At 61.2% G+C, this 57,671-nt stretch carries 49 protein-coding genes and 2 pseudogenes (2 of these 51 only partly in view); 37 read left to right on the forward strand and 14 right to left on the reverse strand.

The features are described 5' to 3' along the window. The 6 genes from PCOSP_RS05105 to PCOSP_RS05130 all read left to right on the forward strand — a co-directional run. Positions 1-52, forward strand: the final stretch of a protein-coding gene (locus PCOSP_RS05105) for a YfgM family protein (RefSeq protein WP_041023383.1). It extends 590 nt beyond the left edge of the window; the window shows 52 of its 642 coding nt (coding positions 591-642); its start codon lies off the left edge, out of view; it ends in the stop codon at positions 50-52. Then, entirely contained in the window at positions 45-1,196 is a 1,152-nt protein-coding gene (bamB, locus tag PCOSP_RS05110) for an outer membrane protein assembly factor BamB (RefSeq protein WP_041023382.1), read from the forward strand. Before PCOSP_RS05105 ends, bamB begins: the two co-directional genes overlap by 8 nt. Positions 1,197-1,297: 101 nt before the next feature. Further along, positions 1,298-2,767: a ribosome biogenesis GTPase Der gene (der, locus tag PCOSP_RS05115; protein ID WP_041023381.1), complete on the forward strand. Its 1,470-nt coding sequence runs from the start codon at positions 1,298-1,300 to the stop codon at positions 2,765-2,767. A gap of 273 nt (positions 2,768-3,040) precedes the next feature. Continuing rightward, complete coding sequence (locus PCOSP_RS05120) at positions 3,041-4,189, forward strand: pyridoxal phosphate-dependent aminotransferase (RefSeq protein ID WP_464710476.1); 1,149 nt, start codon at positions 3,041-3,043, stop codon at positions 4,187-4,189. After that, positions 4,177-4,968 (forward strand): amidohydrolase, encoded by a 792-nt coding sequence (locus PCOSP_RS05125; RefSeq protein WP_139645985.1) that lies wholly within the window; start codon positions 4,177-4,179, stop codon positions 4,966-4,968. Before PCOSP_RS05120 ends, PCOSP_RS05125 begins: the two co-directional genes overlap by 13 nt. A 68-nt stretch (positions 4,969-5,036) precedes the next feature. Beyond that, complete coding sequence (locus PCOSP_RS05130; RefSeq protein ID WP_464710477.1) at positions 5,037-5,453, forward strand: hypothetical protein; 417 nt, start codon at positions 5,037-5,039, stop codon at positions 5,451-5,453. Between the two features lie 167 nt (positions 5,454-5,620). Here the strand turns inward: PCOSP_RS05130 and leuA are convergent, their stop codons facing one another. The 3 genes and pseudogenes from leuA to xseA form a co-directional block, all read right to left on the reverse strand. Beyond that, positions 5,621-7,300 (reverse strand): 2-isopropylmalate synthase, encoded by a 1,680-nt coding sequence (leuA, locus tag PCOSP_RS05135; protein WP_464710478.1) that lies wholly within the window; start codon positions 7,298-7,300, stop codon positions 5,621-5,623. Between the two features lie 456 nt (positions 7,301-7,756). Next, positions 7,757-8,577, reverse strand: a pseudogene (locus PCOSP_RS05140) (peptidoglycan DD-metalloendopeptidase family protein). 3 nt (positions 8,578-8,580) lie between these two features. Then, the gene (xseA, locus tag PCOSP_RS05145; protein ID WP_464711871.1) at positions 8,581-9,960 is read right to left on the reverse strand and encodes an exodeoxyribonuclease VII large subunit; all 1,380 of its coding nucleotides are present in this window, start codon (positions 9,958-9,960) and stop codon (positions 8,581-8,583) included. A 215-nt stretch (positions 9,961-10,175) separates the two neighbouring features. On the opposite strand from xseA, the gene PCOSP_RS05150 reads away from it, so the two are divergent. The 4 genes from PCOSP_RS05150 to guaA all read left to right on the forward strand — a co-directional run bounded on the left by PCOSP_RS05150 (position 10,176) and on the right by guaA (position 15,063). Next, the gene (locus PCOSP_RS05150) at positions 10,176-10,943 is read left to right on the forward strand and encodes a sulfite exporter TauE/SafE family protein (RefSeq protein WP_464710479.1); all 768 of its coding nucleotides are present in this window, start codon (positions 10,176-10,178) and stop codon (positions 10,941-10,943) included. Positions 10,944-11,094: 151 nt separating this feature from the next. Beyond that, on the forward strand, positions 11,095-11,643 hold the full coding sequence (locus PCOSP_RS05155; RefSeq protein ID WP_175385137.1) for a sugar ABC transporter ATPase: 549 nt from the start codon (positions 11,095-11,097) through the stop codon (positions 11,641-11,643). Between the two features lie 293 nt (positions 11,644-11,936). Next, a complete protein-coding gene (gene guaB, locus PCOSP_RS05160) occupies positions 11,937-13,406 on the forward strand; it encodes an IMP dehydrogenase (RefSeq protein WP_024777063.1) in 1,470 nt (489 codons plus the stop codon). A 79-nt stretch (positions 13,407-13,485) separates the two neighbouring features. After that, on the forward strand, positions 13,486-15,063 hold the full coding sequence (guaA, locus tag PCOSP_RS05165; protein ID WP_041020635.1) for a glutamine-hydrolyzing GMP synthase: 1,578 nt from the start codon (positions 13,486-13,488) through the stop codon (positions 15,061-15,063). A gap of 90 nt (positions 15,064-15,153) precedes the next feature. Here guaA and PCOSP_RS05170 read toward each other — a convergent pair whose 3' ends face one another. Next, a complete protein-coding gene (locus PCOSP_RS05170; RefSeq protein WP_464710481.1) occupies positions 15,154-16,242 on the reverse strand; it encodes an SDR family oxidoreductase in 1,089 nt (362 codons plus the stop codon). A 97-nt stretch (positions 16,243-16,339) separates the two neighbouring features. Here PCOSP_RS05170 and PCOSP_RS05175 point away from each other — a divergent pair, with 97 nt between their 5' ends. Further along, a complete protein-coding gene (locus tag PCOSP_RS05175) occupies positions 16,340-17,236 on the forward strand; it encodes a LysR family transcriptional regulator (RefSeq protein ID WP_464710482.1) in 897 nt (298 codons plus the stop codon). A gap of 80 nt (positions 17,237-17,316) precedes the next feature. On the opposite strand, the gene treR is transcribed toward PCOSP_RS05175, so the two are convergent. Beyond that, positions 17,317-18,021 (reverse strand): trehalose operon repressor, encoded by a 705-nt coding sequence (gene treR, locus PCOSP_RS05180; protein WP_139646000.1) that lies wholly within the window; start codon positions 18,019-18,021, stop codon positions 17,317-17,319. A gap of 246 nt (positions 18,022-18,267) precedes the next feature. Here treR and treP point away from each other — a divergent pair, with 246 nt between their 5' ends. From treP to tadA, 9 genes and pseudogenes are all read left to right on the forward strand, one after another. Further along, a complete protein-coding gene (gene treP, locus PCOSP_RS05185) occupies positions 18,268-19,710 on the forward strand; it encodes a PTS system trehalose-specific EIIBC component (RefSeq protein ID WP_139646002.1) in 1,443 nt (480 codons plus the stop codon). Positions 19,711-19,761: 51 nt separating this feature from the next. Next, complete coding sequence (treC, locus tag PCOSP_RS05190) at positions 19,762-21,405, forward strand: alpha,alpha-phosphotrehalase (RefSeq protein ID WP_464710484.1); 1,644 nt, start codon at positions 19,762-19,764, stop codon at positions 21,403-21,405. 139 nt (positions 21,406-21,544) lie between these two features. Beyond that, on the forward strand, positions 21,545-22,768 hold the full coding sequence (locus tag PCOSP_RS05195; protein ID WP_175385134.1) for a maltoporin: 1,224 nt from the start codon (positions 21,545-21,547) through the stop codon (positions 22,766-22,768). A gap of 72 nt (positions 22,769-22,840) precedes the next feature. Then, a pseudogene (gene ptsP, locus PCOSP_RS05200) lies at positions 22,841-25,374 on the forward strand (phosphoenolpyruvate--protein phosphotransferase). Positions 25,375-25,376: 2 nt separating this feature from the next. Continuing rightward, entirely contained in the window at positions 25,377-25,664 is a 288-nt protein-coding gene (locus PCOSP_RS05205) for a PTS transporter subunit EIIB (RefSeq protein WP_464710486.1), read from the forward strand. A gap of 104 nt (positions 25,665-25,768) precedes the next feature. After that, positions 25,769-26,176, forward strand: coding sequence for a DUF6632 domain-containing protein (locus tag PCOSP_RS05210; protein WP_175385132.1), 408 nt, complete (start codon positions 25,769-25,771; stop codon positions 26,174-26,176). A 508-nt stretch (positions 26,177-26,684) separates the two neighbouring features. Next, positions 26,685-27,209, forward strand: coding sequence for a helix-turn-helix transcriptional regulator (locus PCOSP_RS05215; RefSeq protein WP_139646015.1), 525 nt, complete (start codon positions 26,685-26,687; stop codon positions 27,207-27,209). A 153-nt stretch (positions 27,210-27,362) separates the two neighbouring features. Continuing rightward, on the forward strand, positions 27,363-28,739 hold the full coding sequence (locus PCOSP_RS05220) for a multicopper oxidase family protein (RefSeq protein WP_464710487.1): 1,377 nt from the start codon (positions 27,363-27,365) through the stop codon (positions 28,737-28,739). Next, a complete protein-coding gene (tadA, locus tag PCOSP_RS05225; RefSeq protein WP_024778933.1) occupies positions 28,739-29,236 on the forward strand; it encodes a tRNA adenosine(34) deaminase TadA in 498 nt (165 codons plus the stop codon). Before PCOSP_RS05220 ends, tadA begins: the two co-directional genes overlap by 1 nt. Positions 29,237-29,362: 126 nt before the next feature. On the opposite strand, the gene cmoB is transcribed toward tadA, so the two are convergent. Next, a complete protein-coding gene (gene cmoB / locus PCOSP_RS05230; protein ID WP_041020630.1) occupies positions 29,363-30,319 on the reverse strand; it encodes a tRNA 5-methoxyuridine(34)/uridine 5-oxyacetic acid(34) synthase CmoB in 957 nt (318 codons plus the stop codon). Then, positions 30,316-31,059, reverse strand: a complete 744-nt coding sequence (cmoA, locus tag PCOSP_RS05235) for a carboxy-S-adenosyl-L-methionine synthase CmoA (RefSeq protein WP_024778935.1) — start codon at positions 31,057-31,059, stop codon at positions 30,316-30,318. Before cmoA ends, cmoB begins: the two co-directional genes overlap by 4 nt. Before the next feature lie 301 nt (positions 31,060-31,360). Here cmoA and PCOSP_RS05240 point away from each other — a divergent pair, with 301 nt between their 5' ends. Further along, positions 31,361-32,320, forward strand: a complete 960-nt coding sequence (locus tag PCOSP_RS05240; protein ID WP_464710489.1) for an omptin family outer membrane protease — start codon at positions 31,361-31,363, stop codon at positions 32,318-32,320. Between the two features lie 65 nt (positions 32,321-32,385). Here the strand turns inward: PCOSP_RS05240 and PCOSP_RS05245 are convergent, their stop codons facing one another. The 5 genes from PCOSP_RS05245 to PCOSP_RS05265 all read right to left on the reverse strand — a co-directional run bounded on the left by PCOSP_RS05245 (position 32,386) and on the right by PCOSP_RS05265 (position 39,154). Next, positions 32,386-32,778, reverse strand: coding sequence for a protease inhibitor I42 family protein (locus tag PCOSP_RS05245; RefSeq protein WP_139646025.1), 393 nt, complete (start codon positions 32,776-32,778; stop codon positions 32,386-32,388). Positions 32,779-32,982: 204 nt separating this feature from the next. Further along, positions 32,983-35,397, reverse strand: coding sequence for an endopeptidase La (gene lon / locus PCOSP_RS05250; RefSeq protein ID WP_139646027.1), 2,415 nt, complete (start codon positions 35,395-35,397; stop codon positions 32,983-32,985). A gap of 168 nt (positions 35,398-35,565) precedes the next feature. After that, entirely contained in the window at positions 35,566-36,879 is a 1,314-nt protein-coding gene (locus PCOSP_RS05255) for an MFS transporter (RefSeq protein WP_464710490.1), read from the reverse strand. A gap of 208 nt (positions 36,880-37,087) precedes the next feature. Then, positions 37,088-38,329: a CNNM domain-containing protein gene (locus PCOSP_RS05260; protein WP_139646030.1), complete on the reverse strand. Its 1,242-nt coding sequence runs from the start codon at positions 38,327-38,329 to the stop codon at positions 37,088-37,090. 12 nt (positions 38,330-38,341) lie between these two features. After that, positions 38,342-39,154 (reverse strand): cytochrome C assembly family protein, encoded by an 813-nt coding sequence (locus tag PCOSP_RS05265; RefSeq protein ID WP_139646032.1) that lies wholly within the window; start codon positions 39,152-39,154, stop codon positions 38,342-38,344. 196 nt (positions 39,155-39,350) lie between these two features. Here PCOSP_RS05265 and ffh point away from each other — a divergent pair, with 196 nt between their 5' ends. The 11 genes from ffh (at position 39,351) to PCOSP_RS05320 (ending at position 49,891) form a co-directional block, all read left to right on the forward strand. Continuing rightward, positions 39,351-40,727 carry a signal recognition particle protein gene (gene ffh / locus PCOSP_RS05270; RefSeq protein ID WP_024778942.1) on the forward strand — a complete coding sequence of 459 codons (1,377 nt, stop codon included), beginning with the start codon at positions 39,351-39,353 and terminating at the stop codon, positions 40,725-40,727. Positions 40,728-40,955: 228 nt separating this feature from the next. Next, entirely contained in the window at positions 40,956-41,207 is a 252-nt protein-coding gene (rpsP, locus tag PCOSP_RS05275; RefSeq protein WP_007927680.1) for a 30S ribosomal protein S16, read from the forward strand. A gap of 5 nt (positions 41,208-41,212) precedes the next feature. Then, a complete protein-coding gene (gene rimM, locus PCOSP_RS05280; protein ID WP_047702127.1) occupies positions 41,213-41,749 on the forward strand; it encodes a ribosome maturation factor RimM in 537 nt (178 codons plus the stop codon). After that, the gene (gene trmD, locus PCOSP_RS05285) at positions 41,731-42,504 is read left to right on the forward strand and encodes a tRNA (guanosine(37)-N1)-methyltransferase TrmD (RefSeq protein WP_175385127.1); all 774 of its coding nucleotides are present in this window, start codon (positions 41,731-41,733) and stop codon (positions 42,502-42,504) included. The genes rimM and trmD overlap by 19 nt, the downstream gene beginning before the upstream one ends. Before the next feature lie 44 nt (positions 42,505-42,548). Then, a complete protein-coding gene (gene rplS, locus PCOSP_RS05290; RefSeq protein WP_003175895.1) occupies positions 42,549-42,899 on the forward strand; it encodes a 50S ribosomal protein L19 in 351 nt (116 codons plus the stop codon). Between the two features lie 132 nt (positions 42,900-43,031). Then, entirely contained in the window at positions 43,032-43,928 is an 897-nt protein-coding gene (gene xerD / locus PCOSP_RS05295; protein ID WP_464710493.1) for a site-specific tyrosine recombinase XerD, read from the forward strand. Positions 43,929-44,245: 317 nt separating this feature from the next. After that, complete coding sequence (gene dsbC, locus PCOSP_RS05300; protein WP_139646040.1) at positions 44,246-44,977, forward strand: bifunctional protein-disulfide isomerase/oxidoreductase DsbC; 732 nt, start codon at positions 44,246-44,248, stop codon at positions 44,975-44,977. Between the two features lie 132 nt (positions 44,978-45,109). Then, positions 45,110-46,414, forward strand: coding sequence for a homoserine dehydrogenase (locus PCOSP_RS05305; RefSeq protein ID WP_041024826.1), 1,305 nt, complete (start codon positions 45,110-45,112; stop codon positions 46,412-46,414). A gap of 104 nt (positions 46,415-46,518) precedes the next feature. Beyond that, entirely contained in the window at positions 46,519-47,928 is a 1,410-nt protein-coding gene (gene thrC, locus PCOSP_RS05310) for a threonine synthase (protein WP_041024825.1), read from the forward strand. Between the two features lie 121 nt (positions 47,929-48,049). Then, a complete protein-coding gene (locus tag PCOSP_RS05315) occupies positions 48,050-49,420 on the forward strand; it encodes a transporter substrate-binding domain-containing protein (RefSeq protein ID WP_175385125.1) in 1,371 nt (456 codons plus the stop codon). A gap of 183 nt (positions 49,421-49,603) precedes the next feature. After that, complete coding sequence (locus PCOSP_RS05320) at positions 49,604-49,891, forward strand: DUF3509 domain-containing protein (protein ID WP_139646045.1); 288 nt, start codon at positions 49,604-49,606, stop codon at positions 49,889-49,891. Between the two features lie 216 nt (positions 49,892-50,107). Here the strand turns inward: PCOSP_RS05320 and PCOSP_RS05325 are convergent, their stop codons facing one another. After that, a complete protein-coding gene (locus PCOSP_RS05325) occupies positions 50,108-51,307 on the reverse strand; it encodes a CaiB/BaiF CoA transferase family protein (RefSeq protein WP_175361647.1) in 1,200 nt (399 codons plus the stop codon). Positions 51,308-51,453: 146 nt separating this feature from the next. Here PCOSP_RS05325 and PCOSP_RS05330 point away from each other — a divergent pair, with 146 nt between their 5' ends. The 3 genes from PCOSP_RS05330 (at position 51,454) to PCOSP_RS05340 (ending at position 55,188) form a co-directional block, all read left to right on the forward strand. Beyond that, a complete protein-coding gene (locus PCOSP_RS05330) occupies positions 51,454-51,996 on the forward strand; it encodes a YaeQ family protein (RefSeq protein WP_024778953.1) in 543 nt (180 codons plus the stop codon). A gap of 147 nt (positions 51,997-52,143) precedes the next feature. Continuing rightward, positions 52,144-53,853 (forward strand): single-stranded-DNA-specific exonuclease RecJ, encoded by a 1,710-nt coding sequence (recJ, locus tag PCOSP_RS05335; protein ID WP_175361646.1) that lies wholly within the window; start codon positions 52,144-52,146, stop codon positions 53,851-53,853. Positions 53,854-54,081: 228 nt separating this feature from the next. Continuing rightward, positions 54,082-55,188 carry an NADH:flavin oxidoreductase/NADH oxidase gene (locus PCOSP_RS05340; RefSeq protein WP_175361645.1) on the forward strand — a complete coding sequence of 369 codons (1,107 nt, stop codon included), beginning with the start codon at positions 54,082-54,084 and terminating at the stop codon, positions 55,186-55,188. Between the two features lie 183 nt (positions 55,189-55,371). Here PCOSP_RS05340 and PCOSP_RS05345 read toward each other — a convergent pair whose 3' ends face one another. Beyond that, positions 55,372-56,997: a glucan biosynthesis protein D gene (locus PCOSP_RS05345; protein WP_139646053.1), complete on the reverse strand. Its 1,626-nt coding sequence runs from the start codon at positions 56,995-56,997 to the stop codon at positions 55,372-55,374. A 367-nt stretch (positions 56,998-57,364) separates the two neighbouring features. On the opposite strand from PCOSP_RS05345, the gene PCOSP_RS05350 reads away from it, so the two are divergent. Together PCOSP_RS05350 and PCOSP_RS05355 are read left to right on the forward strand one after the other, a co-directional pair. After that, positions 57,365-57,550, forward strand: a complete 186-nt coding sequence (locus PCOSP_RS05350) for a hypothetical protein (protein ID WP_041024818.1) — start codon at positions 57,365-57,367, stop codon at positions 57,548-57,550. Positions 57,551-57,664: 114 nt separating this feature from the next. Then, positions 57,665-57,671 carry the beginning of an AbrB/MazE/SpoVT family DNA-binding domain-containing protein gene (locus PCOSP_RS05355; protein WP_139646055.1) on the forward strand. It continues 239 nt past the right edge of the window, so only the first 7 of its 246 coding nucleotides appear in the window; it begins with the start codon at positions 57,665-57,667; its stop codon lies beyond the right edge, outside the window.

Here is a 57,671-nt window from a genome sequence, read left to right on the forward strand (position 1 = left end):
AGTCGGTGGCCTGCAAATCAAGCTGGACGACCTGGCCAAAGGGGATGCGTGACGTGATCCGTTGGAAACATGCAGCATTGCTGGCTCTGGCCATTCTGGCCGCGGGTTGCAGCAGCAACAGCAAGAAAGAACTGCCGCCGGCCGAACTGACCGACTTCAAAGAAGAAGTCGTGCTGCAGAAGCAATGGAGCCGCTCCATTGGCGACGGCCAGGGCGAAACCTACAACATGCTGGTGCCGGCCATCGACGGCGACACCATCTATGCCGGTGACGTCACGGGCGTGGTGATGGCGATGGATCGCCTGAACGGCGACGTCAAATGGAAAAAAGATCTTGAACTGCCGGTTTCCGGCGCCGTCGGCGTAGGGTACGGGCTGGTCATGATCGGCACGCTCAAGGGCGAGATCGTCGCCTTGGACGCCAGCAGCGGTGAAGAGAAATGGCGCGCTCGCGTGAGCAGCGAAGTACTCGCACCGCCTGCCTCCAACGGTGACGTGGTCGTGGTCCAGACCCAGGATGACCGTCTGATCGGCCTGGATGCTGCCACCGGCAACCAGCGCTGGTTGTACGACAGCACCCCGGCGGTCCTGACCTTGCGTGGCACCAGCGCACCGATCGTCACCAACCGTCTCGCGGTGGCCGGGTTGTCGACCGGTAAGGTGGTTGCCCTGGACATCTCCAACGGCGTGCCGGCGTGGGAGCAACGTGTTGCCGTCCCACAAGGTCGTTCGGAACTGGAGCGCGTGGTCGATATCGACGGCGGCTTGCTGCTGTCCGGCGGTACGATCTACGTCGCCAGCTACCAGGGTCGCGTTGCGGCACTGGACCTGGAAAGCGGTCGCCCGCTGTGGCAGCGCGATGCGTCCAGCTACGCCGGTGTCGCCCAGGGTTTCGGCAGCGTCTATGTCAGCCTGTCCTCGGGTACGGTTGAAGGCGTCGACGAGCGTTCCACTACCGCACTGTGGAGCAACGACTCCCTGGCCCGTCGTCAATTGTCGGCCCCGGAAGTGTTCTCCAGCTACGTTGCAGTCGGTGACCTGGAAGGTTACCTGCACCTGCTGAGCCAGGTGGACGGTCGTTTCGTCGGCCGCGAGCGTATCGACAGCGACGGCCTGCGTGCCCGTCCGCTGGTGGCGGGCAACATGATTTATGTGTATGGCAACAGCGGCAAACTGGAAGCCCTGACCATCAAGTAAGACTATGCTTGGGGTTTAATCCCCAAGCGGCTTCACCTGAGCACCAGCCGCTGCCTCGCAGCGGCTTTTGTATTTTCTGAAATAACGAAGTGGAGAGCCGCATGGTTCCCGTAATCGCCCTGGTGGGTCGACCGAACGTCGGCAAGTCCACCTTGTTCAATCGCCTGACCAGGACTCGCGACGCCATCGTCGGCGACTTGTCCGGTCTGACCCGTGATCGCCAATACGGTGAGGCCAAGTGGCAAGGGCGTACCTACATTCTGATCGACACCGGCGGCATCTCCGGCGACGAACACGGCATGGACGAAAAAATGGCCGAGCAGTCGCTGCTCGCCATCGAAGAAGCGGATGTGGTGCTGTTCCTGGTAGACGCCAAGGCCGGTTTTACCGCCGCCGACCAGATGATCGCCGAGCATTTGCGCAAGCGTAACAAGCGCTCCCATGTCGTCGCCAACAAGGTCGACAACATCGACCCGGACATGGCTCGCGCCGAGTTCGCGCCGTTGGGCATGGGCCAGGCGATTCCGATTGCCGGTGCCCACGGTCGCGGTATCAGCCAGTTGCTGGAAGTCGCCCTGGCTGACTTCCCGAAAGATGACGATGAGCCCGAAGAGGGCGAAGAAGAGATCGTTGCCGAAGGCGAGGAAGCCAAGCGCATTCCGGGCCCGAGCGAAAAAGACGGGATCAAGATCGCGATCATCGGCCGTCCGAACGTGGGCAAGTCGACGCTGGTCAACCGCATGCTTGGCGAGGACCGGGTCATCGTGTACGACCAGCCTGGCACCACTCGCGACAGTATCTACATCCCGTTCGAGCGCAACGAAGAGAAGTACACGCTGATCGACACCGCCGGTGTGCGCAAGCGCGGCAAGATCCACGAAGAAGTCGAGAAGTTCTCCGTGGTCAAGACGTTGCAGGCCATCAAGGACGCCAACGTGGTCATCTTCGTGATGGATGCACGCGAAGGCGTGGTCGATCACGACCTGAACCTGTTGGGCTTCGCCCTGGAAGCCGGTCGCGCGCTGGTCATCGCGATCAACAAGTGGGACGGCATGACGCCGAGCGAGCGCGATTTCGTGAAGGTCGAATTGCAGCGTCGCCTGTTCTTCGTCGACTTCGCCGACATCCACTTCATCTCGGCCCTGCACGGTACGGGCGTAGGTAACCTCTACGCGTCGGTGCAGAACTCGTTCAAGTCGGCGGTGACCCGCTGGCCGACCAACCGCCTGACCCAGATTCTGGAAGACGCGGTTGGCGAACACGCGCCACCGATGGTCAACAACCGCCGGATCAAGCTGCGTTACGCTCACCTGGGCGGCGCCAACCCGCCGATCATCGTGATCCACGGCAACCAGATCGAGAAGGTGCCCAAGTCGTACGTCCGTTACCTGGAAAACACCTATCGCCGTGTCCTGAAGCTGGTTGGTACGCCGATCCGCATCGAGTTCAAGGGCGGTGAGAACCCGTACGAAGGCAACAAGAACACGCTCACCGACCGTCAGGTCAACAAGAAGCGCCGCTTGATGTCGCACCACAAGAAGGCCGACAAGAAGCGTCGCGACAAGCGCTGATTGGCTTTTGTGGCGAGGGGATTTATCCCCGCTGGGGCGCGAAGCGGCCCTGAATCCTGTCACCTCGGTGTTTCAGGCAGATCGAGTTGACCTTTTTGGGGCCGCTTCGCGCCCCAGCGGGGATAAATCCCCTCGCCACAGGTTTTGCAGTGGGCTGGTAGTTGAGATCGAAAAGGGTGCCAATTCGGCACCCTTTTTCATGCCCGGCGATTGGGCTATCCTCGACCTCTCCCGCGCCGTGCCAGAGCCGGGCGCAGACGCAGAGAACCCCTGATGATCACCAGCAAGCTGCCGAATGTCGGCATCACCATTTTCACCCAGATGTCCCAGCTCGCCGCGCAGACCGGCGCGCTCAACCTGTCCCAGGGGTTTCCCGATTTCGATGGTCCGCAGGCCCTGCGCGATGCGGTTGGCCGGCATATCGCCCAAGGTCATAACCAGTATTCACCCATGACCGGGCTACCGACCTTGCGTCAGCAGATCGCGGCGAAGATCGCCCGCAGTTATGGCGCCAGCGTCGATGCCGACCAGGAAGTCACCGTGACCCCCGGTGCGACCCAGGCAATTTTCTGCGCCATCGCGGCGGTGGTCCAAAGCGGCGATGAAGTGATCGTATTCGACCCCTGCTATGACAGCTACGAACCCTCGGTCCAATTGGCCGGTGGTCGTTGCGTGCACGTCCAGCTGGGCCTGGATGACTTTGCCATCGATTTCCAGAAGCTCGGCGAAGCCCTGAGCCCGCGTACGCGGATGATCATTCTGAATACCCCCCACAACCCCAGCGGCGCCCTGATCAGTCGTGCCGAGCTGGATCAACTGGCGGCGTTGATCCGTGATCGCGACATCTACCTGATCAGCGATGAAGTCTATGAACACCTGGTGTTCGACGGTGTGCCCCATGCCAGCGTCCTCGCCCACGAGGAACTGTACCGCCGCGCCTTCGTGGTCAGCTCATTCGGCAAGACCTACCACGTGACCGGCTGGAAAACCGGCTACGTCGTGGCGCCACCGGCCCTGACGGCGGAGCTGCGCAAGGTGCATCAGTACGTCAGCTTCTGTGGCGTGACACCGCTGCAATACGCCTTGGCCGACTACATGGCCGCGCATCCCGAACACGTGGAAGAACTGCCGGATTTCTACCAGGCCAAGCGCGACCTGTTCTGCGATCTGCTGGCCCCGTCGCGGTTCAGCTTCAAGCGCGTGACCGGCACCTATTTCCAGTTGGTGGATTATTCGCACATTCGTCCGGACCTGAACGATGTCGACATGGCGGTCTGGATGACCCGTGAGCACGGCTTGGCGACGATTCCGGTGTCGGTGTTCTACCAGAACCCACCCGAAGGCCAGCGCCTGGTGCGCCTGTGCTTTGCCAAACGCGAGGAGACGCTGCGTGAAGCAGCGGAAAAACTATGCGTGATCTGAGCGCGTTGCCAAACCTCAACATCGCCCTGATCCAGACCACCCTGACCTGGCATGACCGCCAGGCCAACCTGGAACATTTCGAAAGCCTGCTGGAGCAGGCGCGGGGGGCAGACCTGGTCATCCTGCCGGAAATGTTCACCACCGGGTTTTCCATGGAGTCGCAAACCCTGGCGGAGCCGGAATACGGGCCTACCAGCGTCTGGATGCGGACCCAGGCGGCAAGACTGGACGCGGTGATCACCGGCAGCGTGATTGTCCAGGCCGCTGACGGCAGCCATCGCAATCGCCTGCTCTGGGTGCGACCAGACGGCGAGGTGCTGCACTACGACAAGCGCCATCTGTTCCGCATGGCCGGCGAACACGATCACTACACGCCGGGCGAGCGCCAGGTGCTGTTCGAGCTCAAGGGCTGGCGGGTCCGTCCGCTGATTTGCTACGACCTGCGTTTCCCGGCCTGGAGCCGCGACGCCGACGACACCGACCTGTTGCTGTACACCGCCAACTGGCCGGGGGCCCGGCGCCAGCACTGGAACCGCCTGCTGCCGGCCCGGGCCATCGAGAACCTGTGCTACGTGGCGGCGGTGAACCGCATCGGCACCGACGGCAAGGGCTTCGCCTATACCGGCGACAGTCAGGTGCTGGACTTCCAGGGCGAAACCTTGCTCAGCGCAGGGGAGGCCGATGGTGTGTTCATGGTGAGTTTGAATGCGGCGGACCTGGCGGCGTATCGCACGCGGTTTCCGGCGAACCTGGATGCCGACCGTTTCGAATTCATCTGATTGAAACGATTCAGCCCTTAAGAAGCGCTGTTGCGTGCCGATAACGGGTCAGCCAAGGAGGAGTCCCCATGACCACGATCAGCGCAACTACCGTAAATCCTTACCCACTCTCGGCCCCAAAGGCCCGGATCGGTGGGACGGCCGAAGAAACGACGGCCACTTCGCCGGCATCGACTGATGCCGGCGACGAGAAGGAAAAGTCACTGAAAATCGATACCAGCGGCGCCAATATCGCCGGTGCGCCTGCCAGCAGCGGCGTCGATGTCGTCGAGCAGTTGAAAAAGCAGATCGAGCAGGCCGAAAAGCTGTTGGCCCAGCAGCAGGCCGAACTGGCCCGCGTGGAGAAGAGTCAGGCCAACGAAGAGCAGAAGACCCAGCAGGCCATGGCCATCCAGACCCAGATCATGGGCACCCAGGCCGCCTTGCAGACCTTGCGGGCAGCGTTGCTGCAGGCGATGGCCGGTTCTGTCGATACCCATGCCTGAGTTTTTGGTTGTTTGATCGTTCCCACGCTCCGCGTGGAAATGCAGCCGGGGACGCTCCGCGTCTCAAGAGCCGAACGCAGAGCGTCCGTTGATGCGTGCCCACGCGGAGCGTGGGAACGAGGCCCCAGGGTTCACACCCCGGGGCCTTTTTGCATTTCAGCCGCGAATCAGGCTGCCTTGGCCTCAGGTTGGCTCAGCGAGCGGTTCAGTGCGCTGAACAGGGCCTTGAAGCTGGCGGTGGTGATGTTTTCATCGATGCCCACGCCGTGCACCGCACGTTCACCATTGACCCGCAGCTCGATGTACGCCGCCGCCTTGGCATTGGTGCCAGCGCCGATGGCGTGTTCGTTGTAGTCCATGATCTCCACGGGAATCGGCAGGCCGGCCACCAGGGCCTCCAGCGCGCCGTTGCCCTTGCCGCGCCAGTGCAGGTTGGTTTCGCCCTGGCCCTTGCTGGCGACTTCCACTTCCACAGCACTATTGCCGTTCTCTTCCTGCAGACGATGGCTGACCAGCGCGTACGGGGTGTTGGCTTGCAGGTATTCGCGTTGCAGCAAGCTGTGGATCTGCTGGGCGGTCATTTCGAGGCCGAGGCGGTCGGTCTCGCGCTGAACCACCTGGCTGAACTCGATCTGCATGCGGCGCGGCAGGCTGATGCCGTATTCCTGTTCCAGCAGATAGGCGATACCGCCCTTGCCCGACTGGCTGTTGACGCGAATCACCGCCTCGTAGCTGCGGCCGATGTCGGCCGGGTCGATCGGCAGGTACGGCACTTCCCACAGCGTGTCGGATTTCTGCTGGGCGAAGCCCTTGCGGATGGCGTCCTGGTGCGAGCCGGAGAACGCGGTGTGAACCAGGTCGCCGACGTAGGGGTGACGTGGGTGCACCGCAATCTGGTTGCACTCTTCGACCACTTTGCGCACGCCGTCGATGTCGGAGAAATCCAGTTCAGGGTTGATGCCCTGGGTGTAGAGGTTCAGCGCCACGGTCACCAGGTCGACGTTGCCGGTGCGCTCGCCGTTGCCGAACAGGCAGCCTTCGACACGGTCGGCGCCGGCCATCAGGCCCAGTTCGGTGGCGGCCACGCCGGTGCCACGGTCGTTGTGGGTGTGCAGGCTGATGAGCACGCTGTCACGACGGGTGATGTTGCGGTGGAACCACTCGATCTGGTCGGCGTAGACGTTCGGGGTGGCGACTTCCACAGTGGCGGGCAGGTTGAGGATCACCTTGCGCTCTGGTGTCGGGTTCCAGACATCGATGACGGCGTCGCAGACTTCCTTGGCGAATTCCAGCTCGGTGGCACTGAAGGTTTCTGGCGAGTATTCGAACTGCCACTGGGTTTCCGGCTGTTGGGCGGCGTACTTGACGAACAGCTTGGCCGCGTTCACCGCGATTTCCTTCACGCCTTCCTTGTCCTGGTTGAACACGATGCGGCGGAACGACGGGCAGGTGGCGTTGTACAGGTGGACGATGGCTTTCTTCGCGCCGCGCAGGGATTCGAAGGTCCGGGCGATCAGGTCTTCACGGGCCTGGGTCAGCACCTGGATGGTGGTGTCGTCCGGGATGTGGCCTTCTTCGATGAGGGTGCGCACAAAGTCGAAGTCAGTTTGCGAGGCCGCCGGGAACGACGCTTCGATTTCCTTGACGCCCACGGCGACCAGGGTTTTCCAGAAGCGCAGTTTCTTGACCGCGTCCATCGGCTCGATCAGCGACTGGTTGCCATCGCGCAGGTCGGAGCTGCACCAGATTGGCGCGGCGGTGATGGTCTTCGACGGCCAGGTGCGATCCGGCAGGTTGATGGTCGGGAAGGCGCGGTATTTGGAAGACGGGTCTTTGAGCATGCTCATGGGCGGAATCCTTAGTGTCGTGGCCGGAAAAAGGCGGCCTGCCGGTGGTTCGAACGGGGTGGCTCTACAGCCTGGACGGGTTGCCGCGATTCAGCCTGGCAGTCGGGCGCTGACGAGGCACAGGCTGCGGTGCTGGCGAAGCTGGATGAGGGTGTGAGAGGTTTTCATGCCTTCAACCCTAACCGGGTGGGGGAGGATCGCAAGCAGTCGGAAAAAATTGAGAGAAGTTCTGCTTTGTTGAAGGTTTTCGAGATTTTATTGCGGTATTTTGGGGAGATTGTCGGTTTATTGCGTTGATGTTTGTGGCTTGGCAATCTCTGCAGCAGCGGTGCATGTGCCGGCCTCATCGCGAGCAAGCTCGGCTCCCACAGGATATTCGGCGCTTTCGAAATGGCGCAGTAGCTGTGGGAGCCGAGCTTGCTCGCGATGAGGCCAGTAGGCTCACCACAAAAAAACTCAGGGCTCGAACGCTCCGATAAAAATCGCCGGATCCACCCGCGCATCGTTCAGGCTGATGTTCCAATGCATGTGCGGTCCGGTCGCTCGACCTGTAGAGCCAACCTTGCCCACCACCGCGCCTCGGGCCAATTGCTGGCCGACCTTCACATCGATCTTCGACATATGGCAGAACATGCTGATGAAGCCCTGGCCGTGGTCGACGAACACGGTGTTGCCATTGAAGAAGTAGTTGCCGGTAAGGATCACCTTGCCGGCCGCCGGCGTCTTGATCGGCGTGCCGGCGGGCACGGCGAAGTCCAGGCCGGCATGGGGGTTGCGCTCTTCGCCGTTGAAGAAGCGACGCACGCCAAACCGGCTCGACAGCGGGCCGTTGACCGGCTTGTCCAACAGCAGGTTGCTGGGGATGTTCGGGCTGAAGCTGCGGTAGGCCTTCAACTGCACGGCCAGCTCGGCGTCGATGCGTTTGAGGTCTGCCGGGTTCGGGTTGACCTGGCGCTTGTTCTTCAGGGTGATGTGCTGCTCGGGGTACTTTTTATAGCCGACCACGAACGGCTGGGTGCCGCCGCCGCTGTTGATCTGCTGGGTGCCCGGCTGGACGGTCAGCGGGATACCGACAATCGCCAGCCAGTTGTTCTGTTCCTTGACCACCAGCACCGGCTTGCCTTGATAGCTGGCTTTCGGCGCCTGGGCCGCGCTGCCCAGGTCGACCACGGCCACGCCCCCGGCACCGGTTTGTTCAGCAGGCGGGTGATGTAACTGTCGGCGTGGGCGTTGAAGGTCAGGCACAGCAAAAGCAGAGGCGTTAGAAATCGCGGCATGGATCAATCCAGTAAAGAGAGGGTGACCGGCGTCAGGTGATTGTCTTCGACCCGCACCAGCAATTCGCCTTCGCCGAGCCGGGCCGTCAGGCGCTGGCCGGTCTGGGTCTGTCCGGCACTGCGGATCGCATGGCCGCGTTCGTCCAGCAAGATGCTGTAGCCCCGACCGAGGGTCGCCAGGGGACTGACGATGTGCAGCGTCTGCATCTGGTTGTGCAATTGCACGCGTCGCGCCTTCAAGCCTTCGCGCATGGCCCGGGGCAGGCGTTCGGCCAGGCTGTCCAGGCGCTGGCGCAGCAGCGCCAGGTGACGGCCCGGATGTTGGCCGGCCAGGCGGGTTTCCAGGCGGATCAGGCGTTCGCGGCGGGTATTGAGGCTGCGTTCGAAGGCCCGGCGCAGGCGCATGTCCAGGTCGTCGAGGCGCTGGGCTTGCTGGCGCAGGCGTTCGCCGGGGTGGCGCAGTCGTCGGGTCAGGCCTTCGAGGCGCAGTTGATCGCGCATAAAGCGGTCACGCATGCGCATCACCAGCCGCCGATGCAGGCTTTCGACCCGGCGCACCAGATCGCCAGCGTCCGGTGCCAACAGTTCGGCAGCGGCGGACGGCGTCGGGGCGCGTACGTCGGCGACGAAATCGCTGATGGACACGTCGGTTTCATGGCCGACCGCGCTGACGATCGGCGTCAGGCAGGCGTCCACGGCCCGGGCCACGGCTTCTTCGTTGAAGCACCACAAGTCTTCCAGCGAACCGCCGCCTCGGGCCAGGATCAGCGCATCGAAGCCCCGGGCGTCCGCCAGTTTCAGGGCACGGACGATCTGCGCGGTGGCTTCGCGGCCCTGCACGGCGGTGGGGATCAGCGTCAGGGCGATCTGCGGCGCACGGCGACGGAACACGCTGATGATGTCGCGGATCACCGCGCCGGTGGGCGAACTGATGATGCCGATGCGTTGTGGATGAGCGGGCAGGGGCACCTTGCGCTCGGCGCTGAACAGGCCTTCGGCGCTGAGCTTTTCCTTCAGGGCATCGAAGGCCAGGCGCAGGGCACCGTCGCCAGCCGGCTCCACGGTGTCGAGAATCAGCTGGTAATCGCCACGGCCTTCGAACAGCGAAACCTTGCCACGCACCTTGACCGCCAACCCATCCTTCAAGGCCTGGCGCACCCGCGCGGCGTTCTGCCGGAACAGCGCGCAGCGTACCTGGGCGCCGCTGTCCCTGAGGGTGAAATACACGTGGCCGGAGGCGGGGCGGGCGAGGTTGGAGATTTCGCCCTCGACCCAGATGTTGCTGAACACGTCCTCCAGCAACACCCGCGCGCGGCCGTTGAGCTGACTGACAGTCAGGACCTCGCGGTCCAGGCCCAGGCGGGCAAAGGGATCTTTAATCATGGGCGGCATGATAAGGGCATTTGCCGCTTAATCTCCATGCGTGGAAACAATTAGACCGGGTTGCCTTCATCGCGAGCAGGCTCGCTCCCACAAAGGTTCTGCGTCGTACACAGCATATGAATCCAATTTGGGAGCGAACCTGCTCGCGATAGCAGTGCTGGATAAGCCTGCGACCTCTGGCTAAAGTCGCCGCTCCGTAAGCAAGGAAGTACCGGATGAACCTTTTCTCGTGGTTGGGCCAATGGGCATTCGCACCCACGGAATGGCTGGTGATCGGCCTTGCCATCGCCTTGGCTTATATCGTGTTCGGCATTGCCGGGTTCGGAACAGCGCTGGTGGCCGCACCTATCCTGCTGCTGTTCATGCCATTGTCGAAAATCGTGCCGCTGCTGGTGTTGCTGGATTTTGTCGCGGCGTTCGGCAACCTGCTGCCGTCGCGCAAGGATATTGCCCGGCCGGAGTTGCTGCGGTTGTTGCCGTGCATGGCGGTTGGTTGCACCCTGGGCGTGATTTTCTTGCTCAACCTCAAGTCGGACCTGCTGTTGCTGTTGATGGGGCTGTTCATCAGCGCCTACGCGATCTACAGCCTGTGGATAAAGACCCGACCCACGCAGCTGTCGGCGCTATGGGCGATCCCGATGGGCACGGTAGGCGGGATGTTCGGGGCCTTGTTCGGCAGTGGCGGCTTTTTATATGCGATCTATTTGAATAGCCGCTTGCCCAAGGAACCGGCCCGGGCCACCCAAAGCGCCCTGATCAGTTGCAGCACCGTGGTGCGCTTGAGCCTGTTCGCTGTCTCGGGCGTGTATGCCGAACTACCCTTGTTGGTACTGGCGCTGTGTTTGTTGCCGGCCATGGCGCTGGGGCTGTGGACAGGTCGTCGCCTGACGATGAGGATGTCGCGCGAGACGTTCGTGCGCCTGGTGACCTGGCTGGTGCTTGCCAGCGGCCTCGCGCTGATCGGGCGCTACCTGAGCGCTTGACCTGGTGTGGCCAGGGATTAAGCTGCCGGCCTTTGATAACACTCGTAGGAGCAAAGCTTGCTCGCGATGGAATCGCCCCCATCATCTGATGGACTGAAGTGTCCGCATCGCGAGCAAGCTTTGCGCCTACAGAGAACCCCCAGGCCTTGTCATGAACTCCCAAAGCATCATCGTCCCGAAAATCTCCACCTTGCCGGTCCATGAGCCCAGGGCTCGGGCGATCGTGCGCTGGCTGGTGCGCAAGAACATTGTCGAAGAACAACTGACCACCTGTGGGCGCACCGGCAATCGCATGGCCCATGCCATCGCTCCAGGCGCCCGCACCGTGGTCCTGCGCCCCGATGCCTTGCCGTTCGACGAGCCGATCAACGGCCTGGAGATCATCACCAAGCGCTGCATCTACACCCCGGCCAAGGGCTTTCTCGAGGAAGCGGGCTGCGCCGAGTGCCGGCGGGAAATCGGCGAGGCGCTGTTCGAAAGCCTGGAGGACTGGATGCCCGACCGCACCGACAACTTCACCTGCCCCGAGTGCGGGCATGAAGATGACATCAACGGCTTTCTGTTCCTGCAGCCCTGCGGCTTCTCCAACCTGGGGTTCATCTTCAACAACTGGCTGGAGGCGGGGTTCAAGCAGGACTTCCTCGACGAATTCGCCGATTGGTTGGATCAGCCGGTGAGTTGGGTGCAGGTGGAGTTGTAGGTAGGCACACTGGAGACTGCTTTTGTGGCGAGGGGATTTATCCCCGCTGGGGCGCGAAGCGGCCCTAAACCCAGGCTGTGCGGTACATCAGGCATATGAGTCGACCACCGTGGGACTGCTGCGCAGTCCAGCGGGGATAAATCCCCTCGCCACAGGGGGGCGGTGTACCGCCGCAGTGGGGCGATCAGCCCCGTCAATCACCCCGCCAATAATAGACAGAGTTTTACATTGAGCCAGACGGTGTGCATGAGTATAATGGCGCGCTTCCATTTTCCCGCTCGGGAGCCCCCGCGATGCTGCGTATCAGCCAAGAAGCTCTGACCTTCGACGACATTCTCCTAGTGCCTGGTTATTCCGAGGTGCTGCCTAACGAAGTCAGCCTCAAAACCCGTCTTACCCGTGGCATCGAACTGAATATCCCGTTGGTTTCCGCTGCCATGGACACCGTGACCGAAGCCCGTCTGGCCATTGCCATGGCCCAGGAAGGCGGTATCGGTATCATCCACAAAAACATGACCATCGAACAGCAGGCCGCCGAAGTGCGCAAGGTCAAGCGGTTCGAGGCTGGCGTGGTCAAGGACCCGATCACCATCGAGGCCGATGCCACGGTGCGCGATCTGTTCGAACTGACCCGCATGCACAACATCTCCGGCGTTCCGGTGCTGCACGATGGCGACCTGGTCGGCATCGTCACCTCCCGCGACGTGCGTTTCGAGAACCGCCTGGATGCCACCGTCCGCCAAGTGATGACGCCTAAAGAGCGCCTGGTCACGGTCAAGGAAGGCACCAGCAAGGACGAAGTCCGCGAATTGCTGCACAAGCACCGCATTGAGCGCGTGCTGATCGTCGACGACAAATTCGCCCTCAAGGGCATGATGACCGTCAACGACATCGAAAAAGCCAAGGCCTACCCGCTGGCCAGCAAGGACGACCAGGGTCGTCTGCGCGTCGGTGCAGCGGTCGGTACCGGCAAGGACACCGGTGACCGCGTCGCCGCGCTGGTCAATGCCGGCGTCGACGTGGTGGTGGTCGACACCGCCCACGGCCATTCCAAAGGTGTGATCGACCGCGTTCGTTGGGTCAAGCAGAACTTCCCTGAAGTGCAGGTGATTGGCGGCAACATCGCCACCGGCGCTGCCGCCAAGGCCCTGGCCGAAGCTGGCGCCGACGCGGTCAAGGTCGGTATCGGCCCTGGCTCGATCTGCACCACCCGGATCGTCGCCGGTGTCGGCGTGCCGCAGATCAGTGCCATCGCCAACGTCGCCGCCGCCCTTGAAGGCACTGGCGTACCGTTGATCGCCGACGGCGGCATCCGTTTCTCCGGTGACCTGTCCAAGGCCATCGTGGCCGGTGCCTCTGCCGTGATGATGGGCTCGATGTTCGCCGGTACCGAAGAAGCGCCGGGCGAGATCGAACTGTTCCAGGGCCGTAGCTACAAGGCTTATCGCGGCATGGGTTCGCTGGGCGCCATGTCCCAGGCCCAGGGCTCTTCCGACCGCTACTTCCAGGACTCCTCCGCGGGTGCCGAGAAGCTGGTACCGGAAGGCATCGAAGGTCGTGTGCCGTACAAAGGCACCCTGACCGCGATCATCCATCAACTGATGGGTGGCCTGCGTTCTTCGATGGGCTACACCGGCAGTGCCAACATCGAAGAGATGCGCACCAAGCCGGAGTTCGTGCGCATCACCGGCGCCGGTATGGCCGAGTCCCATGTCCACGACGTACAGATCACCAAGGAAGCGCCGAACTACCGCGTAGGTTAAGGCTTCCAGCAAAACGTTAATCACCGGGGCTGTTCATTCAGCCCCGAGTTGTTTCTGATTCACTACATGAGAATGAGTCATGGCCCTCGACATTCACGCTCACCGCATTCTGATCCTCGACTTCGGTTCCCAGTACACCCAACTGATTGCCCGCCGCGTGCGTGAAATCGGCGTGTACTGCGAGTTGCACCCGTTCGACATGGATGACGAAGCGATTCGCGAGTTCGCTCCCAAAGGCGTCATCCTCGCCGGCGGTCCCGAGTCCGTGCACGAAGCCAACAGCCCGCGCTGCCCGCAAGCGGTGTTCGACCTGGGCGTACCGGTCTTCGGCATCTGCTACGGCATGCAGACCATGGCCGAGCAGCTCGGCGGCAAGGTGGAAGGCTCCGACCTGCGTGAGTTCGGTTATGCCCGCGTTGACGTTGTCGGCAAGAGCCGCCTGCTGGATGGCATCGAAGACCATGTCGACGCCGATGGCCTGTTCGGTCTGGACGTGTGGATGAGCCACGGTGACAAGGTCACCAAGATGCCGGAAGACTTCCACATCCTCGCCAGCACGCCGAGCTGCCCGATTGCCGGCATGTTCAGCGACGAGCGTCGTTACTACGGCGTGCAGTTCCACCCGGAAGTGACCCACACCAAGCAGGGCGGCCGCATCCTGTCGCGCTTCATCCTCGACATCTGCGAGTGCGAAGCCCTGTGGACACCGTCGAAAATCGCTGAAGACGCCATCGCCCAGGTGCGCGCCCAGGTCGGTACCGACAACGTGCTGCTCGGCTTGTCCGGCGGCGTCGACTCCTCGGTAGTCGCCGCGCTGCTGCACAAGGCCATCGGTGATCAACTGACCTGCGTCTTCGTCGACAACGGCCTGCTGCGCCTGCACGAAGGCGAGCAAGTGATGGCCATGTTCGCCGAGAACATGGGCGTCAAGGTGATCCGCGCCAACGCCGAAGAGCAATTCCTGACCAACCTGGCCGGCGAGTCCGACCCGGAGAAGAAGCGCAAGATCATCGGTCGTACCTTCATCGACGTGTTCGATGCCGAATCCTGCAAGCTCGACAACATCAAGTACCTGGCCCAGGGCACCATCTACCCCGACGTGATCGAGTCGGCCGGCGCCAAGAGCGGCAAGGCCCACGTGATCAAGTCCCACCACAACGTCGGTGGCCTGCCGGAAGAAATGAACCTCAAGCTGGTCGAGCCGCTGCGTGAGCTGTTCAAGGACGAGGTCCGTCGCCTCGGCCTGGAACTGGGCCTGCCTTACGACATGGTCTACCGCCACCCATTCCCGGGCCCGGGCCTGGGCGTGCGAATCCTCGGTGAAGTGAAGAAGGAATACGCCGACCTGTTGCGTCGCGCCGACCACATCTTCATCGAAGAACTGCGCAAGGCCGACTGGTACCACAAGGTCAGCCAGGCGTTCGTGGTGTTCCAACCGGTGAAATCCGTCGGCGTGGTCGGCGATGGCCGTCGCTACGCCTGGGTCGTGGCCCTGCGTGCGGTGGAAACCATCGACTTCATGACCGCTCGCTGGGCGCACCTGCCGTACGAGCTGCTGGAAACCGTTTCCGGCCGCATCATCAACGAAATCGACGGCATCTCTCGCGTTACTTACGACGTGTCGAGCAAGCCGCCGGCGACGATTGAGTGGGAGTGATATCAGGTCTTTCGAGGGGTATCGCCAGCTATCGAAGAACTGCCGTAACGTGTTGATTTAGAAAAAATACGTCACGGCAGTTATCGGTGATTATCGCTGGCCGGCGGGACAGGTTGGCGGTAGAAGTGACGGTGTCGCCCTGTCGGTACCGTCACCTTCCGCTACGATTGCCGCATCAATGGCTGGCGTGGGACGCTGCCGCACGATGCAGCCCAGCCCTGCCAAAGTTGCTTCGACGGCTTCATCCAGCGGCGTATGCGGCTCACTGCCTAGGACAGCCTTCAAGCGAGCGTTGTCCATGCGCACGGGTTGACGCCACAGGTAACGCATTTCCAGCAGTTCACGCAGCGTAGGCACAAAGGGCGAAGCCAATCGTGTGAGCCACCATGGGAAGGCTCGCAGCTTTGGTGGACCACCGTGCCGTTTCGCAACGCGGCAGATAGCAGCAGCCATCTGTGTGCCATCGGCATCCCAATGCCCGGCCATATGGAAACTGGCGAAGGGCGGCAGCGAGTCGCGGCGTCCGAGCAGTTCGACCATCGTGCGGGCCACGTCGGGCAGATACGACCACTGGTGGCCCACGCCCGGATCGCCCGGAAGTTGGATGATCTTCACGCATTGTCCTGGTTTGACGACGCCTTGCGAGAACCAGCTGTTGCCTGCGCTTGGGCCGAAGAAATCCCCAGCTCGCACCACGATTACCCGTACACCTCGCTCGCTGGAGGCTTGTAGCCGCTGTTCCAATTCGACCCGGATGGCGCCCTTGCGTGTGAGTGGGCGTTGCGGGGCATCCTCGCTCAGTACCGGGAATGCATCGGGACCGTAGTTATAGACAGTGCCTGGCAGCACCACTGTGGCGCCTTCCGCCTTCGCCGCCGCGATGGTGTTTTCGATCATAGGTAGCACCAACTCGCCCCAGTTGCGGTAGCCGGGAGGGTTGACCGCGTGGACGATAACGTTGCACTCGCGCGCGGCATGCATCACATCATCGCGCTGCATCGCGTCTCCACGCAGCCAGGTGATGCCATCACGCTGCTCTTGGGGTGAGGCCAACCCGCGATGGAGAGCCTGGACCTGCCAGCCAGCGTCGTGCAGTTGTCGTGCCACTTCACCGCCGATCCCGCCTGTTGCGCCTAGCACCAAGATTTTTTTGCTTAGAGGATTGTCGATATTTGCCATGTCCATTCTCCGTCAGGTGGGTGAGTGGGTTGAATTCTGGGCGTGGTTTAAGTAGAAATAAATTACCTAACGTAAGCTATCGGATATGCATTTTTGTATGGCTAATGACCTTGGCTGGGAACTGTATCGAACGTTTCTTGCTGTGTTGACGGAGGGGTCGCTCTCAGGGGCCGCACGCGCGCTCGGCATCACGCAGCCTACGGCGGGGCGTCATATCTCTGCTTTGGAGGCGACATTCCATCAGGCCCTGTTCACCCGTTCGCAGACCGGGTTGTTGCCCACCGAGGCCGCGTTGGCTTTGCGCGGCTATGCCGAAGCGATGCAGAGCAACGCGGCGGCCCTTCAACGCGCGGCCACCAGCCAGCAGGGCGAAAAAGCGACGGGCACGGTGCGGGTGTCAGCCAGCGAGGTGATCGGGGTGGAGGTGCTGCCGCCTGCGATCGCGCGGCTTCGCCAAGCGCATCCTGGTTTGAAGATCGAGGTCGTGCCCACCAATCGCGTACAAGATCTGCTGCAACGGGAGGCGGACATTGCGGTCCGCATGTCGTTGCCCAAGCAGGATCTGCTCATTGCTCGGAGCGTTGGCCATGTCGAATTAGGAATGTATGCGCGCAGCGACTACCTGGCACAGCACGGTACACCTTCCGCACCCGCGGATCTGATCAAGCATGCGTTGATTGGGTTTGATCAGGAAACGCCTTTTCTCCGCGCCGCAACTAAGCAGTTCCCCGCATGGAGACGGGAGGCCTTCTCGATGCGCACCGATAGCGATCTGGCTCAACTGGCGCTGATCCGCGCCGGCGGCGGTATTGGGATATGCCAAGTCGCCTTGGGCCAGCGGGACGCAATGCTAGTGCGTGTACTTTCGCGGCACTTCGCGCTGCGATTGCCTACGTGGGTCACCATGCACGAGGGGTTGCGCGAAAGCCCGCGTTGCAAGGTGACGTTCGATGCGCTCGTGGAGTGCCTCTTGGCGTACACGAGCGCCGCGTGACATCGTGTGACTCATCCAACTCTGTCGTCAGAGCGCTTCGCAAGTGCGCCATCAAGCAGGGAGGGAGCCGCCTGGTTTCCTCAGCGCCGCGCCACATCCGAGAAATAGAACTTGTCGAGGGTATGCCGTGATTCGGTGTATTCGAACTGCCGGCCGTCCTGAAGAAAGGTCTGGTTGCTGACCACGATGACATGGCTTTGGCCGTCGAGGTCGAGGTGTTGCTGGTCGTCGTTGCTGCACCGGACGGCTTCGATGGTGCGCTGGGCATAGGCGATCTGCAGTTGCAGGGTCTGTTCGATGTGGGCATAGATCGATCGCTCGGCGATCTCGCGGGTCAGGTCGGGGATCACGTCGCTGACGAAATGGTTGATGTCCAGGATCACCCGTTTGCCGTCGATTCTTCGCACGCGCTTGATGCGCGTCACCTGGCTGCCAGCGGGGGCCTTGATGTGTTCGAGCAACGCACCTTCAAGCGGCAGTTGGCTGAACTCGACCACTTCAGTGCGGACGTCATCGCCCAGGCGCGGGTACGTCTCCTGGAAGCTGACAATGCCGCCGAGCTGGAATTCGATAGGGGAGGTGGACAGTACAAAGGTGCCCTTGCCATGGATCTTCTGGGCGAAACCGCGCTCCTGAAGCTGTTCGATCGCCTTGCGCACGGTGCCCCGACTGGCTTGGTAGCTGTCCATCAATTCGGTTTCGGAAGGCAGGCGGGCGCCACGCTCCAAGCGTTCGGTGGTGATGCTGGCGAGCAGGTCGCTGTAGATCCGGTTGTATTTACTCATGGAAATGGCTCTGTAACGCGCGGTACACCGGGGGCGGAACCTTAAGGGTGAAGTGGGGGGCTTGTCCAATTCACTGTGGTTTTTTGCAGCAAGGAGCGTAGGGCGTTTCGCGATGATAGTGGAGTGCTTAAATAAAAAAACACAACTCGTCTGTACGAGTTGTTGATTTAACTCGTACAGACGAGTATTTTTTCCTTCCATGTGCTGTCGACTCTCAATAACAACAACGACGCGGAAGAAAAAAGCATGAGCCACGATTACCCCAGAATCGCCAGCGAGCTGCTGCAAAGCCTCGGCGGCGTCGGCAATATCGAGCAGGCAGCCCATTGCGTGACGCGCCTGCGGCTATCCCTCAAGGATGCATCACAGGTGGACAGCGCAACATTGAACCAGGTCGACCTGGTCAAGGGTTCGTTTTTCACCGGCGGCTTGTTCCAGGTGGTCATCGGGCCGGGCGAGGTGGAAAAGGTCTACGCCGCCCTGCGCGAGCTGACAGGCCTGGCCGCCGCGACCATCGCCGACGTCAAGCGCCAGGGCGCACAGAAAGGCAACGGCATGCAGCGCCTGGTGCGGGTGCTTTCCGACGTGTTCATGCCGATCCTGCCCGCGCTGGTGATCGCCGGCCTGCTGATGGGCGTCAACAACCTGCTGGGCGCCAAGGGTATGTTCATTGCCGACCAGACACTGCTCGACGCGTATCCGAACCTGGACGGTGTCTGGAGCCTGATCAACCTGATGGCCAACACTTCCTTTGTCTTTCTTCCGGCACTGGTGGGCTGGTCGGCGGCCAAGCGTTTTGGCGGCAGTGAGATCCTGGGCATCGTGCTCGGGCTGATGCTCGTTCACCCGGACCTGCTCAATGCCTGGAACTACGGCAAGGCCGTGGCGGGGCTGGATGGCCAGAGCTTGCCGTACTTCGATATCTTCGGTTGGTTCCGGATCGAAAAAGTCGGTTACCAGGGACAGATCCTGCCGATCCTGTTGGCCGCCTTTGTCATGAGCGTGATCGAGCGTTGGTTGCGTGCCAGGGTGCCCAACGCTATCCAACTGCTGGTCGTGCCGATTACCACCATCGTCGTCACAGGTGTACTGGCGCTGGCGATCATTGGACCGGTCACCCGGCACCTGGGCATCCTGATTACAGAAGGCATGGTGGCATTGTTCGATCTCGCGCCGGTGATCGGTGGGGCGATCTTCGGCCTGTTATATGCACCGCTGGTGGTGACCGGCATGCACCACATGTTCCTGGCGGTGGATCTGCAATTGATCTCGACCCAGGGCGGCACCTTCATCTGGCCGATGATCGTCATGTCCAACCTGGCCCAGGGTAGCGCGGCGCTGGCGGTGTTCTACATGACCCGCAATGCCCGGGACAAGAGCATGGCTTCCACTTCGGCCATTTCCGCCTACTTCGGTATCACTGAACCGGCGATGTTCGGCGTCAACCTGCGCTACAAATTTCCCTTCTACTGTGCCCTGGTCGGCTCGGCCCTGGGCTGCATCTTCCTGTCGCTGAACAAGATCAAGGCTTCGGCCATTGGTGTGGGTGGCTTGCCGGGTTTCATTTCGATCGTTCCCGACTACATACCGATGTTCGTGATCGGCATGGTCATCGCCATGACCGTGCCCTTTGCGCTGACCTGCGGGTTGAGCATGAAGATCGTCCGCCCCGGCTATCGCGTCGCCTGACACCCGGACTGTCCACGATGGGCCATGGGCCCGCACTGAAGGAATCGCGTCATGCAAGACTGGCAACGCTCCGTGATCTACCAGATTTATCCGAAGAGTTTCTACAGCCACGGCGGTCAGGCGACCGGTGATTTACTGGGGATCGTGGACAAGCTCGATTATCTGCACTGGCTCGGGGTGGATTACCTGTGGCTGACGCCGTTCCTGCGTTCGCCACAGCGCGATAATGGTTATGACATCAGCGACTACTATGCCATCGACCCCAGCTACGGCACGATGGCTGACTGTGAGCTGTTGATCGCCGAGGCCGGCAGACGCGGTATCAAGTTGATGCTTGATATCGTGGTCAATCACACGTCCATCGAGCATCCCTGGTTCCAGGTCGCCCGCAGCAGCCTCGACAACCCGTACCGCGATTTCTACATCTGGCGCGACCAACCGAACAGCTGGGAATCCAAGTTCGGCGGCTCGGCCTGGGAATACGAGGCGCAGACCAGCCAGTATTACCTGCACCTGTTCGATCACACCCAGGCCGACCTGAACTGGGATAACCCTCAGGTGCGTGCCGAAGTGTTCAAGATGATGCGCTTCTGGCGGGACAAGGGCGTGGGGGGCTTTCGCCTCGACGTCATCAACCTGATCTCCAAGCCGGCGGATTTTCCTGATGACCACACCGATGGCCGGCGTTTCTATACCGACGGCCCGAACGTACATCGTTATCTGCAGCAAATGCACCGGGAGGTCTTTGAAGGTTTCGACCTGATCAACGTGGGCGAGATGTCGTCCACCACTCTCGAACACTGCATTCGTTATTCGTGTCCGGATTCGCGCGAGTTGTCGATGACCTTCAATTTCCACCATCTGAAGGTGGATTATCCGAACCTGCAGAAATGGGTGCGAGCCGACTTCGATTTCTTCCAGCTCAAACGCATCTTGTCCGACTGGCAGACCGGCATGCAGGCCGGTGGCGGTTGGAACGCGTTGTTCTGGTGTAATCACGACCAGCCGCGGGTGGTCTCTCGCTTCGGAAATGACGGCGAGCACCGGGTGGCTTCGGCGAAAATGCTGGCCACCGCGTTGCACTTCCTCCAAGGCACGCCCTTCGTGTATCAGGGCGAAGAGCTGGGGATGACCAATCCGGGCTTTGATCACATCGACCAGTACCGCGACGTCGAGACCTTGAATATCTTTCGTCTCCAGCGTAACGCCGGGGTGCCCGAAGCCGAGGCCATGGCGGCGATCATGCAGAAGTCGCGGGACAACGGGCGTACACCAATGCAATGGACGGCCGGACCGAACGCGGGTTTCAGCCAGGCCGAGCCCTGGATCGGCGTGCCGGCCAATGCTGCCTTCATCAACGTTGAACACCAACTGCAAGACCCGACATCAATACTGCATTTTTATCGACAGCTGATCACCCTGCGCCGTAGCGAAGCCTTGATCCAGGAGGGCGTCTACCGCCTGTTGTTGCCCGACCACCCCTTCGTGTGGGCCTACCTGCGCGAGGGGCAGGGGGAACGTCTGCTGGTCATCAGTCATTTCCACGGCGGTGACTGCGAGGTTGAGTTGCCCGATGGGATCATCACCTCCGACATGAAGCAACGATGGGTGATCGGTAATTACGACCGAGAGCACCGTGATCGACGGTTGCGCCTGCGACCCTACGAGTCGTTCGTACTGCACCTGAGCGATTGAATCAAAACCCTTTCCGACCCAGGCATCGCCTGACAGCGACCACGTTGCGTTCGACGCACCGTGCGGCTCTTTATCGCCCATTCGTTGGCAGGAAAAGGGGAAAGCGCAGCAAAAAACAATAAAAAACAAGGAGCGGCATATGAGAACAACAATAAATCGAGGCCTCGCGGTGTCCTGCATCTGCCTGGCATTGCCATTTCCAACCCAGGCGCTGGAGTTTTCCGGTTACTTGCGCAGCGGCGTCGGCAGTGCAACCAATGGTCGATCGCAATCCTGTTTCCAGTTGCCAGGAGCGCAGAGCAAGTACCGATTAGGCAACGAATGCGAACAATATGGCGAGTTGGAGCTGCGCCAGGACCTTTTCACCCTCGATGATGGTTCGGTGTTGAGCGTGGATGGCATGGCGTCGCTGTACAACCGTTACGATCGCACGCCGACTTTCCAGGGTGACAACGGCGCCGCGCGGATGCCGCAGATGTATGCCCAGTGGTCGAACATGCCCAGCCTGAACGGCGGGTCGCTATGGGCCGGTCGGCGTTACTACAAACGTAACGACATTCATATTTCCGATTTCTACTACTGGAACCAGAGTGCCACCGGGGGCGGGATCGAGGACGTACTCATTGGCGGCCTGAAATACAGCTACGCCTTCTCGCGCAAGGACAACCTGTATCAGAAAGACCCGGTCAGTCGACATGATTTCAACGTGGCCGGTTTCAGGACCAACCCCGGTGGTGAGTTGGAACTGGGCTTGAGCTTCATCGACCAGGCGGACCGTCGTGATGCCCATCGTGGCTGGGCCCTGACCGCCCAGCATGTGCAGCAGGCCTTTGTGGGTGGCAAGAATAAACTGGCTTTGCAATATGGCGAGGGGCCCGGCACCGGGCTGGGGTATACCGGCGATACGGGCCTGGACGACAGCAACAAGAGTTATCGTCTGGTTGAATTCTTCGATTGGCAGGTCACGCCGCGTTTCGGCGGGCAGGTGCAGGCGGTTTATCAGAAGGATATCCGCCGCGATGGCGGAGACCAGGACTGGGTGTCGCTGGGGGTTCGCCCGGCCTACGCCATCACCGACCAGTTCAAGCTGGTGGCTGAGCTGGGCCACGACCAAGTGCAGGCGAGTGACGGCACGCGCAAGCTGAGCAAGTTTACCTTTGCACCCACCTGGTCGCCCAAGGGGCCGGAATTCTGGGCCCGACCGGAGATACGGCTTTATTACACCTACGCCAGCTGGAACGAAGCGGCCCAGCGTGCAGCCAACCAACTGGCGGCGGGGTCGGCATTGTCCGACACCGGCGCATTTGACAGCGCGCGACATGGCTCCAACGTGGGCGTGCAGATCGAATACTGGTGGAAGTGACCCGTGTAGTGCGTGTCGGCGGGCCCTTCATAGCCGCGATGCCAACAAGAATAGACAGCAGCAGGTGAAGTCATGAACACAACGCAACCCTTGCAATTGCTCGCGCCGTTATCCGGGGTCCTGATGCCTTTGGACAATGTGCCGGATCCGGTCTTCTCCAGCCGTATAGTGGGAGATGGGATCTGCATCGACCCGACTTCCCAGACCCTCTGCGCACCGTTGGCTGGTGTCGTCGGCACGCTCCAGGGCAGCGGCCATGCGCTGAGTATCACTGGGGACCACGGCGTTGAGGTGCTGATGCACATTGGCCTGGACACGGTGAACCTGGCGGGCAAGGGCTTTACTCCCCGGGTGGAGGCGGGTCAACGCGTCGAGGCGGGGCAGCCCCTGATCGATTTTGATGCCGACTACATCGCCCTGCATGCACGGAGCCTGTTGACGTTGGTGCTGGTGGTCAGCGGCGAGCCTTTCAGCGTGTTGGCAGACCAGGCTGCCTGCGTCGAGAGTGGCGACCCGCTGCTGCAAGTCAGCCTGGATGAATCAAGACCTGCCGAGGATGCACAACAGGGCTCGGCGCTGTTTTCCAGGCCATTGATCGTGCCCAACGAATGTGGCTTGCATGCTCGCCCTGCCGCGGTGTTCGCCGAGGCGGCCAAGGGATTCGACGCAGACATCTGCCTGCATCGGCAGCAGGCCGGCGCCAATGCCAAGTCCGTGGTGGCGATCATGGCGCTGCAGACGGCCAAGGGCGACAGCGTGCAGATCAGTGCCGCCGGCCCCCAGGCCAGGCAAGCCATCGAAGCCTTGGAACACCTGTTGCTTTCGGGGTGCGGCGAAACGGTTGGCGTGCCATTGGCGCTGGTGTCGTCCCACGTCTCCGAACCGTCGATGTCGGGCCGGCTGCGAGGTGTCTGCGCTTCGCCCGGCCTGGCGTTTGGCGAGGTGGTTCAAGTTGCCTCGCAGGTGCTGGACATCGACGAGGCGGGCCTCGGGATTCAGGCTGAACAAGCGGCTCTGGACCAGGCGCTGGGCCAGGCGGCTGAAGCGTTGCGGACCTTGCAACGCGAAGCGGCGGGCAGTGTCCAGGCGCAGATTTTTCGAGCTCATGAAGCGTTGCTGGAGGACCCCACCCTGCTGGAGCACGCCCAGGCCCTTGTCCTCGAAGGCAAGAGTGCGGCATTCGCCTGGAACGCGGCTACAGAAGCCACCGCTGCACTGTTCCAGCAATTGGGTAGCGCGTTGCTGGTCGAACGGGCAATGGACCTGGCCGATGTCGGGCAACGGGTGCTCAAGTTGATCCTGGGGGTGCAGGAACGCGCCTGGACATTGCCCGAGCGTGCGATCCTGGTGGCTGAGCAACTGACACCCTCCCAGACCGCCAGCCTGGATACCTCGCGAATAGCCGGTTTTGTCACGGTCGATGGCGGTGCGACCAGCCATGTGGCAATCCTTGCCCGAGCGCTGGGCTTGCCGTCGTTGTGTGGCCTGCATGGACAGGTGCTGGACATCGCCAATGGCACCCAGGTGTTGCTGGATGCCGACGGCGGCGAATTGCATTTGAATCCTGATCAGGCCCGGATCGAACAATTCCGCGCCCAGCGTGACGAGCAGCGTCAGCGCCGCCAGCGAGACCTCGAACAATCGGCCCTGCCGGCCCGAACCCTCGACGGTCATCGAGTGGAGATCAGCGCCAATGTCGGTTCGCTGCGGGACGTGGAGCAGGCCATGACCCTGGGAGGTGAAGGGGTGGGGCTGCTGCGCTCCGAACTGCTTTATCTGGATCGCTTGCAGCCGCCGGGGCATGACGAACAAGCAACGCTGTACAGCGCCGTCGCCCAGGCACTGGGCCCGGAGCGCAACCTGGTGGTGCGCACCCTGGACGTGGGGGGGACAAGCCATTGGCCTATGTACCGATGGAGCGCGAGGCCAATCCGTTCCTGGGCATGCGCGGGATTCGCTTGTGCCTGGACCGGCCACAACTGTTGCGTGAGCAGTTCCGGGCGATACTCGCCTGCTCCGGAATGGCGCGCCTGCACATCATGCTGCCCATGGTCACCCAATTGTCGGAGTTGCGTCTGACGCGGCGGATACTGGAGGAAGAGGTTGGCAGCCTGGGCCTGAAAGAGCAGCCGAAGCTGGGGATCATGATCGAGGTCCCGGCGGCGGCCCTGATGGCTGATCTGTTTGCCCCCGAAGTGGATTTCTTTTCCATCGGCACCAACGACCTGACCCAGTACACCATGGCCATGGACCGAGACCATCCACGCCTGGCCAGCCAGGCCGACAGCCTGCATCCCTCGGTGCTGCGGCTGATCGCTCGTACCGTCGATGCCGCGCATGCCCAGGGCAAATGGGTCGGGGTGTGTGGCGCGCTGGCATCGGAACCCCTGGCGGTACCGGTGTTGCTGGGGCTTGGTGTGGATGAACTCTCGGTCAGCGTGCCGTTGATTCCGACAATAAAAGCGTGCGTGCGTGAATGGGACCTAAGTGAATGCCGCAGGCTTGCCCAACAGGCCCTGGGGCGGGAAAGCGCCGAACAGGTGCGCGCTATCCTGCGTACGCATTCATCCACGGTTGACCCGGCCACACTGGTCATGGAGCACTGAACATGTTTGACAAACTGCAGCGGACATTCTGGAAAGCCCTGACCCCGGACCTGGTGCCGGATGAGCCCAAACTGGCGACATCGGTTGCTGGTGTCCCACCGGCTATCGTCGCCGCGCTGGGCGGCGCGGATAATCTAAAGCGCCATCAGGCCGTGGCATTGACGCGACTGCGAGTGGAGTTGCGGGATGTTGCCCGGATAGACCGGTCGGGGTTGAAGGCCGCCGGGGTGGCTGGGGTGTTGTCGCTGGACAACGGCGTGGTACACCTGATCACCGGTTTGCCATCCTGAGCCGTCAAGACGGCTGGCGGTAGGGTCGGGCACGTAGCCAAGGCGCGTTCTATACTCACGCACGTCCGGTTCAGCGACAGTCCCGTCGCCATAAGGAGCCCGCCATGAACGACCCTCAAAGACTCGCCGCCCTGCGCATGGTTTTGATCGTGGTGGGCCTGATCTCCGTGTTTGCGATCGGGCCGCTGATGTTGCTATGGCCGTCCGGTTGGACATGGCACAGCGGTCATTCCGACTATCCGCTGATGATCGTCGGCCTCTACGCTACCCTCGGCGTGTTCCTGCTGAGAGCTTCACGGGATCCGCTGAAGCACCTGAGCCTGATCTGGTTCACGGTCTGGTCGAGCGTCGTGCATGGCGCGATCATGGCCGTGCAGTCCTTTGGTGTCGGGATGGACGGCATGAGCCATTACGGCCACTTGCTCGGCGATGTGCCTGCGCTGTTCGTGGTCGCGGCGGCGCTGGCGTTCTTCACACCCCGTGGCGAAAAGGCGCGTTTACTGGCGGGGTGATCCTTGTGTTGCGGTGTACCTGAAAAGCCCTGTGGATAACCTCTCCAGGGCTTTTTAGTGGCCGTACTGTTTTTTCTCAGCGCTCTTCTGCACCTGACAGCGAAGCCGTCCGGTACCGTCACCTTTCGCTACGATTCGGCCCTCATCGGTGCGCCGGGAATGCCTATCATCCAAGGGAATGATCTGGTTGTCATTTGACATCCAGGCAGGTCATGCGAATACTGGAGAGCACTGATGATTCGTTCCTCGCATCCGAAAAAGGAAGTCGAAGAAACGCTGAAGCATGCCGAAGCGTTGGGGGGCGCATAGAGGTCGGTGGTGGTCACGCCTGGGGGCGGGCTTATTGTCCGTATAACGACGAGGAGTGTCGTTGCGGTGAGTTCTGTATCACATCGATATGGAGCACGCCGAGAAACCCTGGCAATCATGCGCGAGCATTACGACGCGTCGTGGACAATTTCCCATCGCAATCGTTGCGAGGCTGATGACGATGCTGAGGAGTAAGACAATGGAATATACCTTTACCCTGAAATATCAGCTTGCTGACGATGACCGTACCTCGGATGAACTGGTGGAGCGGCTGGGGGTAGCGGGCTGCGACGATGCCCTGGTAGGCATAGGACAGCCGGGACGGTTGGCTCTCGAATTCACACGCGATGCTCCTGATGCGATTAAGGCTGTGCTCAGCGCTTTGAGCGACGTGCGCCGTGCGGTGCCATCGGCCAGGCTGATTGAGGTTGCTCCTGATCTGGTTGGGCTAACCGACGTAGCCGAGATCGTCGGCGTGTCTCGGCAGAACATGCGCAAGTTGATGTTGGCCCACCCGAGCAGCTTCCCGACGCCCGTGCACGAGGGCAGCGCGTCTATCTGGCACTTGGCGGACGTTCTGACCTGGCTGCAGAGCAAGGGCAGCTATTCGCTTACCCGGAATGTGTTGGACGTGGCCCAAGCAGCCTTGCAGGTCAACGTTGCGAAAGAAGGCCGACGCTTACCAGGATTGGTTTTCAAGGACTTGGAAGCTTTGGTTGGCTGACAACCTGGGATGAGGGCGCCGTGAGGCGCCTTCATCCCATCTGGCGGGGCCGACGCGACAATCCTTCACTTAATCTTTCTCAATTGCAGGTGTATCGTATTCGCCTTTTGCGGACCTGTCGGTTCGCCGCGGATTCAATAGGTGGTTGCATTCATGTCGTTTACCCGTCGCCAAATACTCGGTGGCCTGGCCGGTCTTGTTGTCGTGGGCGTTGGCGCGGGAGGCGCATCGCGGTATTGGTTGGGCAAACGGGCGGATGCCGAGGCTGGCCATGACTATGAATTGATTGCGGCGCCTCTGGACGTCGAGCTGGTGGCCGGGCACAAGACCCAGGCCTGGGCCTTTGGCCCATCAGCGCCGGGTACCGAGTTGCGGGTGCGACAGGGCGAGTGGTTGCGGGTGCGTTTCATCAACCACCTGCCGGTTGCCACCACCATTCACTGGCATGGGATCCGCCTGCCGTTGGAGATGGACGGCGTGCCGTATGTCTCGCAATTGCCGGTGCTGCCGGGTGAATACTTCGATTACAAATTTCGCGTGCCGGACGCCGGCAGCTATTGGTACCACCCCCACGTCAACAGCAGCGAAGAGCTGGGGCGTGGATTGGTAGGGCCGCTGATCATTGAAGAGCGCGAGCCCACCGGTTTCAAATACGAAAAGACCCTGAGCCTGAAGAGCTGGCACGTGGATGAGCAGGGTGAGTTTGTAGCGTTCAGCATCCCTCGCGAGGCGGCCCGTGGCGGGACGGCCGGGCGACTGGCGACCATCAACGGCGTGCCGGAGGCGGTGATCGACCTGCCGGCCGGGCAGATCACCCGGGTGCGCCTGCTCAACCTCGACAACACGCTGACTTACCGGATCAACATTCCCGGTGTCGAAGCGCAGATCTATGCCCTGGACGGTAATCCCATCGAACCGCGCCCGCTGGGCAAGGAGTACTGGCTTGGCCCGGGCATGCGCATCTGCCTGGCGATCAAGGCCCCGCCGGCCGGGGAAGAGTTGTCGCTGCGCAACGGCCCGGTGCGCCTGGGCACCCTGCGCTCGGTGCCCAACGATGACGCGCCGACCCCATGGCCACCAGCATTGCCGGCCAACCCGGTGTCCGAGCCGGACCTGGCCAATGCCGAGAAACTCAACTTCAATTTCGAGTGGGTCGGTTCGGTGTCGGTCAATGTCGACAACGGCAAGCCGCCTAGCTTGTGGCAGATCAACGGCAAGGCCTGGGACATCACCGACAAGACCTGCGCCGACCGGCCGATTGCCACGCTGAAAAAGGGCAAGAGCTACATTTTCGAATTGAAGAACATGACCCAATACCAACATCCGATCCACTTGCACGGCATGAGCTTCAAGGTGATCGCCTCCAACCGCCATAAGGTCATTCCGTATTTCACCGACACCTACCTGCTGGGCAAGAACGAGCGGGCACAGGTGGCGCTGGTGGCGGATAACCCGGGTGTGTGGATGTTCCACTGCCATGTGATCGACCACATGGAAACCGGCCTGATGGCCGCCATTGAGGTGGCGTGATGCGCCAGATTCGTCCTGCCCGGATCATCGACCGCAGTCGCGACCAGGACTTCATGCGCGAAGCCCTGGCGCTGGCCGCGCAAGGGGCGGCCCTGGGCGAGGTGCCGGTGGGCGCGGTGCTGGTGCAGGACGGCGAGATCATCGGGCGCGGCTTCAACTGCCCGATCAGCGGCCACGACCCCAGTGCCCACGCGGAAATGGTCGCCATCCGCGCCGCCGCCCAGGCCGTGAGCAATTATCGCCTGCCCGGCAGCACCCTCTATGTGACGCTCGAACCGTGCAGCATGTGCGCCGGCCTGATCGTCCACTCCCGCATCGCCCGGGTCGTCTACGGCGCCCTGGAGCCCAAGGCCGGCATCGTGCAGAGCCAGGGGCAGTTTTTCAGCCAGGCGTTCCTGAACCATCGGGTAATGTTCGAGGGCGGGGTATTGGCGGAGGAATGCAGCACGGTGTTGAGCGAGTTCTTCAAGGCGCGCAGGGCCAAATCCCAGGATTGAACACCCCCCGCCTTTGTGGGAGCGAGCCTGCTCGCGATAGCGGAGCGTCAGTTAACACACCTTTGACTGATTCACTGCTATCGCGAGCAGGCTCGCTCCCACAGGGATGGGGGTTGTTTGATCTATTTATTTACGCGCCACAATCACCGCCCGCATCGGCGCCGGCAAGCCCTCGATGGTCTTGCTGTGGTCGTCGGGGTCGAGAAAATCGCTCAGCGACTGATACTTCATCCACTCCGTGCTGCGTTGTTCTTCCACGGTGGTCAGGCTCACGTCCACGCAGCGCACATCGCTGAAACCAGCGCGGCGCAGCCAGCGTTCCAGGGCCGGCACCGAAGGCAGGAACCAGACGTTGCGCATCTGCGCATAGCGGTCCTCGGGCACCAGCACCTGGTGCTCGTCGCCCTCGATTACCAACGTTTCCAGCACCAGCTCACCACCCTTGACCAGGCAGTCCTTGAGGGCCAGCAGGTGTTCGATGGGGGAGCGGCGGTGATAGAACACGCCCATGGAAAAAACCGTATCGAAGCCTTCCAGGTCCGGCGGCAGGTCTTCGAACGGGAATGGCAGGTGCCAGGCATTGGGTTGGGAAAGGTAGCGTTGCACCGCCTGGAACTGGCAGAAGAACAGCCAGTTGGGGTCGACGCCGATTACCGTGTCGGCCCCGGCACCAAGCATCCGCCACATGTAGTAACCGTTGCCGCAGCCCACATCGAGAATGCGCTTGCCCTTGAGATCCAGGTGCGGCGCCACACGCGACCACTTCCAGTCCGAGCGCCATTCGGTGTCCACGTGCACGCCAAACAGGTCGAACGGCCCCTTGCGCCATGGCGACAGGCCCATCAGTGCGGTGCGCATCTGCGCGCGGGTTTCATCGCTGCAATCGGTATCGAGGGTCAGCCCGTTCAACAGGTCGATTTCGCTCGGCTGCAACACCGGCAAGGCGTCGAGGGCGCTTTGCCAGCGTTCCAGGTCGCCATGGCCCTTTTCCATTTTGGTGTCGAGTTGCGTCTGCAGCGTCGCGGCCCAATCGGCCAGGGGCGTGCCGGCCAGGCGGCGGGCGAGGGGGGACAGATCAATCATGGCAAGGCTATCAACGAGGCGAAGTTAAGACATTGGAACCACGGCACGACTTTCGAGAACCCGGCCGCCAACAGGCGTTCGCGGTGTTCTTCGAGGCTGTCGGGCTTCATGACGTTTTCGATGGCGCTGCGTTTCTGGGCAATCTCCAGCTCGCTGTAGCCGTTGGCGCGTTTGAACGCCACGTGCAGGTCGGTGAGCAATGCGTGCTCCTGCGCATCGTTGAAGCGCAGCTTTTCCGACAGGATCAGCGCGCCACCGGGCAGCAGGGATTGGCGAATGCGGCTCAACAAGGCCGTGCGCTGATCCGGTGCGATGAACTGCAGGGTGAAGTTCAGCGCCACCACCGAGGCCGGCTGGAACTCCAGGGCCAGGATGTCGCCCTCGATCACCTCCACCGGCAGCAGCTCCTGGAACATCGAGTCCTGGCCGTTGAGGTATTCGCGGCAGCGCTCGACCATGGCCGCCGAGTTATCCACAGCGATCACCCGGCAACCGTCGGTGCGCACATGGCGGCGCAGGGCCTGGGTCACAGCGCCCAGGGAGGAACCCAGGTCATAGAGCACGCTGCCCGGCTGGGCGAATTGCGCGGCAAGCACGCCGAGGTTTTCGACAATGGTCGGGTAGCCTGGCACCGAACGCTTGATCATGTCCGGGAACACCCGCACCACGTCCTCGTTGAAGGCGAAGTCAGGCACTTGGGCCAGGGGTTGGGCGAATAGGCGATCAGGGTCGTTGCTCACGGCGGTTCCAGCGGCAGGGTGAAAAGGCGGGCATTTTAGCCAATTAATGCGCTAAAGCGTGATCTTTGATCGACGCCCGGACCCGTCCTCATGCTCATTGGCTCCACGGGGGCCTGCGACAGGTCGGTCGAGATGAATAGCGTGCAACTTCCAGGCACATTTTGTTTAGCGGTGTTTTCGATTCGTTTCTTGCTGAATAAAGTTGCGTTGATATAAAAAGCGCAACTTCAAAAGCGACTGTTGATGTGCATGCAATTGCAAGAGGCGGCGGAACTAAATTAACTCATCAGGGAAGTTGTAGATGTTTTTACAAGGGGCGAAAGCAGCTGGGCTAATTCATTTTTTTATATTTGCAACAGTCGCGACGGTTGCGCTTCCAGTCGCTGCTGATAGCACGGGGCATTTGTACGTAAATGAGAAAGTTACGCTTGGCATCAATGCAGGCGTTCTGAGTGGTCAGACCCACGAGCGGGTCTACGCGCCCGAGGAGGGCGGGAGGAGGATCAGCCAGCTCGACTGGAAGTACAACAATGCTGCGGTCATCAAAGGCTCTCTCGATTGGAACGTGCTGCCTTGGATGTCACTAGGGGCGTCGGGCTGGACGACCATCACCAGCACGGACGGTTACATGAATGACGATGACTGGGTCGATGCCTCCCAGAGCCAATGGACAGACCGCGCCGTCCACCCCAACACAACCCTGAGGTATGCCAACGAATTCGATATTAATCTCAAGGGGTGGCTATTGAACGAACCTGTTTATCGCCTGGGCCTGATGGCTGGGTACCAGGAGCGCCGCTTCAGCTTTACCTCCAAGGGGGGATCCTTTAGTTACAACAGCGGTGCATACACTGGCGAGTTCCCAGCGGACGTAACGATCATTGGCTACAAACAGCACTTTAAAACTCCGTATGTTGGATTGGTCGGCAGCTATCGATACAAGCGTTTCGATATGGAGGGGGTGTTCAAGTACAGTCGCTGGGCTTCTGCCACTGACATTGATGAGCACTACCTGGCTGATAAGACGTTTGTCGGCAAAACAAAGCATCAACAGTATTATTCGTTGGGAGGAAAGTTGGGCTATGACATGACCGCCAACACGAATATTTTCGTGGAGAGCGCGTGGAGTCGCACACGGAATAAAAAAGGCAGCCTTACCGTCAAGAATCGTTCCGATAAATACCGCGATAGCTACACCGACTCCGCAGGCATCGAAAGCTCCAGCGTCATGACCACCATCGGGCTGAAATACGTTTTTTGAACAAGACGCGGCGCTGCATCGTGAAGCCAGGCGCGCCCATCAGCACGAGGGCGGCCGGGCCGTTCTCACTTCACCGCAATGGCACAGTCGAAGGTTTCCACGGGCGGTACTTCGGGGGCCCAGGGCTGTTGATAAGTCAGGCGCAACCGCCCGGTACCGGTGGCGAATGCCTGGAAGCGCCAGGTCGACACACCAGCGGCGCCGACGATGCCGGCATCTTCCGGATTGCGGTAGACCTCGGGCCCCAGCGTTTTCAACACGCCGCCCGCTGAATCCTGGATGGCCCAGCGGTACCCGGTGGTGGGGTTGCTGGGCAAGCTGAGGATCATGTTCTGCCCGTTGTTGAGCCGCACCGGGCATTCGCTGAGTTTCTCCACGGTCACGTTGTTTTTCGGTTGCGTGGCGCAAGCGCTCAGCAGGGCGAGGCTGACGGGGATAAGCAGGCGGGTGAGGGACATGGGGGCTCCGGCATTCACGACGAATGGGGAGCATAACCGAGATGCTACGGGGTGTGTCAGGTGGGCATAGGTTGTTGGTGGTGACATCATCGCGGGCAAGCCTTGCTCCCACAGAGCAGGGTGTGGATCACAATTTCTGTGAACAACACCCATCCCCTGTGGGAGCAAGGCTTGCCCGCGATGGGGCCAGGGCAGACATAACCCTCAGAACAACACCTTCGCCACATCCGCAAAGCGCTTGGCAAAGTGCACCGTGACGCCTTCCTTCAGATAGTCCGGCAGTTCTTCGAAGTTGCCCCGGTTGGCTTCCGGCAGGATCAACTCGAGGATTTTCTGCCGGCGCGCCGCGATGACCTTTTCACGCACCCCGCCAATCGGCAGTACATGCCCGGTGAGGGTCAGCTCGCCAGTCATGGCGACACCTTTCTTCGGTGGCTGGTTGCGGGCCAGGGACAGCAGGGCGCTGGCCATGGTCACCCCGGCGCTCGGGCCGTCCTTGGGCGTGGCGCCTTCCGGCACGTGCAGGTGGACGAAGGCTTCGTCGAAAAACTTCGGATCGCCGCCGAATTGCTGCAGATGCGAACTGACATAGCTGTGGGCGATTTCCGCCGACTCCTTCATCACGTCGCCCAGTTGCCCGGTGAGCTTGAAGCCGCGATTGTGGGTGTGGATGCGCGTCGCTTCGATCGGCAGGGTGGCGCCGCCCATGCTGGTCCAGGCCAGGCCGGTAATCACGCCGATGCCGGACAGTACCTGCTCGTTGCGGAACACCGGTTTGCCCAGGGACGCCTCAAGGTCTTTCGGCCCGAGCTTGATCACGGCGTTTGGCTCGTCGATCAGCTTCATCACCGCCTTGCGCACCAGTTTGCCCAGTTGCTTCTCCAACTGCCGTACCCCGGCTTCGCGGGCGTAGCCGTCGATCAGGGCCTTCAAGGCACTGTCGCTGATGCTCAGGCTGCCCTTGGACACCCCGGCCTTGGCCAGTTGCTTGGGCCACAGGTGGCGCTTGGCGATGGCGACCTTTTCTTCGGTGATGTAGCCCGACAGGCGAATCACTTCCATCCGGTCCAGCAGCGGGCCGGGGATCGAATCCAGGGTGTTGGCGGTGCACACGAAGAGCACTTTGGACAGGTCCAGGCGCATGTCCAGGTAGTGATCGAGAAACTCGACGTTCTGCTCCGGGTCGAGGGTTTCCAGCAAGGCCGAGGCCGGGTCGCCCTGGTAGCTCTGGCCCATCTTGTCGATCTCGTCGAGCATGATCACCGGGTTCATCACTTCGACGTCTTTGAGCGCCTGCACCAGTTTGCCCGGCTGGGCACCGATGTAGGTGCGCCGATGCCCCTTGATCTCGGCTTCGTCGCGCATGCCGCCCACACTGAAACGGTAGAACGGCCGGCCGAGGGATTCGGCAATGGACTTGCCCACGCTGGTCTTGCCCACGCCCGGTGGGCCCACGAGCAGCACGATGGAGCCGCTGATCTCGCCTTTGTAGGCACCCACGGCGAGGAATTCGAGAATACGATCCTTGATGTCGTCCAGGCCGGCGTGGTGCTGGTCGAGCACCTTGCGCGCGTGCTTGAGGTCGAGCTTGTCCTGGCCGTATACGCCCCACGGCACCGAGGTTGCCCAATCGAGGTAATTGCGGGTGACGGCGTATTCCGGCGAACCGGTTTCCAGGATCGAGAGCTTGTTCATTTCCTCTTCGATGCGCTTCTGGGCCTGGGCCGGCAGCACCTTGCCTTCCAGCCGCTGCTCGAACTGCTCGAGGTCGGCGCTGCGATCATCCTTGGTCAAACCCAGTTCCTGCTGGATGACCTTGAGCTGTTCCTTGAGGAAGAACTGGCGCTGATGTTCGCCGATCTTGCTGTTGACCTCAGCCGAGATCTCTTTTTGCAGCCGCGCGACTTCCACTTCCTTGCGCAGCATCGGCAGCACTTTTTCCATGCGCTTGAGCATGGGCACGCAATCGAGCACTTCCTGCAGTTCATTGCCGGTGGCGGAGGTGAGTGCGGCGGCAAAGTCCGTCAGCGGCGACGGATCGTTGGGGCTGAAGCGGTTGAGGTAGTTCTTCAGTTCTTCGCTGTACAGCGGGTTGAGCGGCAGCAGTTCCTTGATCGCATTGATCAGCGCCATGCCATAGGCCTTGACCTCGTCGGTCGGCTCGCTGGGCTGGTGCGGGTATTCGACTTCCACCAGGTACGGTGGGCGGTGGTGCTTGAGCCAGGTGCGGATACGCACGCGGGTCAGGCCCTGGGCGACGAACTGCAACTTGCCTGCTTCGCGACTGGCGTGGTGCACCTTGACCAGCGTGCCGTACAGCGGCAGCGCCGACGTATCGAAATGGCGCGGGTCTTCCTGGGGCGTATCCATGAAGAACAGCGCCAGGGAATGATGTTCGGACTTGGCCACCAGTTCCAGGGTTTCGGCCCAGGGTTCTTCATTGACGATAACCGGCAGCACCTGGGCCGGGAAGAACGGGCGATTGTGGATGGGGATGATATAGACCTTGTCCGGCAGGTTCTGGCCGGGCAGGGCCAGGCCGGTGCCGGAGGCGGTGTGCTCGATATGTTCGGGGTCAGCGTATTCGTTCGTGGCTTCTGTAGAGTGCTGGTCGCTCATGGGGCACCTGCGCAATGGAGTATGGAGCTTAGATGGGGCAGGTGGGGGGTGGTTTCAATGGTAGGCGATTGTTAGCGGCTATTTCATGGCGTGTTGTTCAGCGTCGTGACAGGTGCTGTGGCGAGGGCGCAAGCTCCCCCGCCACAGTGGAACGTATGTCCGTTGGCTTCAGACAACCCGATTCAAATCGTTATGGCGGGTTTCCTTCAAGCACAGCACCGCGATCACGCTGAGTACAGCGGCAGCCGATACGTAGCCGCCGACATAGCTCAAGCCGCCCATGGCCACCAGTTTCTGGGCAAAGAACGGGGCGGCGGAGGCGCCGACGATACCGCCCAGGTTATAGGCCGCCGAGGCGCCGGTGTAACGCACGTGGGTCGGAAACAACTCCGGCAGCAAGGCACCCATGGGGGCGAAGGTCACGCCCATCAGGAACAGCTCGATACACAGGAACAGTGCCACGCCCGCAGTCGACCCCTGGGTCAGCAACGGTTCCATGAGAAAGCCCGAGGCAATCGCCAGCAGACCACCGGTGACCAGCACCGGCTTGCGCCCGAAGCGGTCGCTGGCCCAGGCGGACAACGGTGTGGCGGCGGCCATGAACAGCACGGCAAAACACAGCAGGGCAAGGAAGGTTTCGCGGCTGTAGCCGAGGGTGGCGACGCCGTAGCTCAGGGAGAACACCGTGGAGATGTAGAACAGCGCATAACACACCACCATCGCCGCTGCGCCCAGCAATGTCGGCGCCCAATACTGGCTGAACAGCTCGACCAGCGGCACTTTCACCCGCTCCTGACGGGCCACGGCGTTGGCGAAGACCGGGGTTTCATGGAGCTTGAGCCGCACATAGAGGCCGACGATCACCAGCACGGCGCTGAGCAGGAACGGAATTCGCCAGCCCCACGAGCGGAACTGCTCGTCATCCAGGGTCATCGCCAGGCTCAGGAACAGCCCGTTGGCCGCCAGGAAGCCAATGGATGGGCCCAGTTGGGGAAACATGCCGAACCAGGCGCGCTTGCCCTTGGGAGCGTTCTCGGTGGCGAGCAGCGCGGCGCCGCCCCATTCACCTCCCAGTCCCAATCCCTGGCCGAAGCGCAGCAGGCACAACAGGAACGGTGCCCAGGCGCCAATGCTGGCATAGCCTGGCAGCACGCCGATGAGGGTGGTGCACACGCCCATCAGCAGCAGCGACGCCACCAGCGTGGACTTGCGGCCGATCCGGTCGCCAAAGTGGCCGAACAGCGCTGAACCCAGCGGACGGGCGAGAAAGGCGATGCCGAACGTCAGGAACGACGACAGCATCTGTGCCGTGCCTGACGTCTGTGGGAAGAACACCGGTCCGATTACCAGGGCCGCAGCCGTGGCGTAGACGTAAAAGTCATAGAACTCGATGGCGGTGCCGATGAAACTCGCGGTCGCCACGCGGGTGGTGGAGTTCGTCGGCTGGGCAGGCACGGCGTCGTTGCAGGTCGTGGTGGTCATGCAGTTATCCCTGACAGTCATGTGCTCCGTTGGAGCGAATTATTATGGTTGAAGACGACTATTTTGCTGCTCCGTGCTGGTGCAAGGGCACTATGGGATCGAACTGTGGGAGCAAGGCTTGCCCGCGATGAACGATAACGCGGTTCTAACTGTTGCACTGCGGTGGGGCCTTCGCGGGCAAGCCTTGCTCCCACAGGTGTTGCGTACGCTAGGTAGCTGTCGGCACCGAACTGTTATGCCACACCAGCACCTGGCTGACGCGGTTGTCCACGGTTTCGATGATTTCCAGGCGATAACGGCCGATTTTCAGGCAGACCGGGCTTTCGGGAATGGTTTCCAGCGCTTCGGTCACCAGCCCGTTAAGGGTCTTGGGTCCGTCGCAGGGCAGGTGCCAGCCCAGGGTCTTGTTCAGTTCGCGAATCGACGCCGCGCCATCGATCATCAGGCGCCCGTCCGGCTGTGGATGCACGTGAGGGTTGTCGAGGCTGTGCTCGCTTTCGAACTCGCCGACGATTTCTTCGAGGATGTCTTCCAGGGTAACGATACCCAGCACTTCGCCGTATTCGTCCACCACCATGCCCAGGCGCCGCTGCTGCTTGTGGAAATTCAGCAGTTGCAGTTGTAGCGGCGTGCTTTCAGGCACGAAGTAAGGTTCGTGGCAGGCGGCCAGCAGCGCTTCCTGGGTCAGGCTTGCGTCCGCCAGCAGATGGCGGATCTGGCGGGTATTGAGCACCGCCTCGACCTGGTTGATGTCGCTGTGGAACACTGGCAGGCGGGTTCGGCGATTCAGGAGCAACTGCTCGATGATCTCCCCGATGGGGTCGTCGAGGTTGATGCCGTCGACTTCGCTGCGGGGGACCAGGATGTCGTTGACGGTGATGTTGTCGAGGGCATGGATGCCGGAGATCGGATGCGCACGCCCGGTGTTCTGCTCATGTTCATGCTCGACGCGTGCCGGTGCGGGCATTTCGTCGTCGCTTTGCTGAACTGCACTGGTCTTGCGTGCAAAGGGTCGCAGCAGCAACTCACTCAGGTTGTTCAACAGCCAGGCCAAGGGGTAAATCAGCTTCAATGGTACGCCAAGCAGGGTGTTGCCCAGCGCCAGTATCGCGTCCGGGTAACGGGTGGCCAGGGTGCGTGGCAGGTAGTCGGCGAACACCAGGAGCGCCGCGCTGATGGCGAGCCAGGCGATCCAGGGGCCGTTTTCCAGCCAGGTGAAGATCGCCAGCAAGGTGCCGATCACCAGTGCCAGGGCGCGACACAGCGTATTGCACAGAATCAGGCTGGTCAGGGGGAAGTCCAGCTTCGCCAGCGGCTTGTCGCCGGCGCGCGAAGCCTTGCGCTGGGCCAGCAGGTGGTGCCGGGCGGCTTCGATGGCGGTAAACAAGGCCGCCCAGAGGATCAGCACGACCAGTACAGCGAGCAGCGGCCCCGCGGGCAACCTATCCATCAGCGCCGTCCGTCAGATATGCAGGATGTATTCACGGACCAGTTTGCTGCCGAAGTAGGCCAGCATCAGCAGGCAGAAACCGGCCAGGGTCCAGCGAATGGCTTTATGGCCGCGCCAGCCGAGACGGTTGCGGCCCCACAGCAGCACGCTGAACACCACCCATGCCAGGCAGGCCAGCAGGGTCTTGTGCACCAGGTGCTGGGCGAACAGGTTCTCGACGAACAGCCAGCCGGAGATCAGCGACATCGACAGCAGGGCCCAGCCGGCCCAGAGGAAACCGAACAGCAGGCTCTCCATGGTCTGCAGCGGCGGAAAGTTGCGGATCAGTCCGGACGGGTGCTTGTTCTTGAGCTGATGGTCCTGCACCAGCAGCAGCAAGGCCTGGAATACTGCGATGGTGAACAGGCCATAGGCGAGGACCGACAACAGGATGTGGGCGAGGATGCCCGGCTCTTCGTCGATAACCTGCACCGTGCCCGACGGCGCGAACTGCGCCAGGAGCACCGTTGCCAGCCCCAGCGGGAAGAGCAGCACCAGCAGGTTTTCCACCGGGATGCGCGAGCAGGCCAGCAGTGTCAGGGCGATCACCGCGACGGCGATCAGGCTGGCGGCGTTGAAAAAATCCAGGCCCAGGCCAATCGGTGTCATCAGGTGGGTATAAAGGCTGGCCGCGTGGCCAAGCACCGCCAGCACGCCGAGCGTGACCAGCAGGCGTTTGTTCGCCTTGGCACCGGTGGCCAGGCGGGTGCCTTGATAGAGGGTCGCAGCGGCATAAAGGCAAGCGGCGGCGAGGGAGGCAAGCAAGCTGGGTGACAAGGGGAGCATAAATCCTGTTAGGCAAGCCCGAAAGGCGCTGAGTTTGGCATAGAACCCATCCTGCACGAAAGACCGCCGCGAGGTGTACGCGGCACGCTTCTTCGCTATAATCCGCGACCTGCCCACGCCGCAGGCTCGCCGAGCACATTTTTCACGGTCTGGGCCGCCATTATCCCGGCCTCATACGGGCCTGAAAGGATCGCGCATGTTTGAAAACCTAACCGACCGTCTCTCGCAGACGCTGCGCCATGTCACCGGCAAGGCGAAGCTGACCGAGGACAACATCAAAGACACCCTGCGCGAAGTGCGCATGGCGTTGCTCGAAGCCGACGTCGCCCTGCCGGTGGTCAAGGACTTCGTCAATTCGGTCAAGGAACGCGCCGTCGGCACCGAAGTGTCGCGCAGCCTGACGCCGGGCCAGGCGTTCGTGAAGATCGTCCAGGCCGAACTCGAAAGCCTGATGGGCGCCGCCAACGAAGACCTGAACCTGAGCGCCGTGCCGCCCGCGGTGGTGCTGATGGCCGGTCTGCAGGGCGCGGGCAAGACCACCACCGCCGGCAAGCTGGCGCGCCTGCTCAAGGAGCGCAAGAAGAAGTCGGTGATGGTGGTGTCCGCGGACGTCTACCGTCCGGCGGCGATCAAGCAGCTGGAAACCCTGGCCAACGACATCGGCGTGACGTTCTTCCCGTCCGACCTGAGCCAGAAGCCGGTGGACATCGCCCAGGCGGCCATCAAGGAAGCGAAGCTCAAGTTCATCGACGTGGTCATCGTCGACACCGCCGGTCGCCTGCACATCGATGAAGAGATGATGGGCGAGATCAAGGCGCTGCATGCCGCGGTCAACCCGGTGGAAACCCTGTTCGTGGTCGATGCCATGACCGGCCAGGACGCGGCCAACACCGCCAAGGCCTTTGGCGATGCGCTGCCACTGACCGGCGTGATCCTGACCAAGGTCGACGGTGACGCCCGTGGCGGTGCCGCGCTGTCGGTACGGGCCATCACTGGCAAGCCGATCAAGTTCATCGGTATGGGCGAGAAGAGCGAAGCGCTCGAGCCGTTCCACCCTGAGCGCATCGCATCGCGCATCCTGGGCATGGGCGACGTGCTCAGCCTGATCGAGCAGGCCGAGCAGACCCTCGACAAGGAAAAAGCCGACAAGCTTGCGAAGAAATTAAAGAAGGGCAAGGGCTTCGACCTCGAAGACTTCCGCGACCAGCTGCAACAAATGAAGAACATGGGCGGCCTCGGCGGGCTCATGGACAAGCTGCCGAACATCGGCGGCGTGAACCTGGCGCAGATGGGCAACGCCCAGGGCGCGGCTGAAAAGCAGTTCAAGCAGATGGAAGCCATCATCAACTCCATGACCCCGGCCGAGCGCCGCGACCCTGACCTGATCAGCGGTTCGCGCAAGCGCCGTATCGCCATGGGTTCCGGCACCCAGGTGCAGGACATCGGTCGCTTGATCAAGCAGCACAAGCAGATGCAGAAGATGATGAAGAAGTTCTCCACCAAGGGTGGGATGGCCAAGATGATGCGCGGCATGGGCGGTATGTTGCCCGGCGGCGGCATGCCCAAGATGTAAGAATCCAGGCACCGGCAGTCATGCCGGTGCAACCCACGGGGACGTGGGATCCCCAGCCAACCCGTCATTCGCGGGCGCTGATCGTCGCAGATCTGAATGGCAGCCCGGCACTCGCCGGAAAAAGTCATTTGCAAAAGTCTGGATATTCCTTAGAATATGCGGCCTTTCGGGCACCCATGCCCGCTGTGCATTTAGATTTGCAGCACCGACTACAGGAACGATGTTCACATGCTAACAATCCGTCTTGCCCTTGGCGGCTCCAAAAAGCGCCCGTTTTACCACCTGACCGTAACCGACAGCCGCAACCCGCGTGACGGTTCCCACAAAGAGCAGGTTGGTTTCTTCAACCCTATCGCCCGTGGTCAGGAAGTTCGTCTGTCCGTGAACCAAGAGCGCGTTGCCTACTGGCTGAGCGTTGGTGCACAACCTTCTGAGCGCGTTGCTCAGTTGTTGAAGGAATCGGCTAAGGCTGCGGCCTGAGCAATATGAACGCGACGCCAAAAGATGCTGATGATCTGATCGTTGTCGGCAAAATCTATTCTGTACATGGCGTTCGCGGCGAAGTGAAGGTGTATTCCTTTACTGATCCGATCAAGAACCTGTTGGACTACAAAGCCTGGACGCTCAAGCGCGAAGGCAGCGTGAAACAGGTTGAGCTGGTCAGCGGACGCGGGAACGACAAGTTCCTGGTCGCAAAGCTCAAGGGTCTCGATGATCGTGAAGAAGCGCGTCTTCTGGCCGGTTATGAGATCTGCGTGCCGCGCAACCTGTTCCCTGAACTGACCGACGGCGAGTACTACTGGTACCAGCTGGTGGGTCTGAAGGTCATCGACCACCTTGGGCAATTGCTCGGGAAAATCGATCACCTGCTCGAGACCGGTTCGAACGATGTCATGGTGGTAAAGCCTTGCGTCGGCAGCCTGGATGATCGCGAACGCTTGTTGCCCTATACGGAGCAGTGTGTGTTGGCCGTTGACCTGGAGGCAGGCGAGATGAAGGTGGAATGGGATGCGGATTTCTGAACGTGGCCAATTTGCGCGTTGAAGTCATCACATTGTTTCCCGAGATGTTTTCCGCCATCAGCGAGTACGGCATAACCAGCCGCGCGGTGAAACAGGGGTTGTTGCAACTGACCTGTTGGAATCCGCGGGACTACACCACGGATCGGCATCACACTGTGGACGATCGCCCGTTTGGCGGTGGTCCGGGCATGGTGATGAAGATCAAGCCCCTGGAAGATGCGCTGGTTCAGGCCAGGGCGGCAGCCGGGGAGGGTGCGAAGGTGATCTACCTGTCGCCCCAAGGCCGCCAGCTGACTCAGTCGGCGGTACGCGAACTGGCGAATTCGGATGCATTGATCCTGATTGCCGGTCGTTATGAAGGCATTGACGAGCGTTTCATTGAAGCTCATGTCGATGAAGAGTGGTCGGTTGGCGACTATGTACTGTCTGGCGGCGAGCTGCCGGCGATGGTCCTGATCGACGCGGTTACACGACTGCTGCCTGGAGCTTTAGGGCATGCGGATTCCGCTGAGGAAGATTCCTTTACGGATGGTCTGCTGGATTGCCCGCACTACACCCGACCGGAGGTGTATGCGGATCAGCGTGTTCCCGACGTGTTGCTAAGTGGCAACCACGCGCACATCCGGCGTTGGCGTTTACAGCAGTCCCTTGGTCGGACCTGGGAACGACGCGCCGATCTTCTGGAAAGCCGCTCGCTTTCTGGAGAAGAGAAGAAGCTGCTCGAGGAATACATCCGCGAGCGGGACGATAGTTAACAACGTATCGATGGTAAGTCCGAGACTTGCCTTAGGAGCACAGCATGACTAACAAAATCATCCTTGCACTCGAAGCAGAGCAGATGACCAAAGAAATCCCTACCTTTGCCCCGGGCGACACCATTGTCGTTCAGGTGAAAGTGAAGGAAGGTGACCGTTCCCGTCTGCAAGCGTTCGAAGGCGTCGTTATCGCCAAGCGTAACCGTGGCGTGAACAGTGCTTTCACCGTTCGTAAAATCTCCAACGGTGTTGGCGTAGAGCGTACTTTCCAGACCTACAGCCCGCAAATCGACAGCATGGCTGTGAAGCGTCGCGGTGACGTGCGTAAAGCCAAGCTGTACTACCTGCGTGACCTGTCCGGTAAAGCAGCTCGCATCAAGGAAAAACTGGCCTGAGTCCAGCTTCCGATGCAAAAAAAAGCAGCCTGAGGGCTGCTTTTTTGTTGCCTGCGATTTGCTCTTTGAGCACCCTGCGTACTTTCTTTATCGTATGAATGCAGCGTGCATGCGCATCCGCCAAGAGTGTTTATGCCAGCCATCGATCATCCGCTGATAGACCAGTTTCTCGACGCCCTGTGGCTGGAGAAGGGGCTTTCCGACAATACCCGTGACGCTTATCGCAGCGACCTGGCGCTGTTCAACGGTTGGTTGCAGGAGAAGAACCTGGAACTGGCCAATGCCGGACGGGAGCTGATCCTCGATCACCTGGCGTGGCGCCTGGAGCAGAACTACAAACCGCGCTCAACCGCACGATTTCTCTCCGGGGTGCGTGGGTTCTATCGTTATTTACTGCGGGAAAAACTGATTGCGGTGGATCCGACCTTGCGGGTGGAGATGCCCCAGTTGGGGCGCCCGCTGCCCAAATCCCTGTCCGAAGCCGATGTGGAGGCACTGTTGGCGGCGCCGGACCTCAGCGAAGCCATCGGCCAGCGTGACCGAGCCATGCTGGAGGTCCTGTACGCCTGCGGCTTGCGCGTCACCGAGTTGATCAGCCTGACGCTGGAGCAGGTCAACCTGCGCCAGGGGGTCTTGCGGGTGATGGGTAAGGGCAGCAAGGAACGTCTGGTGCCGATGGGCGAGGAAGCAATCGTCTGGGTCGAGCGCTACCTGCGTGACGGTCGCCATGAACTGCTGGGTGGTCGCCCCAGCGACGTATTGTTCCCGAGCCGTAACGGCGATCAGATGACTCGCCAGACGTTCTGGCACCGCATCAAGCACCAGGCCAAGGTCGCCGGGATCGGCAAATCCCTATCGCCCCACACCTTGCGCCACGCCTTTGCCACGCACCTGCTCAACCACGGTGCCGACCTGCGGGTGGTGCAGATGCTGCTGGGCCACAGCGACCTGTCCACCACCCAGATCTACACCCATGTCGCCCGGGCGCGGTTGCAGGAACTGCACGTCAGGCATCATCCGCGGGGTTGAGGGAGAGATGCACCGCCCCACAGCGTTATGGGGTTTTCACCGCCTCGATGGTCCGCCGAGATCTGCTGTGGGAGCAAGGCTTGCCCGCGATGGCCACACCGCAGTGCATCGGATGAACAGCGTTATCGTTCATCGCGGGCAAGCCTTGCTCCCACAAGCCCCGCTCCCACAAAAAACGCACCGCCAATGCCTTGCATCAACGGCATTCGGCCCCGCCGGCCTTATGTGGTAGGCTTGGCCGGTTTGCACAGTGGGCGGCCGGAACCGGATCTGCGGGTTGGCGTTCTCCGTCCCATTTGTTCGCCTCAGGAGTTCCCATGCGTTTGATCCAGATGTTCACCGCCGCTGCCATTGCGTTGGCCAGCACCTTTGCCATCGCCGACGACGCGGCGGACAAGGCTATTCGCAAGAGCCTGGAAAACCTTCAGCTCGAAGTACCGATCGAAGCCATCTCCGCCAGCCCGATGGCCGGCCTGTATGAAGTCAAGCTCAAGGGCAGCCGCGTGCTCTATGCCAGCGCCGACGGTCAGTACATCGTCCAGGGCAACCTGTTCGAGCTCAAGGACGGCAAGCCGGTCAACCTCACCGAGCTGACCGAGCGCCAGGGCGTTTCCAAGCTGATCAATGGTATTCCCGTTGCCGAGACCGTGGTCTACCCGGCGGTGGGCGAGACCAAGTCCCACATCACGGTGTTCACCGACACCACGTGTCCGTACTGCCACAAGCTGCACGCCGAAGTGCCGGAGCTGAACAAGCGCGGCATCGAAGTGCGCTACGTCGCGTTCCCGCGCCAGGGCCTGGGCTCGCCGGGCGATGAGCAATTGCAGGCCGTGTGGTGCTCCAAGGACAAGAAAGCGGCCATGGACAAGATGGTCGATGGCAAGGAAATCAAGGCCGCCAAGTGCGATAACCCGGTTTCCAAGCAGTTTGCCCTGGGTCAGTCAATAGGCGTGAACGGTACGCCGGCAATTGTTTTGGCGGATGGTCAGGTAATTCCGGGCTACCAGCCGGCGCCGCAAGTCGCCAAACTGGCCCTCGGCGCGAAATAATCATGGGCCATGTGCTGATGAAGAGCATGGCTCGACGAAAACCTTCGTCGGGCCGTTAAACGCAGAGCCGCGTTGCTGCGCGGCTGTATTTCACGGCCGACCTTGTGTCGGCCGTTTCATGGGGAGTCAAGAGTGAATCCGGTCAAAGTAGGCATCTGTGGGTTAGGTACCGTCGGTGGCGGCACCTTCAACGTACTTCAGCGTAACGCCGAGGAGATTGCCCGCCGTGCCGGGCGTGGAATCGAAGTGGCACAAATTGCCATGCGTACGCCAAAGCCTCAGTTCCAGACGACCGGTATTTCGATTACCAACGATGTATTCGCCGTGGCGGCCAACCCTGAGGTCGATATCGTTATCGAGCTGATGGGCGGCTACACCGTGGCCCGTGAGCTGGTGCTCAAGGCCATCGAGAACGGCAAGCACGTGGTCACCGCCAACAAGGCACTGATCGCCGTGCACGGTAACGAAATTTTCGCCAAGGCCCGTGAAAAGGGTGTGATCGTGGCGTTCGAAGCCGCCGTGGCCGGTGGCATCCCGGTGATCAAGGCCATCCGTGAAGGCCTGTCGGCCAACCGCATCAACTGGGTCGCCGGTATCATCAACGGCACCGGTAACTTCATCCTCACCGAAATGCGCGAGAAGGGCCGGACCTTCGAGGACGTGCTCACCGAAGCCCAGGCCCTGGGTTACGCCGAGGCCGACCCGACGTTCGACGTGGAAGGCATCGATGCGGCGCACAAGCTGACGATCCTGGCGTCCATCGCCTTTGGTATCCCGCTGCAGTTCGACAAGGCCTACACCGAAGGCATCACCCAACTGACCACCGCTGACGTGAACTACGCCGAAGCCCTGGGCTACCGCATCAAGCACCTGGGGGTTGCCCGCAGCACCGCCAGTGGTATCGAGCTGCGCGTGCATCCGACCCTGATCCCGGCCGATCGCCTGATCGCCAACGTCAACGGTGTGATGAACGCCGTGATGGTCAACGGTGACGCCTCTGGCTCGACCCTGTTCTACGGCGCTGGCGCCGGCATGGAACCGACCGCCTCGTCGGTCGTGGCCGACCTGGTGGACGTGGTGCGTGCCATGACTTCCGACCCGGAAAACCGTGTGCCGCACCTGGCGTTCCAGCCGGACTCGCTGTCGGCTCATCCGATTCTTCCGATCGAAGCGTGCGAAAGTGCCTACTACTTGCGCATCCAGGCCAAGGACCACCCAGGTGTACTGGCCCAGGTGGCAAGCATCCTGTCGGAGCGCGGCATCAACATCGAGTCGATCATGCAGAAGGAAGTCGAGGAACACGACGGCCTGGTGCCGATGATTCTGCTGACCCACCGCGTGGTCGAGCAGCGTATCAACGACGCGATTGCAGCGCTGGAAGCGCTCCAGGACGTGGTAGGCCCTGTGGTCCGTATCCGCGTCGAACATCTGAATTAATTCAGCTGCAAGCGGCAAGCCACAAGCTACGGGTTGAAAGCGGATCGGCTTTCACTCGTAGCTTGTAGCTTGAAGCTCGAAGCTCAAACCGAAGGTTTGCCCTTATGCGCTATATCAGCACCCGCGGCCAGGCACCGGCCCTGAATTTCGAAGATGTCCTGCTGGCCGGCCTGGCCACGGACGGCGGCCTCTATGTGCCGGAAAACCTGCCGCGTTTCACCCAGGAAGAAATTGCCTCCTGGGCCGGCCTGCCGTATCACGAGCTGGCCTTCCGGGTCATGCGTCCGTTCGTCACCGGCAGCATCCCGGACGCCGACTTCAAAAAGATCCTGGAAGAGACCTATGGCGTCTTTTCCCACAACGCCATTGCCCCGCTGCGTCAGCTCAACGGTAACGAATGGGTGATGGAGCTGTTCCACGGCCCGACCCTGGCATTCAAGGACTTCGCCCTGCAATTGCTCGGTCGTCTGCTGGACTACGTGCTGCAAAAGCGTGGCGAGCGCGTGGTCATTGTCGGTGCAACCTCCGGCGACACCGGTTCGGCCGCCATCGAAGGCTGCAAGCACTGTGAGAACGTCGACATCTTCATCCTGCATCCGCACAACCGTGTCTCGGAAGTGCAGCGCCGGCAAATGACGACGATCTTCGGTGATAACATCCACAACATCGCCATCGAAGGCAACTTCGATGACTGCCAGGAAATGGTCAAGGCCAGTTTCGCCGACCAGGGCTTCCTCAAGGGCACGCGGCTGGTGGCAGTGAACTCGATCAACTGGGCGCGGATCATGGCCCAGATCGTCTATTACTTCCACGCAGCCCTGCAATTGGGCGGTCCGGCCCGTTCGGTGTCGTTCTCGGTGCCCACCGGCAACTTCGGTGACATCTTTGCCGGCTACCTGGCGCGCAACATGGGCCTGCCGATCAATCAACTGATCGTCGCCACCAACCGCAACGACATCCTGCACCGCTTCATGAGCGGCAACCAGTACGTCAAGGAAACCCTCCACGCCACACTGTCGCCTTCCATGGACATCATGGTGTCGTCGAACTTCGAGCGCCTGTTGTTCGACCTGCATGGTCGCAACGGCGCGGCGATTGCCGGCCTGATGGACAGTTTCCGCCAGGGCGGTGGTTTCAGCGTCGAGGCCGAGCGCTGGACCGAAGCCCGCAAGCTGTTCGACTCCCTGGCGGTGGACGACGCGCAAACCTGCGAAACCATTGCCGAGGTGTTCGGGCAGAGCGGCGAGTTGCTCGACCCGCACACCGCCATCGGCGTGAGGGCTGCCCGTGAGTGCCGCCGCAGCCTGGACATCCCCATGGTGATTCTGGGGACGGCTCACCCGGTCAAGTTCCCGGAAGCGGTGGAGAAAGCAGGTGTAGGAAAAGCGCTTGAACTACCTGCACATCTTTCGGATTTGTTTGAGAGAGAAGAGCGCTGCACAGTGCTGCCTAATGACCTGAAAGCCGTACAGGCCTTTGTCAGTCAGCATGGCAACCGCGGCAAGCCCCTCTGATCGCTGAAACCTGTCACATTTTGAAGCCCGTCTCCTGACGGGCTTTCTTGTTTCTGCATGCCAAAATGATCGGGTTTTCGCCCCTTGGAGGGACGGGCGAGTCATCTCGAAGGAAATGCAGATGTTGTTTTTTATCAAATGCAAACCAGCGCTGAGCTGGATGACAGGGCTGGCCTTGATGTGCTGGATGCAATGGGGCGGGGCGGCACAACTGGCAGCCTTTGAAGCGCCACCGTTCCAATCCGGCGAGCGGCTGGTACTGGACGCTCAGGAGTTGCAGTGGATCCAGGAGCACCCCAGGGTCGTCGTGGCCTCGATGCAATTTCCGTTGTACCTGTTCAAGAATGAACGTGGGCAGTGGAACGGGCTGAACAACGATATTCTCCTGCGCATTGCACGCATGACGGGCCTCGAGTTCGTGCACCGGGAGTCGTTCTCTCCCGACCAATTGCTGGCGATGCTGGAGCGGGGCGAGGCCGACATGACGACCACCATGGCGATGAACGACGAACGCCGGGATTTCCTCAACTTCAGTCACGCATTTGGCGGTTCCGGCTGGGTATTCGTCGGTCGCGACGGGGAGCCGGCGCTCCATTCGCTGGAACAGCTGAAGGGGAAGGTCCTGGCGCTGCCGGCACGGCATGCGTTGGAGACGGAGATACGCCGTGATCACCCCACCGTCGAGCTGCGCACGGTCAAGACCTACGCGGAGGCGAGGGCGCTGGTGGAAAGTGGGGAAGCCCATGCCACCATCGAAAACGAAACCGGAGTGCATCTCTATCCGGCGGGACAGTTGAAGGTAGGAAAAAATCTTGATGGCAAGTGGGAACCGGACTATCTGGCTGTACGTCAGGATCTACTGCCGCTGCTGAGTATCCTGAACAAGGCACTGGAAGCGTTTCCGGCCGAGGAAATGCGTGCCCTGCGTTCCAAGTGGATGGCGGGTGTCGTTCCCAGCAAGGCGCCCTCGCTTTGGCTGCGAGTGTCCCAATGGGGTTACTGGTGTGTCGTCGTGCTCGGGGTATCCGGCCTTCTGTCGCTGCTGTGGAGCCGACGCCTGCAGATACAGATCGATCAACGCCACAAGGCCGAAGCGGTCCTCAACGACCAGTTGATGCTCCAGAAAGCCTTGATGGACGCCATTCCCGATCCGATTTTCATCCGAGATCTGGAAGGGCGTCTGCTCATGTGCAACAAGAGCTATGAAGAACAGTTCGCGACCCGCTTCGAAAAGCTGCGCGGCACACGCTTGACCGACTCTCCCACGTTTCCGGCGACCACGGCCGAGTTGCTGCATGGGGAGATGATGGAGCAGTTGCGAACAGGGCAGTCCCGCTTCAGCGACCGCCAGGTGATGTTCAACAGTGGATTACGGGATATCTACCATTGGTCGGTGCCGTTCTACGGTGCCGATGGACAGTTGCGAGGTCTCTTGGGGGGCTGGAGCGACGCGGGGCGGCGTTGGCGGCGCTCGCAAAGGCTCCTGGCCTGATGCAGGCGCATGACAAACGCGGCTGCCCGCGAAGGCTGTTGTTTCTCTGTCATATTGAACGCGCATGCTCGGTTGAACAGGTTCGGGGGACGCCGGTTCGGTACGCTGACGAACTTTCTGCTGCGGCCCACGGTCACTTAATGTGCACATGCAGTTGTTTTCGGACTATTGAAGGGTGATCGAATGGAAAGTATCAGCCTATTGCTGGGTGAGGCTTTGAGCCCGTATCAGGTCACGCTGACCCCCTCCGGCGCCACTGGCGAATGCCTGGTGACGCTGAAGAATGCTTCTGGAGCCATCATGGTTGAGCGGGTGTTCAATCAGGCGCAGTTGACCGATAAGCGTCAACTGACGGACGTGGTCGATGGTCTGCATCGAGATGTATTGATCGCCGAGGGGCGCCTGGAGCCCTGTGTGATCGCGGCACTGCGTAATGTGGCGCGTGACAAGGTCATGACCGCCGCGAATTGAATGGCAGGTTGTGGGAACCTTCCTACCACCTGGTGAGTCAGACCTTTTACCAACAAGATCAAGCATTGTGCTCCGGTGCTTGTCGCTTGTTGCACGGACCTCGAATGGTCACGTTTAACCCCGAGTCGTCTCCCCACTTCTCGGGGTTTCTTTTTGCCTGCCGTTTACCTGCCCAGCGTGGAAATACCTCGACGGACGGTTTCACGTTCGAACCGTTTAAATCGCCCCCTCCGTGCGCAGGCGAGCGATTTGCTGCGCATCGTAGCCAAGCTCGCCAAGCACCTGGGCATTGTGTTCTCCAAGCGTTGGCCCGACCCATTCGGCGCTGCCCGGCGTGTCGGACAGTTTTGGCACGATGCCTGGCATCTTGAACGCCTTGCCGTCCGGCAGTTTGGCTTGCAGGAACATTTCACGGGCCAGGAATTGTGGGTCGCTGAACATGTCTTCGGCGCTGAAGATCCGGCTGGCCGGTACTTCGGCCCGGTTCAACTGTTCGATAACGGTATCGAGCGGCAGTGAATTGACCCAGCGATCGATGACGCCGTACAACTCGTCACGGCGGCTGTCACGGCCGTCATTGCTGGCCAGTTGCGGGTCATTGGCCAGGTCGTCACGGCCGATGATCTGCATGAAACGCTTGAAGATCGCGTCGCCATTGGCACCAATCTGCACATGCTTGCCATCGGCGCTGGTGTGGATCGACGAGGGGGTGATGCCAGGCATGATATTGCCGGTGCGCTCGCGGATGAAACCGAACACGTCGAACTCCGGCACCATGCTTTCCATCATGGCGAATATCGCCTCGTACAACGCCACGTCCACCACTTGTCCGCTGCCGCCGTTGACCTCGCGGTGACGCAGGGCCATCAGCGCGCCGATCACGCCCCAGAGGGCGGCAATGGAGTCACCGATGGAAATCCCGGTGCGCACCGGTGGGCGGTCTTCGAACCCGGTGATGTAGCGCAGGCCGCCCATGGATTCGCCCACTGCACCAAACCCGGGCTGATCTTTCATCGGTCCGGTCTGGCCGAAACCGGAGAGACGCACCATCACCAGTTTCGGGTTCAGCGCGTGCAGCACATCCCAGCCCAGGCCGAGTTTTTCCAGTACGCCGGGACGAAAGTTCTCGATCAGGATGTCGGCCTCGCCAATCAGCTGCTTCAGAATCGCCAGACCGTCGGGGTGTTTCAGGTTCAAGGTCAGGGATTTCTTGTTACGCGCCTGGACGAACCACCACAGGGAAGTGCCTTCATACAACTTGCGCCACTTGCGCAGCGGGTCGCCGCCGTCAGGCGACTCGACCTTGACCACTTCGGCACCGAATTCTGCACAGATCCGCGAGGCAAAAGGCCCGGCGATCAACGTGCCGAGTTCGATGACTTTGACCCCGGCAAGGGGTTTGGCTGTGAGCGACATGAAAGATCCTGTAGGACAAAACGGAACGAATGGAGGGTTTTATCATAGGCCAGCGCCAGTCGCCGCAGGTTGATGGTCGGCAATTCGTGGATTTGCCGTTTCATCGGTTAGACTTGCCGCCTTTCCACGTATCAAGAAGCCCGTTCATGGCCCAGCCGTCCACGACCTACAAGTTTGAACTGAACCTCACCGACCTCGACCGCAATGTCTACGAGAATGTGAAGCAGACCATTGCCCGCCATCCTTCGGAAACCGAGGAGCGCATGACCGTGCGGCTGTTGGCCTACGCACTCTGGTACAACGAGCTGCTGTCGTTTGGTCGCGGTCTGTCAGACGTCGATGAACCGGCACTGTGGGAAAAAAGCCTGGATGACCGCGTGCTGCATTGGATTGAAGTCGGTCAGCCTGACGTCGATCGCCTGACCTGGTGTTCGCGTCGTACCGAACGCACCAGCCTATTGGCTTATGGCAGCCTGCGGGTCTGGGAGGGCAAGGTGATCCCGGCGGTGAAAGGCCTGAAGAACGTTAACATCGCCGCGGTGCCCCAGGACGTGCTGGAAACCCTGGCCCAGGACATGCCTCGCGTGATCAAGTGGGATGTGATGATCAGCGAGGGGACGATGTTCGTGACCGACGACCGTGGCCAGCATGAAGTTCAGCTGCAGTGGTTGCTGGGCGAGCGCGGTTGATTCCTGTGGGAGCGAGCCTGCTCGCGATAGCGGTGGATCATCTCGCTACCCAGAGACTGACACAGCGCTATCGCGAGCAGGCTCGCTCCCACATGCAGCTCTTTTGCCGATAGTTTCAATGACCCATAGAAGAATGTCCGTCACCCCATGCGCATAGAACCCCGCCAGCTCCCCGACACCCTGCCGTTCCTCGGTGACTTGCCCCCTCTGCTGACCCGCCTGTACGCGGCGCGTGGCGTGCAGTCCGAGGCCGAACTGGACAAGAGCCTGGCGCGCCTGATTCCCTACCAGCAGCTCAAGGGCATCGATGCGGCGGTGGATCTCCTGGTGGTGGCCCTGGAGCAGCGCCAACGGATCCTGATCGTCGGCGACTTCGATGCCGACGGCGCCACGGCCAGCACCGTGGGCCTGTTGGGGCTACGCCTGCTGGGGGCGGCCCATGTCGATTATCTGGTGCCCAATCGCTTCGATTACGGCTACGGACTGACCCCGGAAATCGTCGAAGTCGCCCTGACCCGCGAGCCGCAACTGCTGATCACGGTGGACAACGGTATTTCCAGCGTGGAAGGCGTGGCGGCGGCGAAAGCGGCAGGGCTCAAGGTGCTGGTGACCGACCACCACTTGCCGGGCACCGAATTGCCGGCGGCCGATGCCATCGTCAATCCGAACCAGCCGGGCTGTGAATTCCCGAGCAAGGCGCTGGCGGGTGTCGGGGTGATTTTCTACGTGCTGATGGCCCTGCGCGCGCGGTTGCGCAGCCTGGGTTGGTACGCCAGCAAACCGCAGCCGAACATCGGCGAGTTGCTGGACCTGGTGGCCCTGGGCAGCGTGGCCGACGTGGTGCCCCTGGACGCCAACAACCGGATTCTCGTGCATCAGGGCCTTGAGCGCATTCGCGCCGGGCGTGCGCGCCCTGGCATCAAGGCCATTCTGGAAGTGGCCCGGCGCGATCATTCGCGCATTACCTCCACCGACCTCGGGTTCATCCTGGGTCCGCGCCTGAATGCGGCGGGGCGCCTGGACGACATGAGCCTGGGCATCGAATGCCTGCTCACCGATGACGCGGCATTGGCCCGGGAGATGGCCGCGCAACTGGATGGCATGAACCAGGACCGCAAATCCATCGAGCAGGGCATGCAGCGTGAGGCGCTGGCCCAGCTCAAGGAGCTGCCGGTGGAATCGATGCCGTTCGGTCTGTGCCTGTTCGATCCGCAGTGGCACCAAGGCGTCATCGGCATCCTCGCCTCCCGTATGAAAGAGCGTTACTTCCGTCCGACCATTGCCTTTGCCGACGCCGGAGACGGCATGCTCAAGGGCTCTGGCCGATCGGTGCAGGGCTTTCATATTCGCGACGCCCTGAGTGTCGTGGCGGCGCAGCATCCGACCCTGATCACCAAGTACGGCGGTCATGCCATGGCGGCAGGGTTGTCATTGCCCGAGGCGAACTTCCCATTGTTCGCCGAGGCGTTCGACGCGGAAGTGCGCAGGCAGTTGCGTGAAGAAGACCTGACCGGACGCCTGCTGTCGGATGGCACCCTGGCGGTGGAAGAATTCCACCTGGAACTGGCCCGGGCCCTGCGCCATGCCGGCCCCTGGGGCCAGCATTTTCCGGAGCCGATGTTCCACGGTGTGTTCCAGTTGGTCGAGCAGCGGGTGGTGGGCGAACGACACCTGAAGGTGGTACTCAAGAGCGAGTGCGGTTCGGTGAAGCTCGATGGCATCGCCTTTGGCATCGACCGCGATGTCTGGCCGAACCCGACCGTGCGCTGGGTCGAACTGGCCTACAAACTCGACCTCAACGAGTTTCGTGGCCAGGAAACGGTGCAGTTGATGATTGCCCATATCGAGCCGCGGTAGGCCCACAGATTTGCCAAGGCGATGATTTCCCCTCGCCACACGAACTTGTTTTAACCGCGGAACCCTGCCTTATCCCAGGTTGTCGACTAGGCTCTAAACACTGGTTGATAGCCCTTGTGACGTCTTGACCATTTTCTTTGCCCGCGGGGGCGGGTGCTGCACCTTTTGTCACTCGTCGACTTTTCAAACAGAACCTGGAGCCTGCCCACTGATTCGAAGAGGTGCCCCATGAGTCTGCTGCTTGAACCCTATACCGTACGTCAATTGACCCTGCCCAATCGCATCGCGGTATCACCGATGTGCCAGTATTCGAGCGTCGATGGCCTGGCCAATGACTGGCACCTGGTGCACCTCGGCAGTCGTGCCGTGGGTGGTGCCGGCCTGGTATTCACTGAAGCCACCGCTGTCACCGCCGACGGCCGTATCACCGCCCAGGACCTGGGGCTGTGGAACGATGAACAGATCGAACCCCTGCAACGCATCACCCGTTTCATCACCGCCCAAGGCTCCGTGCCAGGCATTCAACTGGCCCATGCCGGGCGCAAGGCCAGTACCTGGCGGCCCTGGCTGGGCAAGCATGGCAGCGTAAAACCCGCGGATGGCGGCTGGGTGCCGGTGGGGCCCTCGCCGATTGCCTTCGATCCGCAGCACACCCAGCCGGCCCAACTGGACGAGGGACAGATCAACGGCGTCATCCAGGCGTTCGTGGAGGCGGCCAGACGCGCCTTGACGGCCGGGTTCAAGGTGGTCGAGGTCCATGCGGCCCACGGCTATCTGCTGCATCAGTTCCTGTCTCCGTTGAGCAATCAGCGGCGCGATCAATATGGTGGTTCGTTCGAGAACCGTATCCGGCTGGTGCTGCAGGTCACCGAAGCGGTCAGGGCCGTATGGCCCCAGGAGTTGCCGGTGTTCGTGCGCGTCTCGGCCACCGATTGGGTCGAGGACGGCTGGAATCCTGATGAAACCGTTGAACTGGCGCGGCGATTCAGGGCTCTGGGGGTGGACCTGATCGATGTGTCATCGGGCGGTACCGCGGCGAATGCGGAAATCCCCACTGGTCCGGGTTACCAGACACGCTTCGCTGAACGAGTGCGCAAGGAGTCGGAAATCGCCACCGGCACCGTTGGCATGATCACCGAACCGGCCCAGGCCGAGCACATCCTGCGAACCTGTCAGGCTGACATCATTTTCCTGGCCCGCGAGTTGTTGCGCGATCCGTACTGGGCGCTGCATGCCGATGATGACCTGGGCGGGCGCAAGGCGATATGGCCGGCGCAGTATCAGCGGGCGACCCATCGGGACCAGCCGATCCATGAGTCCGATCTGCGGGACTGACTGTTCCTGTCAAAACAAAGCCCCGGTCGTTCAGGCCGGGGCTTTTCTTTAGTTGAAATTTTCTCTGCTTGCACCGGCCTCATCGCGAGCAGGCTCGCTCCCCCAAGAAATCCCTATGCAATGAGATCACTGTGTGGGAGCGAGCCTGCTCGCGATGGGGCCAGCCCGGACGACCAATAACTATCAGGGATACTTGCGCTTATCCGGCGCCGGCGGGAAGTACTGGTACAGCCAGGTCTCGCTCAGGGTCCGGTCCTTGGTGCGAATGAACAGGCGCATTTCCACCGGGTCCACGCGGTCGTCGGTCGGGTACCAGTCGAAGGTGATGCGATAGCCCTTGATCGCATCCACCACCAGCACGTTGAAGTCTTTCACCTCGCCATGGGAGCAGGTCACCACCGGTTCGATGCCAGTCCCAGGGGGTAGCTGGTCGAGACCGCCGCCACTGAAGTCCACTGCAAAGCGTCGGGCCCAGACGGTCGGGTAATGCTCGCCCGGTGCCCAACCTTCGATGAAACCACCCATCCCGGAACGGCTCGCGTGGACCTGGGCCAGCTCGGTGCTCACCGGCGGCAGGGCGCTCCAGTAGAGTTTGTAGCCATAGTTCAGCGAGTCGCCGGCCGCGACCGGTTTCTTCGGCGACCAGAACGCGACGATGTTATCCAAGGTTTCGCCGGTCGTAGGAATTTCCAGCAGATCCACAGAGCCTTCGCCCCAGGCCGTTGTCGGCTCGACCCACAGGCTTGGACGCTTGCTGTACCAGTCCACGGTGTCCTGGTAGCTCTCGAAGCTATGGTCGGTCTGCACCAGGCCGAAGCCTTTCGGGTTCTTGTCGGCAAAGGCGTTGAATTGCAGAGTGGCGGGGTTGTTCAGCGGGCGGCAGACCCATTCGCCATTGCCGCGCCACATGGCCAGGCGATCGGAGTCGTGGATCTGTGGGTGAATGGTGTCGCACATGCGTCGCTCGACGGTGCCGCAACTGAACATGCTGGTCATCGGCGCAATGCCCAGTTGCTCGATGGCGGTCCGAGCGTTGATGTGGGCGTCGACTTCCATCACGACCCGGGTGGGCTGGCAATCGATGTCAAAGCGGTAGGCCCCGGTGGCGCTGGGGGAGTCGAGCAGGGCATAGACCACGAAACGGGTGCTGTTCTTGTCCGGGGTTTCGAACCAGAACTGGGTGAAGTCCGGAAACTCCTCGCGGTGCTTGGCATACGTATCGATTGCCAAACCGCGGGCCGAGAGCCCGTACTGGCCGCTGGCGTCCACGGCGCGGAAATAACTGGCGCCCAGAAACGAAACGATGTCGTGCCGGTCCAGCTCCGGCGCCTTGAAGGCCCGGAACCCGGAGAAGCCCAGGTCACCCTTCAGTTGCGCGGTGTTGACCGTGGTTTTCTCGTAGTTGAACAACTCCGGGCGGAAGTGCACTTCACGGGCCAGGCGGGTCTTCGGATCGACGCTGTGCATGCGCACCGGCTGTTTGAAACCCATGCCAACGTGGAAAAACTGTACGTCCAGTTGGCCATCCAGCTCATTCCACAACGAATGGTTGGCGTCATACCGGATCGCGTTGAACTGCAGTGGCGACATCATCGCCAATGTTTCTGGCAAGACTTGCTTGGTGTCGACGTAACGTTGCCCGGCCAGCCGTTTGGCCTGGTCCTTCAGGTTCTTGAAGTCGAAGGGGCGGGCTTCGCCGTCTGCCGTCTGATCGGCGGCCCAGGCCCGTGCTGCCATGAGACCCGAAGCCGAAAGCCCGGTATAGGCGGCGAAAGCCATGGAGGCCTTGAGCAGATTCCTGCGATGCATAAATACGACCTTTCTCGAAACAATCCCCAGCCGTTCCTGGCAACAAGGACTGATAAAACTGATAAAGGAGTTCGGACATGCCTTTGGCCAAACAACGTTAGAACAGATGCTTGATAACCGGATCGGTTCACCGAGGCGCAAAATCATAGGGGATACGTCGACGGCTGAGAAAGGAAAGCGTGGCTTGGTTAAATTTTCTTACAGATATTTCTTTTTTCTCGGAGACATCTGCATTTTTTTGACTAATTACTCTAAAACTGCCTCCTCGCTGTGTGAATCGCCCCTATTCTTTAGCTTGGCAAAGGGGTTCCGTCCGCGGGCCCGGCAGGCTCCGGGAATCAATTCGACGTACACAAGGACACTGTTCATGACGAAACTACAGGGCATTGCCGAAATGCTGGGGCTCTTTCCATGCCTGCACAACGCGCGCCGGACGCGGCGCCTTAGCCTGGAGGAACTGCGACTGGTGGAACGCTACCGCGAGCTGTCGGAAAACGACCGGATCGCCATGCGTTACCTGGTGGATGCGATGAGGAGTGTTTCGCGGTTTTGAAATGCCGCATTTTCCCAAGAGGCAAAGCGCGTTTGCCTACGATCAGCGGCGGTTGCAGGTTCGTACTTGAAGTATTACTTTTCTTGTTGAGGTAATACATCGAAGGAGAAGACAGTGTCGA

It is taken from the genome of Pseudomonas sp. MAFF 730105, from assembly GCF_055380705.1.

Coding starts and splice junctions, on each gene's coding strand:
- bamB (WP_041023382.1), top strand. CDS start 45: ATGCGTGACGTGATCCGTTGGAAACATGCAGCATTGCTGGCTCTGGCC.
- der (WP_041023381.1), top strand. CDS start 1,298: ATGGTTCCCGTAATCGCCCTGGTGGGTCGACCGAACGTCGGCAAGTCC.
- PCOSP_RS05120 (WP_464710476.1), top strand. CDS start 3,041: ATGATCACCAGCAAGCTGCCGAATGTCGGCATCACCATTTTCACCCAG.
- PCOSP_RS05125 (WP_139645985.1), top strand. CDS start 4,177: ATGCGTGATCTGAGCGCGTTGCCAAACCTCAACATCGCCCTGATCCAG.
- PCOSP_RS05130 (WP_464710477.1), top strand. CDS start 5,037: ATGACCACGATCAGCGCAACTACCGTAAATCCTTACCCACTCTCGGCC.
- leuA (WP_464710478.1), bottom strand. CDS start 7,300: ATGAGCATGCTCAAAGACCCGTCTTCCAAATACCGCGCCTTCCCGACC.
- xseA (WP_464711871.1), bottom strand. CDS start 9,960: ATGATTAAAGATCCCTTTGCCCGCCTGGGCCTGGACCGCGAGGTCCTG.
- PCOSP_RS05150 (WP_464710479.1), top strand. CDS start 10,176: ATGAACCTTTTCTCGTGGTTGGGCCAATGGGCATTCGCACCCACGGAA.
- PCOSP_RS05155 (WP_175385137.1), top strand. CDS start 11,095: ATGAACTCCCAAAGCATCATCGTCCCGAAAATCTCCACCTTGCCGGTC.
- guaB (WP_024777063.1), top strand. CDS start 11,937: ATGCTGCGTATCAGCCAAGAAGCTCTGACCTTCGACGACATTCTCCTA.
- guaA (WP_041020635.1), top strand. CDS start 13,486: ATGGCCCTCGACATTCACGCTCACCGCATTCTGATCCTCGACTTCGGT.
- PCOSP_RS05170 (WP_464710481.1), bottom strand. CDS start 16,242: ATGGCAAATATCGACAATCCTCTAAGCAAAAAAATCTTGGTGCTAGGC.
- PCOSP_RS05175 (WP_464710482.1), top strand. CDS start 16,340: ATGGCTAATGACCTTGGCTGGGAACTGTATCGAACGTTTCTTGCTGTG.
- treR (WP_139646000.1), bottom strand. CDS start 18,021: ATGAGTAAATACAACCGGATCTACAGCGACCTGCTCGCCAGCATCACC.
- treP (WP_139646002.1), top strand. CDS start 18,268: ATGAGCCACGATTACCCCAGAATCGCCAGCGAGCTGCTGCAAAGCCTC.
- treC (WP_464710484.1), top strand. CDS start 19,762: ATGCAAGACTGGCAACGCTCCGTGATCTACCAGATTTATCCGAAGAGT.
- PCOSP_RS05195 (WP_175385134.1), top strand. CDS start 21,545: ATGAGAACAACAATAAATCGAGGCCTCGCGGTGTCCTGCATCTGCCTG.
- PCOSP_RS05205 (WP_464710486.1), top strand. CDS start 25,377: ATGTTTGACAAACTGCAGCGGACATTCTGGAAAGCCCTGACCCCGGAC.
- PCOSP_RS05210 (WP_175385132.1), top strand. CDS start 25,769: ATGAACGACCCTCAAAGACTCGCCGCCCTGCGCATGGTTTTGATCGTG.
- PCOSP_RS05215 (WP_139646015.1), top strand. CDS start 26,685: ATGGAATATACCTTTACCCTGAAATATCAGCTTGCTGACGATGACCGT.
- PCOSP_RS05220 (WP_464710487.1), top strand. CDS start 27,363: ATGTCGTTTACCCGTCGCCAAATACTCGGTGGCCTGGCCGGTCTTGTT.
- tadA (WP_024778933.1), top strand. CDS start 28,739: ATGCGCCAGATTCGTCCTGCCCGGATCATCGACCGCAGTCGCGACCAG.
- cmoB (WP_041020630.1), bottom strand. CDS start 30,319: ATGATTGATCTGTCCCCCCTCGCCCGCCGCCTGGCCGGCACGCCCCTG.
- PCOSP_RS05240 (WP_464710489.1), top strand. CDS start 31,361: ATGTTTTTACAAGGGGCGAAAGCAGCTGGGCTAATTCATTTTTTTATA.
- PCOSP_RS05245 (WP_139646025.1), bottom strand. CDS start 32,778: ATGTCCCTCACCCGCCTGCTTATCCCCGTCAGCCTCGCCCTGCTGAGC.
- lon (WP_139646027.1), bottom strand. CDS start 35,397: ATGAGCGACCAGCACTCTACAGAAGCCACGAACGAATACGCTGACCCC.
- PCOSP_RS05255 (WP_464710490.1), bottom strand. CDS start 36,879: ATGACCACCACGACCTGCAACGACGCCGTGCCTGCCCAGCCGACGAAC.
- PCOSP_RS05260 (WP_139646030.1), bottom strand. CDS start 38,329: ATGGATAGGTTGCCCGCGGGGCCGCTGCTCGCTGTACTGGTCGTGCTG.
- PCOSP_RS05265 (WP_139646032.1), bottom strand. CDS start 39,154: ATGCTCCCCTTGTCACCCAGCTTGCTTGCCTCCCTCGCCGCCGCTTGC.
- ffh (WP_024778942.1), top strand. CDS start 39,351: ATGTTTGAAAACCTAACCGACCGTCTCTCGCAGACGCTGCGCCATGTC.
- rpsP (WP_007927680.1), top strand. CDS start 40,956: ATGCTAACAATCCGTCTTGCCCTTGGCGGCTCCAAAAAGCGCCCGTTT.
- rimM (WP_047702127.1), top strand. CDS start 41,213: ATGAACGCGACGCCAAAAGATGCTGATGATCTGATCGTTGTCGGCAAA.
- trmD (WP_175385127.1), top strand. CDS start 41,731: ATGGGATGCGGATTTCTGAACGTGGCCAATTTGCGCGTTGAAGTCATC.
- rplS (WP_003175895.1), top strand. CDS start 42,549: ATGACTAACAAAATCATCCTTGCACTCGAAGCAGAGCAGATGACCAAA.
- xerD (WP_464710493.1), top strand. CDS start 43,032: ATGCCAGCCATCGATCATCCGCTGATAGACCAGTTTCTCGACGCCCTG.
- dsbC (WP_139646040.1), top strand. CDS start 44,246: ATGCGTTTGATCCAGATGTTCACCGCCGCTGCCATTGCGTTGGCCAGC.
- thrC (WP_041024825.1), top strand. CDS start 46,519: ATGCGCTATATCAGCACCCGCGGCCAGGCACCGGCCCTGAATTTCGAA.
- PCOSP_RS05315 (WP_175385125.1), top strand. CDS start 48,050: ATGTTGTTTTTTATCAAATGCAAACCAGCGCTGAGCTGGATGACAGGG.
- PCOSP_RS05320 (WP_139646045.1), top strand. CDS start 49,604: ATGGAAAGTATCAGCCTATTGCTGGGTGAGGCTTTGAGCCCGTATCAG.
- PCOSP_RS05325 (WP_175361647.1), bottom strand. CDS start 51,307: ATGTCGCTCACAGCCAAACCCCTTGCCGGGGTCAAAGTCATCGAACTC.
- PCOSP_RS05330 (WP_024778953.1), top strand. CDS start 51,454: ATGGCCCAGCCGTCCACGACCTACAAGTTTGAACTGAACCTCACCGAC.
- recJ (WP_175361646.1), top strand. CDS start 52,144: ATGCGCATAGAACCCCGCCAGCTCCCCGACACCCTGCCGTTCCTCGGT.
- PCOSP_RS05340 (WP_175361645.1), top strand. CDS start 54,082: ATGAGTCTGCTGCTTGAACCCTATACCGTACGTCAATTGACCCTGCCC.
- PCOSP_RS05345 (WP_139646053.1), bottom strand. CDS start 56,997: ATGCATCGCAGGAATCTGCTCAAGGCCTCCATGGCTTTCGCCGCCTAT.
- PCOSP_RS05350 (WP_041024818.1), top strand. CDS start 57,365: ATGACGAAACTACAGGGCATTGCCGAAATGCTGGGGCTCTTTCCATGC.